Annotated in this window: 51 protein-coding genes and 3 pseudogenes (2 of these 54 only partly in view); 42 read left to right on the top strand and 12 right to left on the bottom strand. The window is 73.1% G+C overall.

What is annotated here, in order from left to right; all coding sequences use genetic code 11:
* From AB0C25_RS17575 to AB0C25_RS17590, 4 genes are all read right to left on the bottom strand, one after another.
* Positions 1-809 carry the 5' portion of a carotenoid biosynthesis protein gene (locus tag AB0C25_RS17575; RefSeq protein ID WP_357374242.1) on the bottom strand. It extends 112 nt beyond the left edge of the window, so the window shows 809 of its 921 coding nt (coding positions 1-809); the start codon lies at positions 807-809; the stop codon falls past the left edge of the window.
* On the bottom strand, positions 806-1,357 hold the full coding sequence (locus AB0C25_RS17580) for a GNAT family N-acetyltransferase (RefSeq protein WP_357250990.1): 552 nt from the start codon (positions 1,355-1,357) through the stop codon (positions 806-808). Before AB0C25_RS17580 ends, AB0C25_RS17575 begins: the two co-directional genes overlap by 4 nt.
* The gene (locus AB0C25_RS17585; RefSeq protein ID WP_357374244.1) at positions 1,354-2,124 is read right to left on the bottom strand and encodes a monooxygenase; all 771 of its coding nucleotides are present in this window, start codon (positions 2,122-2,124) and stop codon (positions 1,354-1,356) included. The genes AB0C25_RS17580 and AB0C25_RS17585 overlap by 4 nt, the downstream gene beginning before the upstream one ends.
* A gap of 65 nt (positions 2,125-2,189) precedes the next feature.
* The gene (locus AB0C25_RS17590) at positions 2,190-2,678 is read right to left on the bottom strand and encodes a YbaK/EbsC family protein (RefSeq protein ID WP_357374246.1); all 489 of its coding nucleotides are present in this window, start codon (positions 2,676-2,678) and stop codon (positions 2,190-2,192) included.
* 444 nt (positions 2,679-3,122) lie between these two features.
* Here AB0C25_RS17590 and AB0C25_RS17595 point away from each other — a divergent pair, with 444 nt between their 5' ends.
* The 10 genes from AB0C25_RS17595 (at position 3,123) to AB0C25_RS17640 (ending at position 13,762) form a co-directional block, all read left to right on the top strand.
* Positions 3,123-3,572 (top strand): SAV_6107 family HEPN domain-containing protein, encoded by a 450-nt coding sequence (locus tag AB0C25_RS17595; protein WP_007463070.1) that lies wholly within the window; start codon positions 3,123-3,125, stop codon positions 3,570-3,572.
* A 105-nt stretch (positions 3,573-3,677) separates the two neighbouring features.
* Positions 3,678-4,403 carry a hypothetical protein gene (locus AB0C25_RS17600; RefSeq protein ID WP_357374248.1) on the top strand — a complete coding sequence of 242 codons (726 nt, stop codon included), beginning with the start codon at positions 3,678-3,680 and terminating at the stop codon, positions 4,401-4,403.
* Positions 4,400-6,235, top strand: a complete 1,836-nt coding sequence (locus AB0C25_RS17605) for a DNA polymerase Y family protein (RefSeq protein ID WP_357374250.1) — start codon at positions 4,400-4,402, stop codon at positions 6,233-6,235. The genes AB0C25_RS17600 and AB0C25_RS17605 overlap by 4 nt, the downstream gene beginning before the upstream one ends.
* Positions 6,228-6,362, top strand: a complete 135-nt coding sequence (locus AB0C25_RS17610) for a hypothetical protein (protein WP_357374252.1) — start codon at positions 6,228-6,230, stop codon at positions 6,360-6,362. The genes AB0C25_RS17605 and AB0C25_RS17610 overlap by 8 nt, the downstream gene beginning before the upstream one ends.
* The gene (locus AB0C25_RS17615; RefSeq protein ID WP_357374254.1) at positions 6,359-9,724 is read left to right on the top strand and encodes an error-prone DNA polymerase; all 3,366 of its coding nucleotides are present in this window, start codon (positions 6,359-6,361) and stop codon (positions 9,722-9,724) included. The genes AB0C25_RS17610 and AB0C25_RS17615 overlap by 4 nt, the downstream gene beginning before the upstream one ends.
* Before the next feature lie 93 nt (positions 9,725-9,817).
* Positions 9,818-9,994 (top strand): hypothetical protein, encoded by a 177-nt coding sequence (locus AB0C25_RS17620; RefSeq protein WP_357251008.1) that lies wholly within the window; start codon positions 9,818-9,820, stop codon positions 9,992-9,994.
* Positions 9,995-10,012: 18 nt separating this feature from the next.
* Complete coding sequence (locus tag AB0C25_RS17625) at positions 10,013-10,762, top strand: methyltransferase domain-containing protein (protein WP_357374256.1); 750 nt, start codon at positions 10,013-10,015, stop codon at positions 10,760-10,762.
* A complete protein-coding gene (locus AB0C25_RS17630; protein ID WP_357374258.1) occupies positions 10,759-11,925 on the top strand; it encodes a nucleotide pyrophosphatase/phosphodiesterase family protein in 1,167 nt (388 codons plus the stop codon). The genes AB0C25_RS17625 and AB0C25_RS17630 overlap by 4 nt, the downstream gene beginning before the upstream one ends.
* A 62-nt stretch (positions 11,926-11,987) precedes the next feature.
* The gene (locus AB0C25_RS17635; RefSeq protein WP_357374263.1) at positions 11,988-13,247 is read left to right on the top strand and encodes a DNA polymerase IV; all 1,260 of its coding nucleotides are present in this window, start codon (positions 11,988-11,990) and stop codon (positions 13,245-13,247) included.
* A 116-nt stretch (positions 13,248-13,363) separates the two neighbouring features.
* Positions 13,364-13,762, top strand: coding sequence for a DUF3040 domain-containing protein (locus tag AB0C25_RS17640; RefSeq protein ID WP_088988398.1), 399 nt, complete (start codon positions 13,364-13,366; stop codon positions 13,760-13,762).
* A gap of 292 nt (positions 13,763-14,054) precedes the next feature.
* On the opposite strand, the gene AB0C25_RS17645 is transcribed toward AB0C25_RS17640, so the two are convergent.
* The 3 genes from AB0C25_RS17645 to AB0C25_RS17655 are packed head-to-tail and all read right to left on the bottom strand — an operon-like array spanning position 14,055 to position 18,901.
* Positions 14,055-16,532, bottom strand: a complete 2,478-nt coding sequence (locus AB0C25_RS17645) for a DUF3488 and transglutaminase-like domain-containing protein (RefSeq protein WP_357374265.1) — start codon at positions 16,530-16,532, stop codon at positions 14,055-14,057.
* A gap of 16 nt (positions 16,533-16,548) precedes the next feature.
* Positions 16,549-17,847 (bottom strand): DUF58 domain-containing protein, encoded by a 1,299-nt coding sequence (locus AB0C25_RS17650; RefSeq protein ID WP_357374267.1) that lies wholly within the window; start codon positions 17,845-17,847, stop codon positions 16,549-16,551.
* A 1-nt stretch (position 17,848) separates the two neighbouring features.
* A complete protein-coding gene (locus AB0C25_RS17655; protein WP_357251025.1) occupies positions 17,849-18,901 on the bottom strand; it encodes a MoxR family ATPase in 1,053 nt (350 codons plus the stop codon).
* A 403-nt stretch (positions 18,902-19,304) separates the two neighbouring features.
* Between AB0C25_RS17655 and leuS the strand changes: the two genes are divergently transcribed.
* Entirely contained in the window at positions 19,305-22,145 is a 2,841-nt protein-coding gene (leuS, locus tag AB0C25_RS17660; protein ID WP_357374269.1) for a leucine--tRNA ligase, read from the top strand.
* A 128-nt stretch (positions 22,146-22,273) separates the two neighbouring features.
* Here the strand turns inward: leuS and AB0C25_RS17665 are convergent, their stop codons facing one another.
* The 4 genes from AB0C25_RS17665 to AB0C25_RS17680 all read right to left on the bottom strand — a co-directional run bounded on the left by AB0C25_RS17665 (position 22,274) and on the right by AB0C25_RS17680 (position 25,187).
* Positions 22,274-22,453: a hypothetical protein gene (locus tag AB0C25_RS17665; protein WP_357374271.1), complete on the bottom strand. Its 180-nt coding sequence runs from the start codon at positions 22,451-22,453 to the stop codon at positions 22,274-22,276.
* Positions 22,454-22,550: 97 nt separating this feature from the next.
* Positions 22,551-23,234: a VTT domain-containing protein gene (locus tag AB0C25_RS17670; protein ID WP_357374273.1), complete on the bottom strand. Its 684-nt coding sequence runs from the start codon at positions 23,232-23,234 to the stop codon at positions 22,551-22,553.
* Entirely contained in the window at positions 23,231-23,950 is a 720-nt protein-coding gene (locus AB0C25_RS17675; RefSeq protein ID WP_357374275.1) for a glutamine amidotransferase, read from the bottom strand. Before AB0C25_RS17675 ends, AB0C25_RS17670 begins: the two co-directional genes overlap by 4 nt.
* The gene (locus tag AB0C25_RS17680) at positions 23,940-25,187 is read right to left on the bottom strand and encodes a MurT ligase domain-containing protein (RefSeq protein ID WP_357251425.1); all 1,248 of its coding nucleotides are present in this window, start codon (positions 25,185-25,187) and stop codon (positions 23,940-23,942) included. Before AB0C25_RS17680 ends, AB0C25_RS17675 begins: the two co-directional genes overlap by 11 nt.
* Before the next feature lie 355 nt (positions 25,188-25,542).
* Here AB0C25_RS17680 and mraZ point away from each other — a divergent pair, with 355 nt between their 5' ends.
* The 26 genes and pseudogenes from mraZ (at position 25,543) to AB0C25_RS17810 (ending at position 52,582) form a co-directional block, all read left to right on the top strand.
* On the top strand, positions 25,543-25,974 hold the full coding sequence (gene mraZ, locus AB0C25_RS17685; protein WP_357374277.1) for a division/cell wall cluster transcriptional repressor MraZ: 432 nt from the start codon (positions 25,543-25,545) through the stop codon (positions 25,972-25,974).
* A 205-nt stretch (positions 25,975-26,179) separates the two neighbouring features.
* Positions 26,180-27,289: pseudogene (gene rsmH / locus AB0C25_RS17690) on the top strand (16S rRNA (cytosine(1402)-N(4))-methyltransferase RsmH).
* Positions 27,279-27,884: a hypothetical protein gene (locus tag AB0C25_RS17695; protein WP_357374279.1), complete on the top strand. Its 606-nt coding sequence runs from the start codon at positions 27,279-27,281 to the stop codon at positions 27,882-27,884. The pseudogene rsmH and the gene AB0C25_RS17695 overlap by 11 nt, the downstream one beginning before the upstream one ends.
* 3 nt (positions 27,885-27,887) lie before the next feature.
* A complete protein-coding gene (locus AB0C25_RS17700) occupies positions 27,888-30,095 on the top strand; it encodes a penicillin-binding protein 2 (protein ID WP_357374281.1) in 2,208 nt (735 codons plus the stop codon).
* Between the two features lie 91 nt (positions 30,096-30,186).
* Positions 30,187-31,710 (top strand): UDP-N-acetylmuramoyl-L-alanyl-D-glutamate--2,6-diaminopimelate ligase, encoded by a 1,524-nt coding sequence (locus AB0C25_RS17705; protein WP_357374283.1) that lies wholly within the window; start codon positions 30,187-30,189, stop codon positions 31,708-31,710.
* Complete coding sequence (murF, locus tag AB0C25_RS17710; RefSeq protein ID WP_357374285.1) at positions 31,707-33,104, top strand: UDP-N-acetylmuramoyl-tripeptide--D-alanyl-D-alanine ligase; 1,398 nt, start codon at positions 31,707-31,709, stop codon at positions 33,102-33,104. Before AB0C25_RS17705 ends, murF begins: the two co-directional genes overlap by 4 nt.
* Entirely contained in the window at positions 33,101-34,225 is a 1,125-nt protein-coding gene (gene mraY / locus AB0C25_RS17715) for a phospho-N-acetylmuramoyl-pentapeptide-transferase (protein WP_357251051.1), read from the top strand. The genes murF and mraY overlap by 4 nt, the downstream gene beginning before the upstream one ends.
* 392 nt (positions 34,226-34,617) lie before the next feature.
* A complete protein-coding gene (locus tag AB0C25_RS17720) occupies positions 34,618-36,060 on the top strand; it encodes a putative peptidoglycan glycosyltransferase FtsW (RefSeq protein ID WP_357374481.1) in 1,443 nt (480 codons plus the stop codon).
* Complete coding sequence (gene murG / locus AB0C25_RS17725; protein WP_357374287.1) at positions 36,060-37,166, top strand: undecaprenyldiphospho-muramoylpentapeptide beta-N-acetylglucosaminyltransferase; 1,107 nt, start codon at positions 36,060-36,062, stop codon at positions 37,164-37,166. Before AB0C25_RS17720 ends, murG begins: the two co-directional genes overlap by 1 nt.
* Positions 37,163-38,728: a UDP-N-acetylmuramate--L-alanine ligase gene (gene murC, locus AB0C25_RS17730; protein WP_357374289.1), complete on the top strand. Its 1,566-nt coding sequence runs from the start codon at positions 37,163-37,165 to the stop codon at positions 38,726-38,728. The genes murG and murC overlap by 4 nt, the downstream gene beginning before the upstream one ends.
* Complete coding sequence (locus tag AB0C25_RS17735) at positions 38,725-39,543, top strand: FtsQ-type POTRA domain-containing protein (RefSeq protein ID WP_357374291.1); 819 nt, start codon at positions 38,725-38,727, stop codon at positions 39,541-39,543. Before murC ends, AB0C25_RS17735 begins: the two co-directional genes overlap by 4 nt.
* A 245-nt stretch (positions 39,544-39,788) precedes the next feature.
* Positions 39,789-40,904, top strand: coding sequence for a cell division protein FtsZ (ftsZ, locus tag AB0C25_RS17740; RefSeq protein ID WP_357251061.1), 1,116 nt, complete (start codon positions 39,789-39,791; stop codon positions 40,902-40,904).
* A 9-nt stretch (positions 40,905-40,913) separates the two neighbouring features.
* Positions 40,914-41,657, top strand: coding sequence for a YggS family pyridoxal phosphate-dependent enzyme (locus AB0C25_RS17745; RefSeq protein WP_357374293.1), 744 nt, complete (start codon positions 40,914-40,916; stop codon positions 41,655-41,657).
* A gap of 189 nt (positions 41,658-41,846) precedes the next feature.
* Positions 41,847-42,539, top strand: coding sequence for a cell division protein SepF (locus AB0C25_RS17750; RefSeq protein ID WP_357251067.1), 693 nt, complete (start codon positions 41,847-41,849; stop codon positions 42,537-42,539).
* A 31-nt stretch (positions 42,540-42,570) separates the two neighbouring features.
* Positions 42,571-42,876: a YggT family protein gene (locus tag AB0C25_RS17755; protein ID WP_030334503.1), complete on the top strand. Its 306-nt coding sequence runs from the start codon at positions 42,571-42,573 to the stop codon at positions 42,874-42,876.
* A gap of 44 nt (positions 42,877-42,920) precedes the next feature.
* Positions 42,921-43,727 (top strand): DivIVA domain-containing protein, encoded by an 807-nt coding sequence (locus AB0C25_RS17760; protein WP_357251070.1) that lies wholly within the window; start codon positions 42,921-42,923, stop codon positions 43,725-43,727.
* Between the two features lie 80 nt (positions 43,728-43,807).
* Positions 43,808-44,152, top strand: a pseudogene (locus AB0C25_RS17765) (hypothetical protein); the annotation flags it as partial.
* Positions 44,153-44,377: 225 nt separating this feature from the next.
* Positions 44,378-44,608: pseudogene (locus tag AB0C25_RS17770) on the top strand (hypothetical protein); the annotation flags it as partial.
* Between the two features lie 10 nt (positions 44,609-44,618).
* Entirely contained in the window at positions 44,619-44,924 is a 306-nt protein-coding gene (locus tag AB0C25_RS17775; RefSeq protein ID WP_357374296.1) for a DUF167 domain-containing protein, read from the top strand.
* Between the two features lie 22 nt (positions 44,925-44,946).
* Entirely contained in the window at positions 44,947-46,446 is a 1,500-nt protein-coding gene (locus AB0C25_RS17780) for a potassium/proton antiporter (protein ID WP_357374298.1), read from the top strand.
* A gap of 230 nt (positions 46,447-46,676) precedes the next feature.
* Positions 46,677-47,096 carry a TraR/DksA C4-type zinc finger protein gene (locus tag AB0C25_RS17785; protein WP_124770807.1) on the top strand — a complete coding sequence of 140 codons (420 nt, stop codon included), beginning with the start codon at positions 46,677-46,679 and terminating at the stop codon, positions 47,094-47,096.
* A gap of 65 nt (positions 47,097-47,161) precedes the next feature.
* The gene (gene lspA, locus AB0C25_RS17790; protein ID WP_357374301.1) at positions 47,162-47,776 is read left to right on the top strand and encodes a signal peptidase II; all 615 of its coding nucleotides are present in this window, start codon (positions 47,162-47,164) and stop codon (positions 47,774-47,776) included.
* Positions 47,773-48,717 carry an RluA family pseudouridine synthase gene (locus tag AB0C25_RS17795; RefSeq protein WP_357374303.1) on the top strand — a complete coding sequence of 315 codons (945 nt, stop codon included), beginning with the start codon at positions 47,773-47,775 and terminating at the stop codon, positions 48,715-48,717. The genes lspA and AB0C25_RS17795 overlap by 4 nt, the downstream gene beginning before the upstream one ends.
* A 42-nt stretch (positions 48,718-48,759) precedes the next feature.
* Complete coding sequence (locus AB0C25_RS17800) at positions 48,760-49,791, top strand: hypothetical protein (RefSeq protein ID WP_357374305.1); 1,032 nt, start codon at positions 48,760-48,762, stop codon at positions 49,789-49,791.
* A gap of 74 nt (positions 49,792-49,865) precedes the next feature.
* On the top strand, positions 49,866-51,689 hold the full coding sequence (locus tag AB0C25_RS17805; protein WP_357374307.1) for an AAA family ATPase: 1,824 nt from the start codon (positions 49,866-49,868) through the stop codon (positions 51,687-51,689).
* 56 nt (positions 51,690-51,745) lie between these two features.
* On the top strand, positions 51,746-52,582 hold the full coding sequence (locus AB0C25_RS17810; protein ID WP_357374309.1) for a DUF2567 domain-containing protein: 837 nt from the start codon (positions 51,746-51,748) through the stop codon (positions 52,580-52,582).
* Here the strand turns inward: AB0C25_RS17810 and AB0C25_RS17815 are convergent.
* The gene (locus AB0C25_RS17815) at positions 52,497-53,201 is read right to left on the bottom strand and encodes an LON peptidase substrate-binding domain-containing protein (protein WP_357251095.1); all 705 of its coding nucleotides are present in this window, start codon (positions 53,199-53,201) and stop codon (positions 52,497-52,499) included. The genes AB0C25_RS17810 and AB0C25_RS17815 overlap by 86 nt on opposite strands.
* A 106-nt stretch (positions 53,202-53,307) precedes the next feature.
* Between AB0C25_RS17815 and hisD the strand changes: the two genes are divergently transcribed.
* The 5 genes in view from hisD to hisH are tightly spaced (at most 58 nt apart) and all read left to right on the top strand, a layout consistent with a single transcriptional unit that may run on beyond the window.
* Positions 53,308-54,630, top strand: a complete 1,323-nt coding sequence (gene hisD, locus AB0C25_RS17820; protein WP_357374312.1) for a histidinol dehydrogenase — start codon at positions 53,308-53,310, stop codon at positions 54,628-54,630.
* Positions 54,627-55,700 carry a histidinol-phosphate transaminase gene (locus AB0C25_RS17825; protein WP_357374314.1) on the top strand — a complete coding sequence of 358 codons (1,074 nt, stop codon included), beginning with the start codon at positions 54,627-54,629 and terminating at the stop codon, positions 55,698-55,700. Before hisD ends, AB0C25_RS17825 begins: the two co-directional genes overlap by 4 nt.
* On the top strand, positions 55,697-56,308 hold the full coding sequence (gene hisB / locus AB0C25_RS17830) for an imidazoleglycerol-phosphate dehydratase HisB (protein WP_357251103.1): 612 nt from the start codon (positions 55,697-55,699) through the stop codon (positions 56,306-56,308). The genes AB0C25_RS17825 and hisB overlap by 4 nt, the downstream gene beginning before the upstream one ends.
* Positions 56,309-56,366: 58 nt before the next feature.
* A complete protein-coding gene (locus tag AB0C25_RS17835) occupies positions 56,367-56,540 on the top strand; it encodes a hypothetical protein (protein ID WP_357374317.1) in 174 nt (57 codons plus the stop codon).
* A protein-coding gene (gene hisH, locus AB0C25_RS17840; RefSeq protein WP_357374319.1) for an imidazole glycerol phosphate synthase subunit HisH crosses the window boundary here: on the top strand, positions 56,537-57,014 show its 5' portion. The gene runs 155 nt beyond the window's last position; 478 of the gene's 633 nt are visible here — the first part of the coding sequence; it begins with the start codon at positions 56,537-56,539; its stop codon lies beyond the right edge, outside the window. Before AB0C25_RS17835 ends, hisH begins: the two co-directional genes overlap by 4 nt.

Raw genomic sequence — 57,014 nt, forward strand, 5'->3', positions numbered from 1 at the left:
ATGCCGGCGGCCCCCCAGAGCGCCGACGCGGGCAGGTCGAGGAAGACCGCGTGGGCCAGGACGCTGGAGAAGTACGTCCACAGGTAGAGCGCGGCCATCGGGTCGTCGCGCCGGTCGGTGTGCTCGGCGGCCGACCCGGCCAGCGGGCGCAGGGCGCTCATCATCAGCACCGCGAAGAGCAGCCAGCCCAGGTAGTTACTGACCGGAATGCCGGGCAGACCGGGCAACGCGGGGGTGGCGTCCCGCCAGACCCAGTAGCCCTCGGCCACCATCTGCGGGTCGAGGAAGAGGTCCCAGGCGGCCAGTCCCACGGTGGCCAGCGCGATCCGCCGTACCCACAGCCCGGTCGACCCACCGCGGCCGGTCCACGATCCGCCGCCGTTGCTGGTCGGTGCGCCGTTGTCGCCGGCCTTCGCGCCGTTGCGGCTGGCGCGCGGCGCGGCGCCGCCGGTCAGCCGGACCGCCGCCAGCCAGGCCGGCCAGGCCATCCAGGTCCAGGCCAGCGGAATGATCAGCGGCACTCCGGCCAGCTTCGGACCCAGTTCCCCGGAGTAGTCGTAGCTGCCGAACGGCACACCGGTGGTCACCCCGATCGCCTCGATCGCGAACCCACCGCCGGTGGCCACCGCCACCAGCGCCGCCGCGACCCGCGGACCCCGGCTGAGCAGCGCGTGGCCCACCGAGAGCAGCCACCCGAGCACGACGGTGGCCACGGTCAGCCCGGCCCTGGCGGCACCGGTGGTGAGCGGGTAGCAGATCTGGGCGAGCACCAGGACGGCGAGCAGTGTCCAGGAGATCCGCCGGGTCATGACGCCGGTGGCTCGAGCGGCAGATCCCGACCGAGTACGCCGAACGGTCGCTCGTCGCCGGGGAAGTGGAAGTTGCGCAGCACGTCGACGAAGCCGAAGCGTCGGTACAACCGCCAGGCCCGCGAGGTCTGCTCGTCGGCCTCCGGGGTGGACAACAGCGTGGTGTCGCCCTCGGCCATGCCGAGCAGCGCGCGCAGTTGGCCGGTGCCCAGGCCGTGGCCCTGCGCCGGTGGCCGGACGTGCAACTCGACCACCTCGAAGCAGTGGGTGAGCCACCGCGTACGGGTCGGGGTGTCCAGCGCCCGGTACACCTGGTCGTGCCACCACTGACCGGAGGCGCCCAGGTAGCCGTAGCCGAAGCCGGCGAGGTGCCCCTCGCTGGTCAGGCTGGCGACCGCCCGGAAACCCGGCCGGCGGACGTGGGTGGCGATGTAGCCGCGTCGGGCCTCGAGCAGGTCGGTGCGGTATCCCATCGCCTCGCCGTAGACGGCCACCACGTCGTCCAGCCGCCGGACGAGATCGTCCGGCGTCCAGCGCACCAACCTCATGCCCGTCCACCCTTCACCGTTTCCGGGCCACCGTCGGCGACCCACCCGAGCACCGACCGGTCGCCGACCACGTCGCGCACCTCGAACCGGGCGAACAACTCCTCGGCGTACCAGCCCGCGCTGGGGGTTCGCATGATCGCCGCCCGGTGCTCCGGGTGACGGTACGCGAACGCCACCAGGTCTGTCGGGTCGCGCCACACGCTCACCGTGCCCTGCCAACCCAGCGGTGCCTCCCCGACCCCGAACCGGGCCAGCAACCCGGGCGCGTCGCGCAGGGCGGCGGCCACCGGCGGGATCGCCCGCCAGAAGGTGGCCGCCCGGCGTACCCGCAACCGGGCCCGGGTCAGCGCCAGCACCGGGCCGGTGACCCGGCCGCCCGCGGGCTCGCCGAACGGTCGTTGACCGGACCACTCGCCCCGGCTGGTCAGCGGACGCAGGTCGACCCGGGCCTGGGCGCGGGCGATGCGGGCCCAGGCGCGGCCGACCGGCGAGTCGTCGAAGTCGGCCGCCGCGGCGGGGGAGTCCCAGACGGTCAGCGCCGCCCACCGGGTCAGGTCGGCGTCGCCGGGTCCGAAGCCGGTGCCGGTCCCGGTGCCCAGCAGCTTGCCGAACCGGACGCCCGGGTGGGTCCGCAGCCGGCGCGGGTCCACCGCCATCCGGGTCAGCGCCCGGGGCAGCGCGCCGGGGGAGGTCCGCCAGACGTGCAGGGTGACCAGCTCCGGTGCGGCGCTGCCGGGCTCGCCGGTTGGCTCGCTCCGCTCGCTCACGCCTCCGCTTCGCGGCGGCGCGAGCGCGTCGCCGCGGTGCCTGCTGGTTCGCTCGCTCCGCTCGCTCACGCCACCTCGGCCGGGGTGCCGGCGGTGATCCGCAGCAGTTCGGCGTAGGTGGTCGGAAAGACCGCCTGCGGTACGCCACCCGCGGCCCAGATCTCGGGGTAGGTCGCCAGCGCCGTGTCCACCAGGGTGCGCAGCGGGTGCGGGTGCCCGAGCGGGGCGACCCCGCCGATCGGCTGCCCGGTGTGCGTCCGGACGAACTCCGGGGTGGCCCGGCGCAGCCGGGTGACCCCGATCGACGCGGCCAGGCCGGCGGTGTCCACCCGGTGCGCGCCGGAGGTGAGCACGAGCAGCGGCGCGTCGTCCGCGTCGAAGATCAACGAGTTGGCGATCTGGCCGACCTCGACGTCGAGCGCCTCGGCGGCGGCCGCCGCGGTGGGCACCGCGTCGGGCAGCAGGCGGATCGTGCTGGGCTCACCGGCGCCGTCGAGCGTGCCGGCGGCGGTGAGCGCGTCCTGCACCGCCCGTACGTTCGGGTGTGGCTGCATCCCGCCATTCTTCCCGGTCCGCTGACGCCCGGTTCAGTCGGCCGTCGCGGTCGGCGCGTCACACGTTGCATTTTCGTCGGTGGGGAGGTGTACTGTCAGCAGCAGTTAGAACGAGTGTTCGATTGCCTCGAACGCCCGTTCCAACCAGCCGGAGCGCGGCGTTTCGCGGCGCCAGCTCCGGCCGGTGCGGCTCCGCGGGCCGCACCTGGGTTTCCGGGCAGTCGCGAGCCTGGTCCCGACAGGCAGGAGCGTCGCTCGCCGCCCACGACCCCCGGGCGGCGGGCGACGCACCCGCCGGTACGCCGGCCGGGTGTGGTGTGGGGAAGCGTCCACACCCGGCCGGCCACACCCGGTGCGTCTTCCTCCGCACCACCCGACCTCGGCGTCTCGTCGGCGGCATCAGCCGCCGGAGCGACGTCTCGGCCACGTGGAGGAGAGACACCCATGCCGACCAACCCGGCTCAGGCACCGACGGTGCCGGCGCACGTGCTGCCGCACCGCACCCCCGCCCAACTCCTCACGTTGGCGCGGCGCGGGCTGGTCGAGGCCGGCCAGACCCGCCCCGACGGCCTGCGCTACGCGGCTGCCCACCTGGCGGCGCTGCGTGCGGCGGCTGCTCTGCTCGCCGCCCGCGCCCGTCCTGCGCCCAGTCGGCGCAACCGGATCACCAGTGTCTGGGTCCTCCTCTGCGCCGTCGCTCCGGAGCTCGATGAGTGGTCCCGATTCTTCGCCGCCGGAGCCAGCAAGCGCGCCGCCGCCGAGGCCGGCATCCCCCGGGTGGTCAGCGCCCGGGAGGCCGACGACCTGCTCCGCGCCGCCGAACAGTTCGTCACGGTGGTGGAGACCGCGCTCGGCGTGGCCCACCAACCGGCCCTGGACGGCCTCGCCGCATGAGCCCGCCGTGCCACCGACCGCCCCGCGGGGGGAGCCGGGCGGGCGGTGGCACGGCGTGCCGGTCCTGAATGTGATCCACAGCAGCAACGACGGGGGGTTGGTCCAATGGCGGGCCGCATGGTGGTCGGTTCCGCCGCACTGGCCGATCTGGTGCGCCCGGCGAGCGCACCCGACCCGGTCGGTGGCCATCGGGTGCTGCCGGTGGCACCCGAGCTGACCGGTCTGCTGCCCAACCGAGGCCTGCGCCGGGGGAGCACCATCGCAGTCGCCGCCGGCCAGCCCCAGCGCAGCGGCGGCACCTCGCTGATGCTGGCCCTGCTCGCTGAGGCGTCCCGGGCCGGCTCGTGGTGCGCCGTGGTCGGTGTGCCGACGTTCGGTGCGGGTGCGGCCGCTGAGCTGGGCATCGCCCTGGACCGGCTGGCCCTGGTGCCGAATCCCGGCCCGGAGTGGGCCACCGTGATCGCCGCGCTGATCGACGGGGTGGACGTCGTGGTCACCACCGTGCCGGCCACGGTCTCCGCCTCGGTCGCCACCCGGCTGGCCGCCCGGGCCCGGCAGCGCGGCAGCGTGCTCGTCCCGTACGGCCGGTGGGACGGCGCGGACGTGACACTGCGGGTGGTCCGTGGAGTGTGGGAAGGGCTCGGTCAGGGCCGGGGGCGGCTGCGCCGCCGGGAGGTCACCGTCTCGGCGCGCGGGCGCGGGGCGGCCGCCCGACCCAAGGAGATCAAGGTCTGGCTCCCGGGTGACGAGCTGACCCGGGTCATTCCCCGCACGGTGCCGTCGACCGTGGGTCGACCGGCCGCGCCGCTTGCCCTGGTCGGTCGGGGGTGACCGGTTCTCCACCACGCACCCTGCTGTTGTGGTGCCCGGACTGGCCGGTGCTCGCCGCCGAGATCGTCGACGGGGTGCCGGCGACCGGCCCGGTGGCCGTGCTGCACGCCAACCGGGTGGTCGCCTGCTCCGAGCGGGCCCGTGCCGAGGGGGTACGCCGAGGTCTGCGTAAGCGGGAGGCGCAGGGTCGCTGCCCGCAACTCACCGTCGTGGAATACGACCCAGGCCGGGACGCCCGGGCGTTCGAGCCGGTGGTCGCCGCGGTGGAGGAGTTGGTCGCCGGCGTGGAGGTGGTCCGTCCGGGCGCCTGCGCGGTGGCCGCCCGGGGGCCGGGCCGCTACCTCGGCGGCGAGGAGGCGGCCGCCGAGCGGATCATCGAGCATGTCGCCCAGTCGTGCCTGGTGGAGAGTCAGGTAGGCATCGCCGACGGGGTGTTCGCGGCCGGGTTGGCCGCCCGCGCCGGCCGGGTGGTGGCACCGGGCGGGACACCGGAGTTCCTGGCCGGGTTGCCGGTCGAGGCGCTCGGCCGGTCGGCGTTGGCCGACCTGCTGCGCCGGCTGGGGGTGCGTACCCTCGGCGACTTCGCCGCGTTGCCGGCCGGCGACGTGGTGGCCCGGTTCGGGTTCGACGGAGCGTTGGCCCACCGGCTCGCGGCCGGGCGCGACCACCGCCCACTCACCGTCCGGCAGCCACCGGCCGACCTGACGGTGACCGCCGGGTACGACGAACCGATCGACCGGGTCGACGCGGCGGCGTTCGCGGCCCGCGCGTTGGCCGAGCAGTTGCACGAGGGGCTGGCCGGGCGCGGGCTGGCCTGCACCCGGCTCGGCATCGAGGCGGTCACCGAACACGGTCAGGAGTTGCACCGGGTGTGGCGGCACGATGGCCTGCTCACCGCCGCGGCCATCGCCGACCGGGTGCGCTGGCAGCTCGACGGTTGGCTCTCCGGCAGCAACGGCCGTACCGGCGCACGACCGGCCCGGCCGACGGCCGGCATCATCCGGTTGCGGCTGGTCCCGGACGGGGTGATCGCCCAGGCCGGCCTGCAGGTCGGCCTGTGGGGGGAGGCCGGCGAGGAGCGGGACCGGGCACATCGGGCGTTGAGCCGCGTGCAGGGCATCCTCGGCCCGGAGGCGGTGGTCACCGCTGTGCTCGGCGGTGGTCGCTCCCCGGCCGACCAGGTGCGGCTGGTGCCGTGGGGCGACGAACGTCTCCCCACCCGTCCCGGCCCGGCGCCGCTGCCCGGTGAGGCCGTCGCGCGTTCTGGTTCGGTGCCGTTGTCGGGTGAGGCGGTTGCGCGTTCTGGTTCGGTGCCGTTGTCGGGTGAGGCGGTTGCGCGTTCTGGTTCGGTGCCGTTGTCGGGTGAGGCGGTTGCGCGTTCCGGCCCGGCGCCGCTGGCCGGTGGGGCGGTCGCGCCGGTGCCGTTGGCCGGTGAGTCGAGCGCCGGCGGCGCTGCCCGGGCCGTCGGTGCCGGTCGGCCTGCTGCCCGCGGCACGGGCGGGGTTCCGCCGTGGCCCGGACGACTCCCGGCGCCGGCGCCGGCGGTGGTGCTGCCCAGCCCGCTCGCCGCAACCGTGCACGACGCCGCCGGCGAGCCGGTGGTGATCAGCGCGCGGCTGGCGGTGAGCGCTCCGCCGGCCCGGCTGGTGGTCGGCACCGGCCAGCCGGCGGAGATCGTGGGCTGGGCCGGCCCGTGGCCGGTGGACGAGCGGTGGTGGGCCCCGGCCGAGGCCCGCCGCCGGGCCCGGTTCCAGGTCAGCCTGGCCGACGGTGCCGCCCTGCTGCTGGCCGTGGAGGCCGGGCAGTGGCTGGTGGAGGCGATCTATGACTGAGCACACGTCCCCTGTCCGTGATCGACTCGACATCCTGAAAACCGCGGTGTCCCGCCTGTGCGGACCGCCCGATTTTCAGGAGGTCGAGTCGATCAAGCTCTGGCCGGGCGAGGTGGCGGCCAGGTGAGCTTCCACAACCCCAAGATGCCCTGGTCGGAGCTGGAGCGGGTGCTCTCCGGGCGGGCCAGCGGCGGACGGTCGCGTGAGGAGCGGCACCTGCACGTGGTGGACCCGCTCGCCGTGGACGCCGACGGGGGAGACTCCCCGGCCTGGAGCCGCCACCGTGAGCCGTACCAGCCACCGGAGCTGACCCGCCCGGACGGCGTGGTGCCCTACGCGGAGCTGCACGCGCACACCAACTTCAGCTTCCTCGACGGTGCCAGTCACCCGGAGGAGCTGGCCGAGGAGGCGGCCCGGCTGGGGCTCACCGCGCTCGCCGTCACCGACCACGACGGCTTCTACGGTGTGGTCCGGTTCGCCGAGGCGGCTCGGACGCTGGGCCTGCCGACCATCTTCGGCGCGGAGCTGTCCCTCGGGCTGCCCGGCCCGCAGAACGGCGAACCCGACCCGCACGGCGCGCACCTGCTGGTGCTCGCGCACGGCCACGAGGGGTACGCCCGGCTGGCCACCACCATCGCCCGCGCCCAGCTGCGCGGCGGGGAGAAGGGCCGCCCGGTCTACGGGGAGCTGGAGCAGGTCGCCGAGGAACTGCGTGACCACGTGCTGGTGTTGACCGGCTGCCGCAAGGGGCACGTGCCGGGGGCGCTGCTCACCGAGGGCGTGGACGCGGCGGCGCGCGAGTTGGACCGGCTGACCGCGCTCTTCGGCGCGGAGACGGTCGCGGTGGAGCTGACCGACCACGGTCATCCCGTCGACGCCGACCGCAACGACGCGCTCGCCGAGTTGGCCGCCGCGGCCGGGCTGCCGACGGTGGCCAGCAACAACGTGCACTACGCCAGCCCCGGTCGGCGTCGGCTGGCCACCACCGTCGCCGCCGTCCGGGCCCGCCGCAGTCTGGACGAGATCGACGGCTGGCTGCCCGCGGCGGCCACCGCCCACCTGCGCAGTGGTGCGGAGATGGCGGCCCGGTTCGCCGCGTACCCGGGTGCGGTGGCTCGGGCTGCCGAGTTCGGCGCCGAGTTGGCCTTCGACCTGCAACTGGTCGCGCCGCAGTTGCCGGCGTACCCGGTGCCGCCGGGGCACACCGAGATGAGCTGGCTGCGCAAGCTGACCGCCGACGGCGCGCACGAGCGCTACGGGCCGCCGCAGGCGCACCCGGCGGCGTACGCGCAACTCGACCACGAACTCAACATGATCGAGGAGCTGGGCTTCCCCGGCTACTTCCTGGTGGTCTACGACATCGTCTCGTTCTGCCGTGAGCAGGACATCTACTGCCAGGGCCGGGGGTCGGCGGCCAACTCGGCGGTCTGCTACGCGCTGCGGATCACCAATGTGGACGCGGTCCGGCACCGGCTGCTCTTCGAGCGGTTCCTCGCCCCGGAGCGGGACGGCCCACCGGACATCGACGTGGACATCGAGTCCGACCGCCGGGAGGAGGTGATCCAGCACGTCTACACCCGCTACGGCCGGGAGCACGCCGCCCAGGTCGCCAACGTCATCTCCTACCGACCCCGGTCGGCGGTGCGGGACGTGGCCAAGGCGTTCGGCTTCTCGCCCGGTCAGCAGGACGCCTGGAGCAAGCAGATCGACAGGTGGGGCTCGGTCGCCACGGTCGACGTCGAGAACATCCCCGAGCAGGTGGTGGAGTACGCCAACGAGTTGCAGACGTTCCCCCGGCACCTGGGCATCCACTCCGGCGGCATGGTGATCTGCGACCGGCCGGTGATCGAGGTCTGCCCGGTGGAGTGGGGGCGGATGTCCGGGCGCAGCGTGCTCCAGTGGGACAAGGACGACTGCGCGGCGGTCGGCCTGGTCAAGTTCGACCTGCTCGGGCTCGGCATGCTCTCCGCCCTGCACTACGGCTACGACATGATCGGCGAGAGCCTCGACCTGGGTGACATGACCCTGGACGACCCGGAGGTCTACGACATGCTCTGTCGGGCCGACTCCGTCGGGGTGTTCCAGGTGGAGAGCCGTGCCCAGATGGCCACCCTGCCCCGGCTCAAGCCCCGCGAGTTCTACGACCTGGTGGTCGAGGTGGCGCTGATCCGTCCCGGCCCGATCCAGGGCGGTTCGGTGCACCCGTTCATCCGGCGCAAGAACGGCCAGGAGCCGGTGACGTTCGCGCACCCGCTGATGCGCAACGCCCTGGAGAAGACCCTGGGTGTGCCGCTGTTCCAGGAGCAGTTGATGCAGCTCGCCATCGACCTGGCCGGCTTCGACGCGGCCGAGGCCGACCAACTGCGCCGGGCGATGGGCGCGAAACGGTCGGTCGAGCGGATGACCCGCATCGCCGACCGGCTCTACGCCGGGATGGCCGAGCGGGGCATCACCGGTGAGCTGGCCGACGACGTCTACCGCAAGCTCACCGCGTTCGCCAGCTACGGCTTCCCGGAGAGCCACGCGATGAGCTTCGCCTACCTGGTGTACGCCAGTTCCTGGCTCAAGCGCTACCACCCGGCGCCGTTCCTGGCCGCGCTGCTCAACGCCCAGCCGATGGGCTTCTACTCCCCGCAGACCCTTGTCGACGACGCCCGCCGGCACGGCGTGGAGGTGCGCCGCCCGGACATCAACGCCAGCGGGGCGGTGGCGGTGCTGGAGTCCACCCCGGACACCCGGTGGGGCAGCGGGCCGGGGGAGCCGCCGCACGCCTGGGGGCTGGGCGGCCCGGCCGTCCGGCTCGGCCTGTCCAGCGTACGGACCCTCGGCGCCGACGTGGCCGAGCGGATCGCGGCGGACCGGGACGCCGGTGGGCCGTACCGGGACATGTCTGATCTGGCCCGGCGGGTCGGTCTCACCGCCGCGCAACTGGAGGCGCTGGCCACCGCGGACGCCTTCGCCTGTTTCGGGCTGACCCGGCGGGAGGCGCTCTGGGCCGCCGGCGCGGCGGCCCAGGACCGGCCGGGCCGGCTGCCCGGCACGGTGACCGGCGCGGCGGCGCCCACGTTGCCCGGGATGGAGGCGGTGGACCGGCTGGTCGCCGACGTGTGGGCCACCGGGCTGTCCCCGGAGAGCCATCCGGCCCGCTTCATCCGGGGTCAGCTCGACGTGCTCGGCGCGGTGCCGATCGCCCGGCTGGGCCGGGTGGAGCCGGGGCAACGGATCCGGGTCGGCGGCATCGTCACCCACCGGCAACGTCCGGCGACCGCGGGCGGGGTCACCTTCCTCAACCTGGAAGACGAGACGGGGATGCTCAACGTCACCTGCTCGCCGGGGTTGTGGCAGCGCTACCGGCGGGTGGCCCGCACCAGCGCCGCGCTTGTGGTTCGGGGGCGGTTGCAGCGGCACGAGGGGGTGACCAACCTGGTCGCCGACCGACTGGACGCCATCGAGCCACCGGTCAGCCCCGCCTCCCGTGACTTCCGCTGATTCAGTGATCCACATTACGGTTTCTCGAGCCGCCGAGCGGGAGACTCGTCCTGAACGGGCAGAGCGGCCCGTGATCCGTAAGGGAGAACGACAGTGACGGGAAATCACGCGTACACCGGTGGAATCGCCAACGCCCGGCGGACCCGGCTGGGCACCGGCTGGGTGCCGTCGCACCTCGCCGACCCCCGCGAGTACGAGGTGACAAACGGTCCGGTGGCCAACGAGCGCCGGTCCCGGGCCGAGGACGAGGCCGAGGGCACCGACTCGTGACCCACTAGGCTCGACCGGGTGGAGCAGACCCGAGGCCGGTTCGCCGAGCCGCCGCTGACACCCCGTACCGCCGTGATCTGGTCGGTGCTCCGCGCCGAGCTGGACCGGCGCGGCGACGCCGAGCTGACCGTGCTCGACGTGGGCGGTGGCACCGGCGGTTTCGCCGTTCCGCTGGCCCGCGCCGGGCATCGGGTCACCGTGGTCGACGCCAGCCCGGACTCCCTCGCGGCGCTCACCCGTCGGGCCGCCGAGGCCGGGGTGGCCGACCGGATCGCCGCCGTGCAGGGCGACGGTGACGCCCTCGCCGGGCTGGTCGAGCCGGCCGGCATCGACCTGGTGCTCTGCCACGCCGTGCTGGAGGTGGTCGACGACCCGACGCCGGTGGTCGCCGCGCTGGCCACCGCGCTGCGCCCCGGCGGCGCGGCCAGTGTCCTGGTCGCCGGCCGGGCCGCCGCCGTGCTGGGCCGGGCGATGAACGGGCACCTGGACGTCGCGACCGCCCTGGCCACCGATCCCGCCGGCACCGCCGGGCCGCGCGACACGCTGCGGCGGCGCTACGACGCCCCCGGCGCCGCCGCGCTGCTCGGCGCCGCCGGGCTGGTGGTCGAGGAGATCCACGGGGTACGTGTGCTGGCCGACCTGCTGCCGGCCGCGGTCGCCGACGGGCAGTCCGCCGCCCTGGTCGAGCTGGAACGCGCGCTGGCCGCCCAACCGCCGTACCGGGACCTGGCCGCCCAACTGCACCTGTTCGCCCGCCGACCGGCATGAGCGACCCGCCACCCGGGCCGCCGCTGGCGGTCCTCGGGCCGCACCACGGCGGTGGCCGTCTCGCGGACGTGCTGCCCAGCGCGCTCGCCGTGCTGGGCGTGCCCGGCTCGGCCGACCCGCTCGGGCTGGCCCCCACGCTGGCCGGGGTGCGCCGGATCGCCGTGCTGCTGGTCGACGGGCTCGGCTGGTACCAGGTGCCGACCGCCGCCCCGTACGCGCCGACGCTCGCCGGGCTCGCCGCGACCACGGCCCGGCCGCTCATCGCGGGTTTCCCGTCCACCACCCCGACCAGCCTGGTGTCGCTGGGCACCGGTGTGCCGCCCGGCGCGCACGGGGTGCTCGGCTTCACCGTGCGGGTGCCCGGCACGGACCGCGTGCTCACCCACACCGACTGGGCCGGGGATCCGTCGCCGCTGAGCTGGCAGCCGGTGACCACCCAGTTGGAGCGCGCCCGCGCCGCCGGTGTGGCGACGACTGTGGTGAGTCGGCCGGAGTTCGGCGGCAGCGGGTTGACCCTGGCCGCCAACCGGGGCGGCGACTTCCGGGGCGCCACCGGCGGGGACGCGGTGGCCACCGCCATGCTGGCCGCGCTGTCCGCCGGCGCCGGGCCGACGCTGGTCTCCGGCTACCACGCCGACCTGGACCGGCACGGCCACGTCAGCGGCGTCGACTCGGCACCCTGGCGGGTCGCCGCCACCGAGGTGGACGCGCTGGTCGCCCGACTGGTCGACGGCCTCCCGCCGGACGCGGCGCTGCTGGTGACCGCCGACCACGGCCAACTCGACATTCCCGCCGAGCACCGCTTCGACCTGGACGCCGACCCGCGCCTGCGCGACGGGGTCCGGGTGGTCGCCGGTGAGGCCCGGGTGCGCTACCTGCACGTGGCGCCGGGCGCGCTCGACGACGTGGTGGCCGCCTGGTCGACCGTGCTCGGTGCCGCCGCGCGGGTACGCACCCGCGACGAGGTGGTGGCCACCGGCTGGTTCGGGCCGGTGCCCGAGGGCCACCTCGGGCGGATCGGTGACGTGGTGGTGATCTGCAACGACACCTACGCGGTCATGGCCAGCCGCACCGAGCGGCCGATGGCGTCGAAGCTGGTGGCGTACCACGGGTCGGACACCGCCGTCGAGCTGACCGTGCCGCTGCTGGTCGTGCGCGGCTGACCGGCGCACGGTCCGGCCCGCCGGCGGCTGGTGGTGTCGTACCTTCGGGTTAACCTGCCCGGATGGGCCGCAGTCAGTCGTTGCCCCGGGGCGGGGATCCGCGCTTCGGGCCGGATGCCGACGACTCCGGCAGCCCGATCCTGCACGTCGACATGGACGCCTTCTTCGCCGCCGTCGAGGTGCGCCGCCGACCGGAGCTGCGCGGCCGGCCGGTCGTCGTCGGCGGTGTGGGGCCGCGCGGCGTGGTCAGCTCGGCCAGCTACGAGGCCCGCCGTTACGGCGTCCGCAGCGCGATGCCGACCAGCCAGGCCCGGGCGCGCTGCCCGCACGCGGTCTACCTGCCACCGGAGTTCAGCGCCTACACGGCCGCCTCCCGGGCGGTGATGCAGATCTTCCGGGACGTCACCCCGCTGGTCGAGCCGCTCTCCCTCGACGAGGCGTTCCTCGACGTGAGCGGCGCCCGCCGGCTCTTCGGCTCCCCGGCCGCCATCGCCCGACTGATCCGCCAACGGGTCGCCGACGAGCAGGCGCTCACCTGTTCGGTAGGGGTGGCGCCGAGCAAGTTCGTGGCCAAACTCGGTTCCACCCGAGCCAAGCCGGACGGCCTGCTGGTGGTGCCCTCGGGGCAGGTGCTCGACTTCCTGCACCCGCTGCCGGTGGACGCGCTCTGGGGAGTGGGGGAGCGGGCCGCCGAGTCGCTGCGCAGGCTCGGCCTGGCCACCGTCGGCGACCTCGCCGAGGCCCCGTTGGGCATGCTCCGCAAGGCGGTCGGCGCGGCGTCGGCGGCCCACCTGCACGAGCTGGCCTGGGGACGGGACCCACGCCGGGTCAGCCCCGAGCACGTCGACAAGTCGATCGGCGCCGAGGTGACCTTCGACGTCGACGTGGCCGACCCGCTGGAGATCCGCCGCGCCTTGCTCGCGCTCAGCGCCAAGGTCGGCGTCCGGTTACGCGGCTCCGGGCAGGTCGGGCGCACCGTCGCACTCAAGGTGCGGCTGGCCGACTTCCGGACCGTCAGCCGTTCCCGCACCCTCGACGTGCCCACCGACACCGCCCGCGAGATGTTCGACACGGTCTGGGCGCTGTACACCGCACTGGACCCGGGCGAGCGGATCCGGCTCGTCGGTGTCCGGGTGGAGGGGCTCGCCCCGGCGCGGGGCGCGCCCCGACAGCTCACCCTCGGCGCGCCCGAGCGCGGTTGGCGGGAGGCGGAGGCTGCCGCCGACGCCGCCGCTGCCCGATTCGGGCGGTCCGTCATAGGTCCGGCCAGTCTGATGGGCGACCGCGACGCTCAACGAAAGGAAAATCCACCCCACCCGTAGGTCGTCCCGCTTTCCGACGCGCGACCCCCCTCGTAGACTTGCGGGTAAGCAGCCGGATGGCTGCCACGGTCTGTCGGCCCGAGTGGGCCCGACCAACGTGACCGGGGAGGAGTGCCGTGCCGCTCTCGGAGCACGAGCAGCGGCTGTTCGAGCAGATCGAGCGGTCGCTTGCCGAGGACCCCAAATTCGCCTCGGCCGTGCGCGCCAGCGATCCGCGCTTCCATGCGCGGCGTCGCCTGCTCGTCGCCGCCGGCGTCATCATCGCTGGCCTGGCTCTACTGGTCTACGGGGCGGTGATCAAGACTCCACCGCTCGCGGTGGCGGGCTTTGTCGTCATGCTGGCCTCGGCCGCGTTCGCGGTGCAGTCGCACCGGCGAGCACAGTCACCCGACCTGCACGTGGTGGGCGGCACGACAAGTCGTCGTCGTCCCCGCGGTGGCCGGTCCGGTCGCCGGTCGTCGCTCCTGGACCGCATGGAGGACAGGTGGCGGCAGCGCCCGGAGGGGCACCGCTGAGTCAGTCCCGCCTCTGAGGCGGGCCGAACGCCGCGACTGGCGGGTCGCCGGGCACAGCTCCCGGCGACCTCCGTCGTAGCCGCGCGCCCCTATCCCATTTCCGCTGCCCGCGGCACCCTGCTCATGCGCCGACCCCGCATGGCCTGATCATGCGCCTGGCCCTTGATCAAGCGAGTCGATGGCACCCGGAGTCGGCGGAGCACGCCTGATGTGGCGGGGCGGGCTGTCGGGCGGGGTGGCGGTCGGTGGACCACCACCCCGGCCCTGGACGGGCATCGCTCAGCTCGACGGGTCAGCGGGCCGCTCGGTCCGCCAACAGCCGTCGAGGGTTCCAGCGCAGCAGCCGGTACCGGGCTCGCCCGGTCAGCGCCACCATCCGGCCGGACGTGTCCGCCATGGTGGTCCGCCACCGCAGCAGCACCGACGGCGGCAACACGGCGGCGACCAGGCGGGTGCGTCGGTCGGCCCGTGCGGCGAGCGCCCCACGGACCGCGCGTAGCGCCGGCAGCAACCGCTCGCCGGTCAGCGGGTCCCGTGCGTACCGGGCCCGCTCCTCCGCCTGGCCGAGCAGCCGCGCCGACCCGGTCGCGGCGGTGTCGTCGCCGAGGGTGTCTCGGACCAGGCGGTCCGCGGTGGCCCGGGGCGTCTCGGTCAGGTCGACCGGGACCCGGAAGTCCACCATCGTGTCGAGCAGTTCCGCCCAGGCGGCGTGCGCGTCCGCGCGGGCACGGTCGGCGTCCACGCCGACCACCACCACCCGGGACCCCGGCTCGACACCGTCGCCGACGGCTGCCGTGGCGGCCATCGCGGCGCTCGCCGGCTGGCCACCCCGTCGACGGCGCAGCATCAGCCGGCGCAGCGCGGGAATGGCGAGCAGCGCCAGCAGGGCCAGCAGGCCCGCCGTCCACCACGGCCAGACCGGTGGCTGCTCGGCCGGCGTGGTGCCGCCCAGGGACAGCCCGTCGTCGACGTCCCGGTCGGCGTTGTCCGGCCCGGCCGGACCGGCCGACTCCTCGGGGCCCGTCGGGGCGTCCGTGACGCCGGTGCCCGGGGTGGACGGCTCCGGCGCGTCAGTGTCCGGCGCCCAGGCCGAGCGGGTGGACCCCGGCACCCCGTACGTCGGGGTGGCGTCGAACGGCACCCAGCCGACCCCGTTGAAGAAGACCTCGGTCCAGGCGTGCAGGTTGAGGTTGGTCAACGTGAACGTGTCACCGTCGCGCTTGCTGCCGTTGGTGAACCCGAACGCCACCCGGGCCGGGATGCCCGCCGATCGGACCAGCCAGGCCATCGCGGCGGCGTACTGCTGGCAGTAGCCGACCTTGTTGGTGAGGAAGTTGACGATGTCCTGCCCGCTGCTGCCGCTCTCGGTGCTCAGCCGGTAGCTGAACCCGTTGTCCGCCGAGAAGTGCTGGTAGATCGCCAACACCTTGTCGTAGTCGGTGCGCTTGCCCTGGGTCAGGCCCGTGACCAGTTCCTCCACCTCGGGCACCGGCCCGGGGGTGGCGGTCATCTGCCGGCGTACCGGGTGGTCGGTCGGCAGCGACTGGGCGGCCCGCAGCGCCGCCGGCGTGAACGTCGAGCGCACGTAGTCGAAGGAGTACTTCCGCCCGCGGGAGTTCTCCCGGTTGGAGAAGACGACCTGCTGGGTGGGGTCGTAGAGCCAGTTGCCGCTGAGGTCGTCGGTGCGCACCGGCTCGGCGTACACCGGCATGAGCGACATGCTCAGGCTCTTGGTGACCTCGACGGTGGCCCGGTAGCTGGTCTGCTGCACGCCGGGGCGGGCCCGCTCGGCCGGGTTGGGCAGGTCCCGGTTGGCCGGCCGGCCGCTCGGGCTGCGCGCCTGGAAACCGTTCGGACGCAGCTCGTCCGCCACCGCGTAGCGCAGGTAGAACGGGTCGCGCTCCGAGGTGGTGACCTTGACCAGGTCGGCCACCTGGGACTGGTTGAGCTGACCGGCGAGCGAGGCGAAGAGGTCGATCCGACCCGATGTGCCGCCCGAGCCGGACCCGTTGCCGGTGCCGTTGCCCGGACCTCGACTGAGGGAGTCGAGGAGCCCGCCGCTCATGCCGGGCACCGCCAACGGCAGCGCCACCGCCAGCACCACCCCGACCACCGCGAGCCGACGGCCAGCCGACGCCAGCGGCGAGGCCTCCCACACGTTGACGTCGCGGCCGTCGCCGGTGAACCGACGCCCGAACCGGCGCACCCGGTCGACGTTGTCGGTGACCAGCAGCCAGAGGTAACCGGCGGCGCCCACCACGAACGGCGTCGCGGGGACGCTGTCCACGTAGACGGCGACCGGTACCGAGTAGATGGCGAGCATCGGCAGCCCCGCCAGCGCGGGCCGGCGCAGCCCCACCGCCAGGACATCCACCAGTACGGCGACCGCGCCGACGCCGAGCACGGCGATGAACAGCAGCGGGTCAGTGTCCGGGACCTCGACTCCGTACGTGCGCATGTCCTGCATGGAGGCGTTGAGCAGGTCGGCGAAGTGCGCGAACGTGCTCGGCGTGGGCACGACGGCGAGCAGTTCCTGGTTGCTGGGGAACATCCAGGTCAGCGCGAGGGCCAACCCGGCCAGCATGCCGAGCACCTGACCCCACAGTGGTGCCCGGACCAGCCTGGTCAGCGCGGCGGCCCCGGCCACCACGGCGACCGCGATGATCGACTCGACGAGCCACGTCCAGCTCTGGAAGATGGCCGACAGCGGCGCGGCGGCCAGCAGCGTGGCCGTGGCCGCCACCGGGCCGATGTGGCGACTGGCGATCATGAGGGGACCCTTCCGTTCATCGCACGCCGCCGGCGACCGTCTCCGCCAGCGCGGCGCGCAGGGCGAAGCCCTGGGAGCCCCGACCGGTCTGCGGCCACAGCGTCGGCAGTCGGGCACCGTGGTCGACGCCCACGACCCGCCAGCCACTCTGCAACATGGCGAGGACGGCGGCGGCGTGCGCGTGCTCCGCCTCCGCCCGGGCCTTTTCCGGCAGGCTGAGCCAGGTGGAGCTGTTGAGCAGGAAGCCGATGCAGGTGGCGCCGTTGCCCCGCAGCCCGGCCAGCAGCTCGGCCTCGGCCACGCTCACCGTGCCGAACAACCCGATGATCAACCCGCCGTCGGCGCGCTGACGGACCCGCTGCACGAGCCCTGTCACCTCGGCGCGCTGATCGAGGCGCACCTCCGCGAGGTGGTCGAGCAGCGCCCCGTCACCGCCGGCCTCCGACGCGTCCACGTCGACGCCCGAGCCGGTGACCAGGCGCAGCTTGTAGCCGGCCTGGCGCAGGTGGACGGCGATGCTCGCGGCGGCGGAGACGGACCACTCGAAACTGGCCGTCGGCCCCTCGCCGCGGTGGCCGTACGCCCGGGTGTCCAGGACGACGGTGGCTCGGCTCTCCCACGGCTGTTCCTCGCGGCGCACCATCAGCTCGCCGGTACGCGCGGTGGACTTCCAGTGCACCCGACGCAGGTCGTCGCCGCGCCGGTACTCCCGGGTCGCCGCGTCGTCCTCGCCGTGCACCGCCACCGACCGGGCGCGGCTGTCGCCGCTGCCCGCGTACTCCCCGGGGAGCCGGACCGACGGCAGGGGAGTGACCTGCGGGATGACCGTCAGGTGGTCGGTGCTGGGGAAGGACCGGGTGAGTTCGCAGAGGCCGAACGGGTCGGTAATCCGGACCACCAGCGGACCCACGTCGTACCGGCCCCGCACATCGGCCCGCACGGTGTACGCCACCGAGCTCGCCTGGTGCGCGCCGAGCCGCTCCAACACCACCCGGGGCCGGCTGCCCAGGGCGTAGGGCAACCGGTCCTCCAGCAGGAGGGTGCCGGTCGGTAGCCGGGAGAGGTTCTGCAGACGCAGCACCACGCGGGAGTTGGCACCGACCGGAACCCGGTGCGGGTCGAGCGAACGGTTGCAGGCCAGCTTGTAACGGCTGCGCCCGACGTAGGCCGCGGCCAGCAACGGCAGGACGGCCAGCAGCACCGCCACCCGCAGCAGGTCCTTCTCGCCGAGGATGCCGGACGAGATCGCCGCCGCGGCCGCGGCGGCGAGGAAGGAGCGCCCGCGGGTGGTCAGCCCGCGCAGCCCGGCACGCACGTCATGGCCTCCGCGGCTCGTAGGGCGCGCGGCCGTTGCCGGAAGCGGGCCGGGTGTCGTACGGGTTGCGTTGCCGGTCGTGCGGCAGCGGCAGGCGGTGCACCAGCTCGGAGACGATCGCGTCGGTGGTGCGCCGGGCGAGCTGCGCGTCGGCGGTCGGGATGATCCGGTGGGCGAGCACCGGCACCGCCAGAGCCTGCAGGTCGTCGGGGAGCACGTAGTCGCGGCCCTCCAGGGCGGCGACCGCCCGGGCGGTGCGCAGCAGCTGCAGGGTGGCCCGGGGGGAGGCGCCGAGCCGCAGGTCGGGGGCCTCGCGGGTGGCGGTGACCAGGTCGATCGCGTACTGCTTGACCGCGTCCGCGACGTGCACCTGCCGGACGGTGGCGATGAGCTGCCGGACGATTGCCGCGTCGGAGACCGCGCGCAGCTCGTTCAGCGGGTCGGTGGCACCGTGGCCGTCGAGCATGGCCAGCTCGGCGTTGGAGTCCGGGTAACCCATCGCGATGCGGGCGGTGAACCGGTCGCGCTGCGCCTCGGGCAGCGGATAGGTCCCCTCCATCTCGATCGGGTTCTGGGTGGCGATGACCATGAACGGGGTCTGGAGCTGGTACGTCACCCCGTCGACGGTGACCTGCCGCTCCTCCATGCACTCCAGCAGCGCCGACTGGGTCTTCGGCGAGGCCCGGTTGATCTCGTCGCCGACCACCAGGTTGGCGAAGACGGCACCCGGGCGGAACTCGAAGTCGTGCGTCTCCTGGTTGTAGACACTGACCCCGGTGACGTCACTGGGCAGCAGGTCGGGGGTGAACTGGATCCGTCGTACCGTGCAGTCGATGGACCGCGCGAGGGCCTTGGCCAGCTTGGTCTTGCCGACACCGGGAACGTCTTCGATCAGGAGGTGACCCTCGGCGAGCAGGACGGCCAGGGCGAGCCGCACGGTGGCGGTCTTACCCTCGATGACCTGCTCGATGTTGGCCACGATGGCCTCGCTGGCGGCGCGGAACTCGTCGTGCGGCAGTAGGCCGCCCACCTCGTCCCAGGTCTGTTGTGTCACGGGCCTCCTCCTCGTCGCCGTCACGGCAGCTCTGTTGAGAGCACCTGGACCCGCCGTTGGGTTCGCGACGTCGAGCCTCGTTTGCCGCAGGAATCTCACTAGCCTCTCAGGCTAACCATGTTTGTCGTTATCGCCGACCCCCGCAGGTAGTCCGTCGGTTACGCCCCGATATTCGCCGCCTCGGGGGACCCGGCCCGGCGTACCCCTGCGGCCGGCGGGGCGGGCGGCCGGCGCGGTACACTGCGGAACATGGCCGGAGTCTTCCTGCTTCTTACCGGGCCGTGCTGATGCGCTGAACGCAGCGACAGCACGGCGGCCCCTCCTGTGCGAGGGGCATTTTTGTGCCCGCCGCCGGCCCGGCCCGGCGACGCCGAGACGAAGCGAAGCGAAGCGAGGAGAGACGATGAGTGAGGCAGCCGCACCGGCGGGCGACATTCCCCCGTTCCGGTACACCGCGGCCCTGGCCGACGAGATCGAGATCCGTTGGCAGGACACCTGGGCGCGCGAGGGCACCTTCCACGCACCGAACCCGACCGGCCCGCTGGCCGACCCGACCCACCCCCGCGCCGGCGCGGAGAAGCTGTACGTGCTGGACATGTTCCCGTACCCCTCCGGAGCAGGCCTGCACGTCGGCCACCCGCTGGGCTACATCGGCACCGACTGCTACGCCCGCTACCAGCGGATGGCCGGTCGCAACGTGCTGCACGCGATGGGCTTCGACGCGTTCGGCCTGCCCGCCGAGCAGTACGCGGTGCAGACCGGCACCCACCCCCGGACCACCACCGTCGCGAACATCGAGCGGTACAAGGCGCAGCTGCGCCGGCTGGGGCTGGCGCACGACGAGCGCCGCTCGGTGGCCACCATCGACACCGACTTCTACCGCTGGACCCAGTGGATCTTCCTGCAGATCTTCAACTCCTGGTACGACCGCGACGCCGGCAGGGCCCGTCCGATCGCCGAGCTGATCGCCGAGTTCGAGGGCGGTAACCGGCCCACCCCGGACGGCCGCGCGTGGGCCGAGCTGAGCGTCGCCGAGCGCCGCCAGGTCGTCGACGACCATCGCCTGGCGTACGTCTCGCACGCCCCGGTCAACTGGTGCCCCGGACTGGGCACCGTGCTGGCCAACGAGGAGGTCACCGCCGACGGCCGCTCCGACCGGGGCAACTTCCCGGTCTTCAAGCGCAACCTGAAGCAGTGGAAGATGCGGATCACCGCGTACGGTGACCGGCTGCTGGACGACCTGGACGCCCTGGACTGGCCCGAGCCGATCAAGCTGATGCAGCGCAACTGGATCGGCCGCTCCACCGGCGCCCACATCGACTTCCCCACCGAGCAGGCGCCGGTGCGGGTGTTCACGACCCGGCCGGACACCGTCTTCGGTGCCACCTACATGGTGCTGGCGCCCGAGCACGAGCTGGTCGACCCGCTGGTCCCGGCCGCCTGGCCGGACGGCACGAGGGACGCCTGGACCGGCGGGCACGCCAGCCCCCGGGTGGCCGTCGAGGCGTACCGTAAGGCGGCGGCGGCCAAGACCGACGTCGAGCGGCAGTCCGACACCAAGGAGAAGACCGGCGTCTTCATCGGCGCGTACGCCACCAACCCGGTCACCGGCGGGCAGATCCCGATCTTCATCGCCGACTACGTGCTGGCCGGCTACGGCACCGGCGCGATCATGGCGGTGCCGGCCCAGGACGAGCGGGACTGGGCGTTCGCCGAGGTCTTCGAGCTGCCCATCGTGCGTACCGTGCAGCCGGCGGAGGGCTTCGACGGCAAGGCGTACACCGGGGACGGCCCGGCGATCAACAGCGCCGCTCCCGACCGCGGCCTGGACCTGAACGGCCTGGGGGTCGCCGACGCCAAGGCGGCGACCATCGCCTGGCTGGAGGCGAACGGGCACGGCACCGGCGCGGTGACCTACCGGCTGCGCGACTGGCTGTTCTCCCGCCAGCGGTACTGGGGTGAGCCGTTCCCGATCGTCTACGACGAGACCGGCGCGGCCATCGCCCTGCCGGAGGAGATGCTGCCGGTCGAGCTGCCGGAGGTGGACGACTTCTCCCCGAAGACGTTCGACGCCGACGACGCCAACAGCAACCCGGAGACCCCGCTGTCGCGGCGGCGCGACTGGGTCGAGGTCGAGTTGGACCTGGGTGACGGGCCGAAGCGCTACACCCGCGAGACCAACGTGATGCCGCAGTGGGCCGGCTCCTGCTGGTACGAGCTGCGCTACCTGGACCCGACGAACAGCGGGCGCTTCGTCGACGCGGAGAACGAGCGCTACTGGATGGGCCCGCAACGCGAGGGCGACTGCGGGGGCACCGACCTGTACGTCGGCGGCGCCGAGCACGCCGTGCTGCACCTGCTGTACGCGCGGTTCTGGCACAAGGTGCTGTTCGACCTGGGGCACGTGTCGTCGTTCGAGCCGTTCCGCAAGCTGTTCAACCAGGGCATGATCCAGGCGTACGCGTACACCGACTCGCGCGGCAGCTACGTGCAGGCCGAGGAGGTCTTCGAGCGCGACGGCGCCTACTACCTGGGTGACCTGGCGGTCAACCGCGAGTACGGCAAGATGGGCAAGTCGCTGAAGAACGTGGTGACCCCCGACGACATGTGCGCCGCCTACGGCGCGGACACCTTCCGGGTGTACGAGATGTCGATGGGCCCGCTGGAGGTGTCCCGTCCCTGGGAGACCCGGGCGGTGGTCGGCTCGTACCGGTTCCTGCAGCGGGTCTGGCGGGCCGTCGTCGACGAGGAGACCGGCGAGCCGCGGATCACCGAGGACCCGGCCGACGAGGCGACCCGCCGGCTGCTGCACACGGTGATCGACGGGGTCCGTGGCGACATGGACGGCATCCGGTTCAACACCGCGATCGCCAAGCTGATCCAGTTGACCAACGGGCTGACCGGCCTGTCGGCCACGCCGCGTGAGGTGGCCGAGCCGCTGGTGCTGATGGTGGCGCCGTTCGCCCCGCACGTGGCCGAGGAGCTGTGGCGCAAGCTGGGCCACGACACCTCGCTGACGTACGCGGACTTCCCGACCGCCGACCCGGCGCTGCTGGTGGCCGACACGGTGACCTATCCGGTGCAGGTCAACGGCAAGGTCCGTGGCCGCATCGAGGTCCCCGCCGACGCCGCGGAGGAGACCGTCCGCGCGGCGGCCCTGGACGCGGTGGCCGCGGCGCTGGCGGGCAAGGAGCCTCGCAAGGTCATCGTGGTCAAGGGCCGCATGGTCTCCGTCGTCGTCTGACCACGGACGGGCGCTACCGAGCGTGACCGCGTAGAGGGCGGAAACCGCGAGGAGCGCTATGACTCAGAGGTATAAATATGCCCCTGAGTCATAGCGCTCCCCGGACAGGTCGCCCCCGCGAGGCGCTGTCACGCGGTCAGCACCGCCACCACGACGTCGCGGTGGACGCGCAGCCACTCGTGCCAGCGGCGTACACCGTCGCCCGCGCCCGCGTCGCGCAGCCGACGCATGCCCGGCTCGTCGCGGGCGAACGCGACGTCCTCGATCCGCCGACCGGGCGCGGCCAGGTCCCAGTCGACGAAGACCACCGGGAGCGGCCCGGCGGGGAAGTGATCCGGATCACGTCGGCGACGAACCCGCCGGACAGGGGCGCCTCGGCCGGGCTGGCGGTCGGCTCGGGCACGGTCAGACCGGCATGCGTCGGCGTCGACGCTCGCCGCGCCACCACTGGTGGACGAGCACGAGGCTGGCGATCAGGCCGAGGCTGGCCGGGGCGGCGGCGTACCAGTTGATGTGGCCGGGTGTGCTGACCGACGCGCCGATCGCCGCGTAGCCGAAGGCGGTCGGCGCGGAGGCGATGACGCTTCCGGCCAGGAACGGCAGCACCCGGGCGCCGGTCGTGCCGTAGCCGTAGCTGACCAGCCCGAAGCCGGCGATGGGTAGCAGCCGGACGGTGACCACACCGACCACGCTCTGCCGGGCGAACCAGCCGTCGAGGCGGGCCAGGCGACCGCGGACCCGTTCGGCCACGAACTCCCGACCGAGCAGCCGGCCGACCGTGAACCCGATCGCGGCGGCCACCAGCGCGGCGCCCAGGGCGTACGCGGCGCCCTCCAGGGGGCCGAAGATCGCGCCCGCGGCGAGCGTGACGAAGGTCCGGGGGACCAGGGCGACCAGCAGCAGCGCGCCGCCGAGGATGGCCGCCACCGGGGCGAGGTCTCCCAGCCGGTCGGCCAGCAGGGGTAGCTGCGCCGGATCCGGCCGGGGCGCCAGGAGCAGCAGGAGCCCGCAACCGCCGATCAGCAGGACGAGCAGGGCGAACCGGGCGGCCGACGGCTGCCGGAGCAGCCGCCGGACGGCTCGGATCATGCCCGGGCGGGGGCCACTGCTGAGCGGCGCTCGTTGCGGAGCCGGTCCGACCAGGTGTCGTCCAGAGGGGGGAGCTGGTGTGCGCCGGTGGCCCAGCGCAGCAGCAGGTCGGCCAGGGCCGGGTTGCGGGCCAGTGCCGGGCCGTGCGAATACGTGCCCAGCAGCTTGCCGCGCCACGCGCCCTCGGTGGCGCCGTCGTTGCCGACCCCGGTGCTGACCCGGGCCAGCGGGGCGACCTCCGGACCGAGGTGGGTGCGACCGCCGTGGTTCTCGAAGCCGGTGAGCGGGGGCAGACCCAACCGGGGGTCGATCTCACCGGCCAGCTCGCCGACGGCCCGGCTCTCGCCCCGGTCGGACTGCAGGTCGAGCAGCTCCAGCCCCCGACACTGCACGCCCTTGGCGAAGAAGGAGGTGCCGAGCAGTTGGTAACCGGCGCAGACGCCGAACACCACCGACCCCTGGGCGACCGCCCGGTGCAGGCCGCCGTCGGCGATCAGCCGCTGGGCGCCCAACGCCTGCGGGCCGTCCTCGCCGCCGCCGACCAGGTAGATGTCGGCGGTCGCGGGCAGCCGCTGGTCGGAGCGGACCTCCAGCACCTCGACCGGCATGCCGCGTTGGCGGGCCCGGCGGGCGAGGATCAGGGCGTTGCCCCGGTCGCCGTAGGTGGACAGCAGGTCGGGATAGATCCAGACGATGCGCAGGCTCTCAGATGACACGGTCCAACTCCGCTCGGATGTCCTGGAACGCGGTGTAGTTCGCGATGACCTCCAGCCGCCCGGGCGGGACCGACCGGAGCGCGTCGTCGAACGTGCGGACGTGCTGGAACGGGACGTCGTTGACGTCCAGTCGAACCGCCAGGTCGTATGCCCGGTCGCCGGTGATCAACACCTGCCGGCCACGGAGCGGGGCGAAGTCGACGTCGTAGAGCCAGGAGGTGTCCAGACCGTCGGGGTCGCGCGCGTTGATGGAGAGCAGGGTCGGGGCGTCGTCGGCCATGTCGAACGCCTCCAGCCAGCTGGCCGGGTTCTTGGCCAGCAGCAGCCGGATGTTGCGCCCGTCCTTGTCGACCTGCGCGTAGCGGCCGGCCACCGAGGTGACGATGCCGAGGCGGGACACCGCGTCGACCGGGCGTACGCCGAACTCGGCGGCCACCGCCAGCGCGGTCGCCGCGTTGCCGAGGTTGACCTTGCCGGGCAACTGGAGGGAGACCTTGTGCCAGGCCCCGGTGGGGTCGAGCACGCCCTCGTCCTCGACGACCCAGTTCGGCTCCGGTCGGCGCAACGGGCAGCCGGTGCACCACCACTGCTCGCCGGAGCGCTGGATGGTGGAGCCGCACTCCGGGCAGACCCAGGAGTCGTCGTGCCAGCGCTGGCCGGCGCTGAACCAGGTCACCGGCGGCGGGTTGATGCCCCGGGCGGGGTCCCCCGGCGGGGTGGCCGCCCAGACCACGAGCGGGTCGTCGGCGTTGGCGACCACCCGGACGTTCGTGTGCCGGACCAGTGCCGCACGCCAGAGCTGCGCCATCATGGCGACCTCCTTGGCGCGGTCGAGCTGGTCGCGGGAGAGGTTGAGCAGCGCGACCACGTGCGGCTCGGTCGCCTCCAGCACCTGGGCGAGGTAGTGCTCGTCCACCTCCAGCACCGCGTACGGGGTGCTGCCGGCCTTGGCCAGTGCCGAGGTGTGCCCGCTGGGCATGTTGGCACCGAACGAGTTGGTGGCGACCCGGCCGAGCACGCCGACTGCTGCGGAGGTCAACCGGGTGGTGGTGGTCTTGCCGTTGGTGCCGGAGACGAGCGCGATCGCGCGCCCGGCCGACAGGTGGGCCAGCAGGTCCGGGTCGATCTTCAGGCCGATCCACCCGCCGATCACCGAACCGTCGCCACGGCCGGCCGCCCGGGAGAGCGCCGCGGCGGTCCGTGACACGGAGCTGGCCACCTTGGCCCGTAGGGGCATTTTCGCGTCCGTCACGCGAGCGAGGTTACCGGACCGTCCGCCCCGCCAGATCGCCGCCGACGGTGAACCGTTCGGCCGTGGTGGCGGCGCGGGCGGCCGGGAGGGCCTCCACCGGACGGAGTCGATCTATGTCGGAAAGCGGACCACGCCGGCCGGCCGCTGCGGCCCTCCACTCCGCTCCACCCCTCGTGACGTGCAGTTTTGCCACCGGATCGGACACGCCACGCGGGCGAATCTGGTTGCAGGTGGAGGGAAGTGGAGTAGAGTGGGGGCCAATGGTGAGGCCGGGAGGGCTCACCGGCCCGGGGGGTCAGCGGCGCCGCGAACGCCGCTCAGGGGCGAGGGGGTAGGGCCGGTGTTTCTCGGCACCCACACTCCACGCCTGGACGAAAAGGGCCGGTTGATCCTTCCGGCCAAGTTTCGGGATGAGCTGGCGGGGGGTGTCGTGGTAACCAAAGGGCAGGAGCGCTGCCTCTACGTCTTCCCGACCCCTGAGTTCCAGCGGATCGCGGACCAGTTGCGCGCGCAGCCGATGACGCACAAGGCGTCCCGGGCCTACAGCCGGGTCTTCTTCGCCAGCGCGCACGACGAGGTTCCGGACAAGCAGGGTCGGGTAACCATTCCGGCCCACCTGCGGGCGTACGCCGCGCTGGACCGCGACCTGGTCGTGATCGGCGCGAGTACGCGGGTGGAGATCTGGGACAGGGCAGCCTGGGAGACCTACCTCGCCGACAGCGAGGACGACTTCGCCGACATCTCGGAGGGGGTGCTGCCCGGCGGTCTGTAGGGCGGAACGGCGCCCGACGTACTGCGAGATCTCCAGCCGCTTTCGAGTTCCTGGCACCCCTTCCCCGGTGCCAGGCGCACGATCCAGTCATCGGGCGACGGTCCGGTGTCCGGCGGGAGCGGATGGGGATCTGGCGGTACGACGGCAGCGCCGTCCGACGACAGGCGCACGAGGAGAACGGACGTTTCAACCAGTGGGGGTCAACATGGGGGAGTTGCGCGGCACGCACGTGCCGGTGCTGCTCGAGCGGTGTCTTGAGCTGCTGGCCCCCGCGCTGGGTCGAGGCGGCCGGACGGTCCACGTCGACGCGACGCTCGGCCTGGCCGGGCACGCGGAGGCGGTGCTCGAGGCGCACCCGGAGACGGTCCTGATCGGGCTCGACCGGGACACCGAGGCGCTCGCCCACGCGCGGGTCCGGCTGGCCCGGTTCGCCGATCGGGTGCATCTGGAGCACGCCGTCTACGACGAGTTGCCCGAGGTACTGGACCGGCTGGGCTATCCGGGCATCGACGGCATCCTGTTCGACCTGGGTGTGTCGTCGTTGCAGTTGGACGCGCCCGACCGCGGGTTCGCGTACGCCCAGGACGCGCCACTGGACATGCGGATGGACCAGACCCGGGGGGTGACCGCCGAGGAGGTGGTCAACACCTACGCGCATCCGGACCTGGCCCGGGTGCTGCGGGTCTACGGCGAGGAGAAGTTCGCCGGCCGGATCGCCTCGGCGATCCTGCGGGAGCGGGAACGCGGCCGGATCACCTCGTCCGCGCGGTTGGCGGAGCTGGTCCGGGAGTCCATTCCGGCAGCAGCCCGACGAACGGGCGGTCATCCGGCAAAGAGAACGTTTCAGGCTTTACGGATCGAGGTAAACAGAGAGCTGGCGGCGCTGGAGTCAGCGCTGCCATCAGCACTCGACGCACTGACCGTGGGCGGTCGCATGGTGGTCCTGTCCTACCACTCCCTGGAGGACAGGCTCACCAAGGTGGCGCTCGCGGACCGGGTCCGCAGTAAGGGCCCGGTCGACCTCCCGGTCGAGCTTCCCGGGTCGGGTCCGACGTTCCGGCTGCTCAGCCGGGGCGCCGAACTGCCCGGGGAGGCGGAGGTCGCCGTGAACCCGCGGGCCGCCTCGGTGCGGCTGCGGGCAGCGGAACGACTCGATCCGAATGCGACAGAGCTTGGGCGGACCGACCGCGAACGGTCTCGCCGACGGGTGAAGGGAATGCACCAACCGGGCACGGGGTCCGCCTGATCCGTGGGGGGTCAGGGGCGCCGGGACGGCAGAGGGACGGACGTTGAGGGGGAGGGACATGAACATTGACAAGCGCGGCCGCCGGGACGTCACCGGCGACGGGCAGCGCGCACCGCGGTCGGGGGGCCGGACCGCGGCGGAGCGGGCTCCGCGCCTCGGAAACGGTACGCCACGCATCGATCGAGTGAACCAGCAGGGGGAGACTCGCGCCCGGGGGGCGCGCGAGTTCCCGACCCAGGGCACCGCCGCGCTGCGGCCGGTCGAGAAGGCCGCCGGCGCCTCCAGCGCCCGGCCGCCGCGGCTGCGGGTGGCACCGCCGTCGCCGATCTCGGTGCCGCGTGCGCCGTTCGCGGCGCTGATCGTGGTGCTGGTGGTCGGCGGGGTGCTGGGCATCCTGGCGGTCAACACCAAAATCAACGAGAACGCGTTCCGGCTGGAGCGGTTGCAGCAGCAGCAGGCTCGACTGGACCTGGAGAAGCAGCAGTTGGACAAGCGGATCGCCGAGTACGAGGCACCGGGCAACCTGACCGCCGAGGCGCGGCGGCTGGGCCTGGTGGACGCGGGCGAGCCGGGCTACATCCGGCTGCCGGACGGCAAGACCATCGGCGTGCCGCAGCCGGCGACCGGTAAGCCGTCGGTGACCAGCCAGGGTGCGGGAGGCTGACCCGTGCCACGAAGGTCGGACGAGCCGCGCCGGGACCCCACAGGGTCCCGGCGCGGTTCTTCGCGTGACGCCAGCCCCACCGACTCCGAGCCGCGCACCGGCGAGCCCGGCATCGGGGGCATCTCCGGCGCCCGCGCGTACACACCACGGGGTCGGACGGTCCGCGAGGAGCGCGGGACGCCGCCGCGCGCGGTGGGCGCCGAGCAACGGCGTACCCCGCGCAGCACCCGTTCCGGCGACCCGTTCCGACCCGCGTTGCAGGTGCTCGACGGTGGTCGGGCCGCCGCCCGGGCCGGTCGCCGCGACGCCCCGGCCGCCGGACGGGGCGGCGTGGTGCGCACCGTCGCGCCGCGTACCCCCCGAGGACCGGGCGTCGACGAGCCGCCGCCGCGCCGACGGACCACGCCGCGCGCGCCACGCCGCGCCGACCGCACGGCGGCCCGGCGGCCGTCCCGCAAGCCACCGCGCCCGCCGAAGCTGGCCGACTCGCGGCTGCGGCTGCGGCTGGGCACCGCCCTGGCCCTGACGTTGTTCGCGAGCATCGGGATCCGGCTGATCTTCCTCCAGGCCGTCGACGCCCCGGCGTACGCCGGGGGCGGCGTCATCGACCGCACCCGCACCGTGGAACTGCCGGCGGCGCGGGGCGCGATCTACGACCGCACCGGTGCCCCGCTGGTACGCAGCGTCGAGGCACGGTACGTGTTCGCCGACCCCACCGAGGTGGAGGACCAGGCCGGCACGGCCCAGGCGCTCTCGCCGCTGCTCGCCATCCCGGCGTCGAAGCTCACCGAGCTGCTCAAGCCCCGCAAGTTGGAGAACGGCAACGACTCCCGATTCGTGTACCTGGCCCGGGGGGTGGAGATCTCGACCGCCAAGCAGGTGCAGGCGCTGGAGCTGCCGGGGATCGGGGTGCACCGCGACGAGCGTCGCGAGGTGCCCGGGGGTGACCTGGCGGCCAACCTGATCGGCTTCACCAGTCAGGACATGGTCGGGTTGGAGGGGCTGGAGGCCCGCTACAACGACGTGCTCGCGGGTCAGGACGGCAAGCGGAGGTACGAGGCCGGCCGCCGTGATCTCGACGCGGCGATCCCGGGCGGCTACAGCCTGACCACGCCCGCCAAGCCGGGCAGCTCGCTGTGCCTCACCATCGATCGTGACCTGCAGTTCCGGACGCAGCAGATCCTCAGTGAGGGCATGGCCCAGGTGCGGGGCGGCACCGGCGCTGCGGTGATCATCGAGATTCCCTCCGGGGAGGTGCTGGCCCAGGCCAGCAACCCCACCTACAGCGCGGCGAAGCCGCTGCCGAGCGACCCGGTCGCCCGCGAGGACGCGGCGACCAGCTTCGTCGTCGATCCCGGCTCGGTGCACAAGGCGATCACCTACGGCGCGGCCCTGCAGGAGGGGGTGATCACCCCGGACACCACGCTGCCCATCCCCAACAACATCAAGATGGGTGACACCTGGTTCCACGACACGCACCCGGCCAACGGCAAACGGATGAGCATCCCCGGGATGCTCGCCTACTCGTCGAACGTCGGCACGATCACGATCGCCGAGAAGCTCGGCCGGGACCGGTTGATCGACTACCAGAAGCGGTTCGGGCTGGGCAAGCCGACCGGCGAAGGAATGCCGGGGGAGGCCGGCGGGCGACTGCTGCCGGCCGACGAGTGGAGCGAATCGTCGCACGGGTCGGTGCCGATCGGGCACAGCGTCGACGCCACGCCGCTGCAGATGGCCGCCGCGTACGCCGCCATCGCCAACAACGGCACGTACGTGCAGCCGCACCTCATCAAGGAGGTGATCAGCCCGGACGGCAAGCGCACCCCCGCGCCCGCCCCGGTGACCCGGTCGGTGCTCAGCCCGCAGAACGCGGCGGCCCTGCGCACCATGCTGGAGGCGGTCACCACTGTCGACCACGCCACCGGCGTCAACGCCGCGGTCCCCGACTACCGGGTCGCCGGCAAGACCGGCACCGGCTCGCGGGTGGTCAACGGCAAGATCGAGACCGACAAGGTGTCCTCCTTCATCGGCATGGCCCCCGCCGAGAACCCCCGCTACGTGATCGCCGTCTTCGTGTACTCGCCCGACGGTGGGGGCGCGGCGATCGCCAATCCGGCGTTCCGCGACATGATGCAGTTCACGCTGCGTCACTATCGGGTGCCGCCGTCCACCAGTGGTTCGGCACCCAAGTTCGTGGTCTATCCGCGCTGAGCAGCGATGGCGGGACATCATCGGTGAGTGCCGACGAACCACCGGGGCGGCTGTACGGCCGGAACCGGACGACCGGGTAGGGTCTGACGCCGTGCCTGGCAATCCACGTCCACGTACCGTGACCGGAGTCCGGCTCGGTGCTCTCGCCGTCCGGCTCGCCGTCGACCTTCCGGCGGATGCCGCCACGGTGAACGTCACCGGGGCCACCCACGCCAGCCAGGAGGTTCGCCCCGGCGACCTGTACGCGGCGTTGCCCGGTGCCCGTCGGCACGGCGCGGAGTTCGCCGTCGCCGCCGCCGAGGCTGGCGCGGTGGCCCTGTTGACCGACCCGGCCGGCGCCGAGCTGGCGGCGGGCAGCGGCCTGCCCGCCCTCGTGGTGCCCGACCCCCGTGCCGTCCTCGGTGAGCTGGCCTCGGCGGTCTACGGCGACCCGACCGCCGCGCTCACCGTGGTCGGCGTGACCGGCACCGCCGGCAAGACCTCCACCGCGTACCTGGTCGAGTCGGGGTTGCGGGCCGCCGGGCACACCACCGGGTTGATCGGCACCGTGGAGACCCGGCTCGGTGACCTGGTGATCGACAGTGTGCGCACCACCCCCGAGGCGACCGATCTGCACGCGATGCTGGCCACCGCCCGCGAGCGTGGGGTCACCGCCGTGGTCATGGAGGTCTCCAGCCACGCGCTCGCCATGGGCCGGGTGGGCGGTGTCCGGTTCGCCGTCGGGGGGTACACCAACTTCGGCTCCGACCACCTCGACTTCCACGCCGACACCGACGACTACTTCGCGGCTAAGGCCCAGCTCTTCGACGGGCGCTGCGCGGTCGAGGTGCTCAACCACGACGACCCGGCGTTGCAGCCGCTGCACAAGCCGGCGACCGTCACCTACTCGGCGGCCGGTGACCGGGGCGCGACCTGGTGGGCCGACGGCGTGGACGGCGAGGGCTACGCCCAGCGCTTCACCGCGCACGGCCCGGACGGGGTGGTCCTGTCCGCCGGGGTGGCGCTGCCCGGCCGGCACAACGTGGCGAACGCGCTGCTGGCCATCGCCGCGCTGGTCGGCGTCGGGGTGGACCCGGCGACCGCGGCGGCAGGCGTGGCCGCCTGCGGTGGCGTACCCGGCCGGTTGGAGCTGGTCGACAGCGCCGGGCCGGTGCGCGGGGTGGTCGACTACGCGCACAAGTCGGACGCGATCGTGGCCGCGCTCGCCGCGCTGCGCGAGCTGAGCGTCGGTCGGTTGATCTGTGTGATCGGCGCCGGCGGGGACCGGGACCGGGGTAAGCGGCCGGTGATGGGCGCGGCCGCCGCCGAGGGCGCCGACGTGGTGCTGGTGACCGACGACAACCCGCGTACCGAGGACCCGGCGGAGATCCGCGCCGAGGTGCTCGCCGGGGCGTACCGGGCCGGCACGGCAGCCCGGATCATCGAGGTGTCCGGTCGGCGTGCCGCGATCGACGAGGCGGTCCGGTTGGCCGAGCCGGGCGACGTGATCGCGCTGCTCGGCAAGGGGCACGAGCGGGGCCAGGAGGTGGCGGGCGAGGTGTATCCGTTCGACGACAGCGTCGAGCTGGCCGACGCGTTGCGGGCCCGCTTCGGAGACCTGGCGGGTCGGCGATGATCGCGCTGAGCCTGGCCGAGGTCGCCGCGGCGGTCGACGGGCGGCTGGTGGGCGCCGACCCGGCCGCCACCGTCACCGGTTCGGTGGAGTTCGACTCGCGCAAGGTGGGGCCGGGTTCGCTCTTCGTGGCCTTCCCGGGGGAGAAGGTCGACGGACACGACTACGCGGTGACGGCGGTCCAGGCCGGGGCGGTGGCGGTGCTGGGCAGCCGCGAGGTGCCCGGGGTGCCGATGGTGCTCGTCGACGACGCCCTGACCGCGATGGGCCGGCTGGCCCGCGCCGCGGTGGACCGGCTGCCCGGGTTGACCGTGATCGGCGTGACCGGCTCGTCGGGCAAGACCACCACGAAGGACCTGATCGGGCAGCTCACCACCCGGCTCGGGGCCACGGTGGCGCCGCCCGGGTCGTTCAACAACGAGCTGGGGCACCCGTACACCGCGTTGCAGGCCGGGCCGGACACCCGCTACCTGGTGATGGAGAAGGGCGCGCGCGGGATCGGGCACGTCCGTTACCTGTGTGAGCTGGTGCCGCCCCGGATCTCCGTGGTGCTCAACGTCGGCACGTCGCACATCGGCGAGTTCGGCTCGCAGGAGGCCATCGCGCAGGCCAAGGGCGAGCTGGTCGAGGCCCTGCCGCCGGACGGGCTGGCCGTGCTGAACGCCGACGACCCGCGGGTGGACGCGATGGCGAGCCGGACGCGGGCCCGGGTGGTCCGCTACGGCGAGGCGCCCGACGCCGACGTACGCGCCGAGGACGTCACGCTCGACGAGCGGGGGCACCCGTCGTACACCCTGGTCACCCCGGAGGGGCGCGTGCCGGTGCGGCTCGGGCTGGCCGGCCGGCACCAGGTCGGCAACACCCTCGCCGCGGCGGCGGTGGCCCGGGAGTTGGGCATGCCGCTGGACGAGCTGGCGCCGGCCCTCGCCGAGTTGGGGCTGGTGTCGACCCGCCGGATGGACGTCTTCGATCGCCCCGACGGGGTGACTGTCATCGACGACTCGTACAACGCCAACCCGGCCTCGATGGCGGTGGCGGTGCGGGCGCTCGCCAGCATCGGCCAGGGTCGGCGTACCGTCGCGGTGCTTGGTTACATGGCCGAGCTGGGTCCGTTCGAGTACGACGGCCACGCCGAGATCGGCCGCCTCGCGGCTGACCTGGGTGTCGACCGGCTGCTCGTGGTGGGCGAGCCGGCCGCGCCGATCCATGAGGGCGCGACAGCGGTAGCGAACTGGGGAGGAGAGTCGGTGTTGCTCACCGATCAGGCGGCGGCCGTCGAGGTGCTGCTGGGCGAACTACGGCCGGGTGACGTCGTCCTGGTCAAGGGCTCCCGGTACCGGACCTGGGAGGTGGCCGACGCCCTGCGCGCCGACGCCGGTGCGGAGTCCAGCCGATGAGGGCGGTCATCGTCGCCGTCGGGGTGGCCTTCATCGTGTCGCTGTTCGGCACCCCCCTCGCGATCAAGGTGTTCACCCGGCTCAAGGCCGGTCAGCCGATCCGGTCCGACGGCCCGGCCATGCACCAGGGCAAGAAGGGCACGCCCACGATGGGTGGCGTGGTCTTCATCCTGGCCACGGTCATCGCGTACGTGGCCGGGCACCTGGCGCTGACCACCCTGCCGGACAAGCAGATCGCGCAGGTGGAGCCGACCATCACCGCGCTGGTGCTGCTGGGGCTGATGGTCTTCTCCGGCGCGGTCGGTTTCCTCGACGACTTCCTCAAGGTGCGCAAGCGCAACAGCGCCGGTCTGAACAAGCGCGGCAAGCTGCTCGGTCAGATCCTGGTGGGCGCGCTCTTCGGCGTGGTCGCGTTGTGGTTCCCGAGCACGATGACCGACGGTTCGGGCAAGGCGACCAACACCGAGACGGTGGGCAGCACCACGCTGAGCTTCATCCGGGACATCGACGCCCTGGAGCTCAGCAAGGTCGGCGCGGTGATCATCTTCATCTTCGTGGTGATGGCCACGACGAACGGCGTGAACCTCACCGACGGTCTGGACGGTCTCGCCACCGGGGCCTCGGTCATGGTGCTGGCCGCGTACGCGTTGATCGCGTTCTGGCAGTACCGGCACTGGTGCGCCGACCCGAACTACACCCAGCCGTACTGCTACGAGGTCCGCGACCCGTTGGAGATCGCGCTGATAGCCGGGGCGGCAGCCGGGGCCTGTGTGGGCTTCCTCTGGTGGAACACGTCCCCGGCGCGGATCTTCATGGGCGACACCGGGGCGTTGGGGCTGGGCGGTCTGATCGCCGGCATGGCGATGTCGACCCGCACCATCCTGCTGCTGCCGATCATCGGTGGGCTCTTCGTGATCATCACGATGTCCGTGGTGATCCAGATCATCTCCTTCAAGACCACAGGTAAACGGGTGTTCCGGATGTCACCGCTACAGCACCACTTCGAGCTGGCCGGCTGGAGTGAGGTCAACATCGTGGTGCGCTTCTGGATCATCGCCGGCATCGGCGTGGCCATTGCCCTGGGCCTGTTCTACAGCGAGTTCCTCGCCAACATGACCTGATCTCCACCCCGTTCGAGCAGGTCACCGTCCGAGCAGTCGATCGTCCGTCGCCGGGGTGTTCGGCGTCTGCTTTGCTCTGCTTCAACGACCGCAACACCCCGTGTCCGGATATCGGACGCGGGGTGTTGCGCGGGTTGAAGCAGAGCAAAGGCGCCATGCGCGGGTGCCGCCCCCGGGTCCGACACGCCCGGTGCGTCGTTGTGGGCCGCTCGGGCGCGCCCAGCGGTGATGATGTCGGGGTGGGGGAGGATTCAGGCACCGACGACAGGACAGCCGGCCGCCCGCGACGGTCACCCGGCGCGGCGCGAACCGCGGCGGCCGTCGCGCAGCCGGACGACACGCGCGGCCCGGAACCGCCCGCGACACCGCGCACGACGGAGCCGACGCCGTCCGTGCCGCTGCGCGGGCTGGACGCGGCCGGCGGGCTCGCCGCGCTGCGCGGCCTGCTGGACCGGCCGCTGGCCTCCTACTACCTGCTGTTGTCCAGCGCCGGCCTGCTGCTGCTGATCGGGCTGACCATGGTCTTCTCGGCGACCAGCGTGAAGGACTACGCCCAGGACGGCAACGCCTCGGCCTCGGTGACCAAGCAGGCGATCTTCGCGGTGATCGGCATCGGGGTCTTCTGGGCCTGCCAGCGCCTGCCCGCCAGCACCTACCGCTCGCTGGGCCGGCCGCTGCTGTTCACCGCGATCGGGTTGCTGCTGGTGCTCAACCTGCTGCTCGCCTACGCCCGCCTGACCGACCAGGACTCCGCGCGGATCGGCCCGATCGAGGCGAAGCTGCTCTGGCTGTTCATCGGCGGGATCCAGGTGCAACCCTCCGAGCTGGCCAAGATCGCGCTGGTGCTCTGGGGCGCGCACGTGATCGCCCGCAAGGGCGCCGCGCTGGGCTGGTGGCGGGAGCTGGCCACCCCGCTCTTCCCGGTGATGGGCCTGCTCTTCGTGCTGGTCGGCTACAACGACGTGGGCACCATGCTCTGCCTGCTGGCCCTGGTGGTCGGACTGCTCTGGGCCGCCGGTGTACGGATGCGGGTCTTCGGCGCCCTGACCGTGGTCGGTCTGCTCGGTGTCGGCCTGCTCATCGCGGTGGCCTCACTGGGTGCCGGCTCGGGCGAGAAGGGCGCGGACAATTACCGCCTGGCGCGACTGACGCTCTTTCTCAACCCACCGCCGCCGGACAAGTGCGGAGATCCCTGTTACCAGGTCTACCAGGGTCGGCTGGCCATCGAGCACGGCGGCTGGTTCGGTGTCGGGCTGGGCAAGGGCAGCCTGAAGTGGGACTGGCTGCCCGAAGCGCACAACGACTTCATCTTCGCGATCATCGCCGAGGAACTGGGCGTGATCGGGTGCGTCGTCATCCTCAGCCTGTTCGCGGTCCTCGCGTACACCGGGTTGCGGATCGCCCGGCGGGTCGACGATCCGTTCCGCCGGCTCGCCGCCGCCGCCGTGACCACCTGGCTGGTCAGCCAGGCGGTGATCAACATCGGTGGGGTGGTCGGGCTGCTGCCGATCACCGGCCTGCCGCTGCCGTTCATCTCCGACGGCGGAAGTGCCCTGGTCGTGACGTTGGCCGGCATCGGCATGCTGGCCTCCTTCGCCCGCGCCGAACCCGATGCGGCCAGAGCCCTGCATGCCCGTCCGCCGGCCCGGTGGGTCCGACTACTCTGGGCCCCGTTGCCGCCGCTTCCCGGCCGGCGTCGCCGACCGGCGACGCCGCCCGCTGGCCGAGGGTCCGTGCCCCGGTCCCGCGAGCGGCGCCATGACGACCAGGCCGCACCGCGCGGGGTCCGACAGGACCGCAACCGCGGCGGTACGGCGAGCGAGAGGAGACGCTGATGGGTCCGCTGCGTTCGGTGGTGCTCGCGGGAGGTGGCACCGGGGGGCACATCTACCCGCTGCTCGCCTTCGCCGACTGCCTGCGCCGACACGACCCCGGCGTCCGGATCACCTGCCTCGGCACACCCAAGGGCATGGAGAACGACCTGATTCCGCCGCAGGGCTACGACCTGCGGCAGATCCCGGCGTACCAACTGCCCCGGTCGGTCAACATGAACCTGGTCCGTACCCCGGGCCGGATGTGGACCGCGGCCCGCGCCGCGGGCAAGGTGATCGACGAGGTCAAGGCCGACGTGGTCGTCGGCTTCGGCGGGTACGTCTCGGTGCCGGCCTACCTCGCCGCCTGGCGCAGGGAACTGCCCATGGTGATCCACGAGGTGAACGTGCCACCGGGTGTGGCCAACCGGCTGGGCATGAAGTTCACCAAGAACATCGCCGTCGGCTTCCCGCACCAGCCGAGCCAGGCCGAGTCGCTGCGTGACGCCACCATCGTCGGGGTGCCGCTGCGCCGCACCATCGCGGGGCTGGACCGGTACGCGCTGCGCAACGCCGCCCGCGCCCACTTCGGGCTCCGCCCGGACCTGCCGGTGCTCTTCGTCTCCGGCGGCTCGTCGGGCGCCCGCTCGATCAACCTGGCGGTCTCCGGTGCGGCCAAGGAGTTGGCCCGCAACGGCGTGCAGGTGCTGCATGTGATGGGCGCGCGCAACGAGCCGGTGCCGATCCCCACCGACCTGCCGGTGCCGTACGTGACGTTGCCCTACCTGTCCGAGATGGAGCTGGGCTACGCCGCCGCCGACCTGATGCTGGCCCGGGGCGGGGCGATGACCGTCGCCGAGGTGGCCGCGATCGGGCAGCCCACGATCTACGTGCCGTACCCGCACAGCAACCAGGAGCAGCGGCGCAACGCGCTGCCCGTGGTGGAGGCCGGCGGTGGGCTGCTCGTCGACGACGCGGAACTCACCCCGGACTGGCTGGAGCGCACCGTCATCCCCCTCATCCGGGACCCGCAGCGGCTGGCCGCGATGGGCGCCGCGGCGGCGGCGTACGGGCGGCGCGACGGTGACGAGGCGCTGCGCTCCTTCGTCATCGCGGCGGTGGCCCGATGACCGCGCAGTTCACCCCGGCCGGCACGCTCACCGCGGAGGACCTGGGGGCCGTCCACCTGATCGGGGTGGGCGGGGTGGGCATGCTCGGCGTGGCCCGGCTGCTGCTCACCCGGGGCATCCGGGTCTCCGGCAGCGACCTGCGGGAGTGGCCCTCGCTGGAGGGGCTGCGGGCGCTCGGCGGCACCATCCACCTCAGCCACGAGGCGAGCAACCTCGACGGGGTGGACACCGTCGTCTACTCGTCGGCCATTCCGCAGGACCACCTGGAGCTGGTCGAGGCGCGTCGGCGCGGCCTGCGGGTGCTGCACCGCTCGGAGGCCCTGGCCGCGGCGATGACCGGACGTCGGGCGGTGGCGGTGGCCGGCACCCACGGCAAGACCACCACCACCTCGATGGTGACCATGGTGCTCCAGCAGGCGGGTGTGGACCCGTCCTTCGTGATCGGCGGGGAGATCTCCGAGGTCGGCTCGGGCGCCCACCACGGCACCGGCGAGCACTTCGTGGTCGAGGCCGACGAGAGTGACCGCTCGTTCCTCATCTACCGCCCGTACGTCTCGATCATCACCAACGTCGAGGCCGACCACCTGAACACCTACGGCGACTACGCGACGCTGGAGGCGGCGTTCGTGGAGTTCGCCCGCCTCACCGACCCGGACGGGTTCATCATCACCTGCGCCGACGACCCGGGCGGCCGGCGGCTGGCCGAGAGCCTGCGCGCCGAGGGACGGCGGGTGTTCACCTACGGCGAGGCCGCCGACGCCGACCTGCGGTTGACCGAGATCGTCTCCTCCGCGCGCGGGGTGCGCTACCTGGCCGCGATCGACGGCCGGTCGCTCGGCGAGTTCCGGCTGCCGGTGCCGGGGCGGCACATGGGTCTGAACAGCGCCGCCGCGGTGCTGGCCGCGTACCTGCTGGAGCTGCCGCTGGAGGCGGCCGAGGCCGCGCTCGCGGTCTTCCCCGGGGTGCGGCGGCGCTTCGAGCGCAAGGGTCTCGCGGACGGCGTGCTGGTCTACGACGAGTACGCCTACCACCCGACCTCGATGACGCTCGCCATGCAGACGCTGCGCGAGGTGGCCGGGGACGGCCGGTTGATCGTCGTCTTCCAGCCGTACCGGCTGTACCGCACCCGCGACAACCAGGCGGAGATCGCCGACGCGCTGGCCATCGCCGACGAGGTGGTGCTGCTGGAGGTCTTCGGGCCGGGCGAGCTGCGGCAGCCCGGCGAGGGTTCGGCGGCGCTGATCGCGGCCGTGGACCTGCCCGCCGACCGCAAGGTCTTCGTGGAGTCGTGGGAGCAGGCCCCGGTCGAGGTGGCCCGCCGCGCGCGTACCGGGGACGTGGTGGTGACCATGGGCGCCCCGCCGATCTCGCTGATGGGTGACGAGTTGCTGGCGGCCCTGGGTGAGCGTACGGCCGGCCCGGCGCCGACCGCGACCGTCGACCCGGCCGCCACCTCCCCGGCGATCGCTGACGCGGTGCCGGGTGGGACCACTGCCGGCGGCGACGGAGCGGCTCTCGGTGGCACCGCCGCGCCCGGCGGCGCGGCGCCCCTGGCCGGATGAGTCCCGGCCCGGCCCGCGGGCGGACCAGCGCCGCCGACGGTGGCGCCCCGCGTCGTGGTCCGGCGCGGCGGTGGCAGTTGGTCCGGGCGGGGCGCGACGCGGTACCGCCCTCGACCCGCCGGTTCATGGCTCGTGCCCGGCAGCGTCGGATGCGCGCGGCGCTGCCGTGGGCGGTGACGGCCGGGGTGCTCGCGCTGGCCGGGCTGGTCGCCTGGACGGTGCTCGGGACCGGGCTGTTCGGGGTTCGGGAGGTGCGGGTGGAGGGCGCCGGCCTGGTCACCCCGGTGCAGGTGCACGAGGCGGTCGGCGTGCCGGACGGGGTGCCGCTGGCCCGGGTGGACCTGGCCGCCGCCGCCCGCCGGGTCGGTGCGCTGCCGGCGGTGGAGCGGGCCACGGTCTCCCGGGACTGGCCCGGCGCGCTCGTGGTGCGGGTGACCGAGCGGACTCCGGCGGCGGCGGTGCCGCAGGGGACGGCGTTCGCCCTGATCGACCGGAGTGGGGTGGCGTTCCGGACGGTGGACCGGCGTCCCGCCGATCTGCCGCAGGTGACGGTGGGCCGTCCGGCCGCCGACGACCCGGGCACCCGGGCCGCGCTGGAGGTCCTCTCCGCCCTGACCCCGCAGCTCCGCGCGGAGTTGGTGGACCTGCGGGTGGAGGGGTTGGCGCGGATCAGCCTGCGGTTGCGGGGGGACCGGACGGTGGTCTGGGGCGACGCGACCCGGGGCACGGACAAGGCGAAGGTGGCCACCGCCCTGCTGGACGAGGACGCCGCCCGGATCGACGTGAGCGCTCCCGATGTGGTGACCTTTCGCTGACCGGTGAGCGCCCGGGGAGGTGACCCGTCGCGCTCGGCTCGGCGACACGCCGGTCGGGTCCTTGGCTCATGGCGCGGTGGCGCTTACGTTGCCCGGAAGAGGAACAGTGGTTGACATAACTGTAAGCCTCTAGTAGAGGGTGAGGGTTCACCTCTGAGCCTCGCTGGTGACAGCTGTCGTCGGCCGCTGGTCTGGCCACGCCGTAACCGGTCGGCCGAAGCCAATCTCGAAGGAAAGGACCGGAGATGACACCTCCGCACAACTACCTGGCGGTCATCAAGGTCGTCGGCATCGGGGGCGGCGGCGTCAACGCCGTCAACCGGATGATCGAGGTTGGGCTCAAGGGCGTCGAGTTCATCGCGATCAACACGGATGCCCAGGCGCTGCTGATGAGTGACGCCGACGTCAAGCTCGACGTGGGCCGGGAGTTGACCCGCGGCCTGGGCGCCGGCGCCAACCCCGACGTCGGCAAGAACGCCGCCGAGGACCACCGCGACGAGATCGAGGAGGTGCTCAAGGGCGCCGACATGGTCTTCGTGACCTGCGGTGAGGGCGGCGGCACCGGCACCGGCGGCGCGCCCGTGGTGGCCAACATCGCCCGCAAGCTCGGCGCGCTGACCATCGGCGTGGTGACCCGGCCGTTCTCCTTCGAGGGCAAGCGCCGCCAGGTGCAGGCCGAGACGGGAATAGACGAGCTGCGTAACCAGTGCGACACGCTGATCGTGATCCCGAACGACCGGCTGCTGGCCCTGGGTGACCGCAACATCAGCATGATGGACGCGTTCCGTACGGCGGACCAGGTGCTGCTCTCCGGTGTGCAGGGCATCACCGACCTGATCACCACCCCGGGTCTGATCAACCTGGACTTCGCCGACGTCAAGAGCGTGATGAGCGGCGCCGGCAGCGCGTTGATGGGTATCGGCAGCGCCCGCGGGGAGAACCGCGCGGTCGAGGCGGCCGAGGCGGCCATCTCCAGCCCACTGCTGGAGCAGAGCATGGACGGTGCGCGGGGCGTGCTGCTCTCCATCGCCGGTGGTTCCGACCTGGGCCTGTTCGAGATCAACGACGCGGCCCAACTGGTCACCGACGCGGCCCACCCGGACGCCAACATCATCTTCGGCGCGGTCATCGACGACGCGCTTGGCGACGAGGTCCGGGTGACTGTCATCGCGGCGGGCTTCGACGGCGGTACTCCCGCGTACAAGGCGGCCGAGCCGACCCGCAAGACCAACACCAACCAGCCGGCGCCGCAGAGCACCCCGGTGCCGGCGCCGGTCAGCAATCCGACACCGGCCCAGTCGCCGCGGCGCGTGCTCTTCGACGACGTCGACGTCCCCGACTTCCTCAAGAACGGGTCCTGAGCACCGCCGATGACCGACAGCTCAGCCACGGTACGACCGGACCGGCACGCCGAACTGGCGGCCGGTCTGGCCCACATCAGGTCCCGCATCGCCGACGCCTGCGCGCAGGTCGGTCGGGACCGTGCCGAGGTCACGATGATCGCGGTGACCAAGACCTACCCGGCCAGCGACGTGGTGGCGCTGGCCGGGCTCGGGGTCACCGACGTGGGGGAGAACCGCGACCAGGAGGCGGCTGCCAAGGCCGCCGAGGTGGCCACCGCCGGGGTACGTCCCCGCTGGCACTTCATCGGTCAACTGCAACGCAACAAGGCCCGCTCGGTGGTCCGCTACGCCGACGCGGTGCACTCCGTCGACAGTGTCCGGCTGGCCCGGGCGTTGGCCACCGCGACCGCCGACCGGCAGACGCCGCTCGACGCCCTGATCCAGGTGAGCATCGACGGCGACGCGGCCCGGGGCGGGGCCCTGCCCGACTCGGCGGATCCGGGCTCCGGACTGGAGCCGGTGGCCGAGGCGATCGCCGACGCGTCAGGGCTGCGTCTGGTCGGGCTGATGGCGGTCGCTCCGCTGGGGTGGGAGCCGGAACGGGCGTTCGCCCGGCTCGCGGAGGTTACCGACGCGTTTCGGGCTGTCCATCCGGGAGCCACCGCACTGTCCGCGGGAATGAGTGGAGATTTCGACATCGCGATCCGATACGGCGCGACACATGTCCGCGTCGGTAGCGCGTTGCTCGGAATGCGTCCCACGCTGCGGTAGCCTGACCGCGAGACAAGCAAATTACATCAGTGTTGTTTCAGGGGCGGCGTCTCCTGTCGGGGGTCGTGCGTGCGACGCGAATCGCGCGCTGGGGGGATTGCGGTTCCGGTCCGATGGGCATGGTTGTCCACTCGCGACGGGCGACATGGCACGGGGGCGCGTGCCGCACGGCGGACGGAAGGGCGCGGGATGGGTGCACTGCGCAAGGCGGGGGTCTGGCTCGGTCTGGTCGAAGAAGACGACGAGCGGGCCTACGACGACGGTGGCTACGACAAGGGTGGCTACCGTGACTCGCGGTACCGGCAGAGCCGGTACGCCGAGGAGTTCGCCGACGAGGACGAGGACGACACCGAGGAGCCCCCGGCTCCCCGGCCGCGCGCCACTGAGCGGGGTCGACTCTCCGAGCGGACGAGCGGGCGGCTGAGTGAGTCCGAGCGTGGTGACGGCGAGCGCGCGGAACGGGCCGAGCGGTCCAGCGTACGGTCGATCACCCGGTCGTCGGCGGGCGAGACGTCCGGCGCGCTGACGTACCACACTCGGGACAATCTGGCCCTCGCGCCGCAGGTCACGTCGCGGGAGCGGGCGCTGCCCGAGGAGGAGCAGCGGTACCAGATCACCACGCTGCACCCGACCACCTACCGGGAGGCGCGCACGATCGGTGAGCACTTCCGCGACGGCGTTCCGGTGATCATCAATCTCACCGAAATGGATGAGGCGGATGCCCGCCGTCTGGTTGACTTTGCGGCCGGGCTGGCGTTCGGCCTGCGCGGTACGATCGAGCGCGTGACCAATCGGGTGTTCCTGCTCTCACCGGCTAACGTCCAGGTCACCGCTGAGGACAAGGCCAAGATCGCTGAGGGCGGCTTTTTCAGTTTGAGTTGACCCCCGCCCGACCCGAGGGACGTCGCTGACCGTGTTGTCGATCTTACTGCAAGTGCTGTACCTGATCCTTTATGTCTTCCTGCTTCTTCTTCTGTCCCGGTTCGTGTTGAGCGCCGTCCTGCAGTACGGCCGGCGCTGGCAACCGGGCCGTGGCGCATCGGCAGGATTGGAATCCGTGTGGAGCGTCACTGATCCCCCTCTCAACGCGTTGAGGCGTGTGATCCCTCCGCTGCGAATTGGTACCGTGAGCATCGACCTGGCCTCCCTTGTGCTCCTGGTTATCCTGTTCGTGCTGATGGAGTTCGTGTTAGGGCCGTCGATCAGGGCATCTGCCTGATGACCGACGCGCTTTCGCGGCCGCAACTGACCCGAGGAGTTTCGATGCCGCTGACCCCGGCCGACGTCCACAACGTCGCCTTCAAAAAGCCGCCGATCGGCAAGCGGGGGTATGACGAGGAGGAGGTCGACGCCTTCCTGGACGAGGTCGAGCGCGAGCTCGCCCGTCTCATCGAGGAAAACAACGAGCTGCGCGCCCAGGTGGAGCGCGGCGGCCGTGGCGGTGCCCCCGCAGGCCCCGGCGGCGACGCCCGACTGGCGGCGGAGCTCAACGACGTCAAGGCCCAACTGGACCGGGTGCAGCGCGACAAGTCGGCGGCCGAGCAGGCTGCCCGCGCCATGCAGGCCGAGCTGGAGCAGGTCCGCGCGACCGGCGGCCCGGCCGGCGGCGTCACCGGTGACGGTGAGCAGCAGGCCCTGCGCGTGCTGATGATGGCCCAGCGCACCGCCGACGACCACGTGTCCGACGCGCGTCGCGAAGCCGACCAGCTGCTGTCCGAGGCCCGCGGCAAGGCCGAGGAGGTGACCCGCGAGGCTCGCGCGAAGGCCGACGCCCTGGAGCGGGACGCCCGCCAGCGGCACCAGGAGGCCATGGGCGGCCTGGACGCCAAGCGCACGGCTCTGCAGAAGCACATCGAGGAGCTCAAGCAGTTCGAGCGTGAGTACCGCACCCGGCTCAAGGCGTACCTGGAGAGCCAGCTGCGTGACCTCGATGGTCGTGGCCAGGGCCTGGAGGCCGAGATGACCCGCTCCGAGGCTGGCCGGGTCGCCGGCGGCAACGGGCTGGCCGCTGCGGGTCTCGCCGGTTCGTACGGCAGCGGGCGTTCCGGCGCCCTCGAAGCCGGACGCTGAGCGCCGGCCGGCGATCGTTCTCCGCCAATGGTGACGGTCGCCGGCCCTGTCTGGACGGTACGACGCGGCGGGGGTGAGCCGTGATAGTCGCAAGTCTCCTGCTCATCCTCGTCGCGGTGGTGCTCCTGGTGCTCGGCCTGGCCGGTGGCTCCAGCTTCATGTTGATCATCTCCATCGCGGCCAGTCTGCTGGCCGCCGTGGCGTTGGTGGTGGGTGCCCGTCAGGCAGCCGCCAACCGCGCCACGGCGGATCCCGGTCGGACCGGCCGGCGGCAACCCGACGCACCCCGCACGGCCAGCCAGGCCACGCCGGGTGTCGCGTACGGGCCGCCGCTGGCCGGCCCGGAAGTGCCGGTCCAGCACGTGCCCACGACGGTTGGTACCGGCGGCACCGGGTGGCGGCAACCACCCGCGCCGCCGGTCGACCACGAGGCACCGGCACCCGCTGACGCGCCGCTCGACGACGCGCCCCCGTTCGACAGGCGCGTCGACGACGCGCCGGTCTTCGATGAGCGAGCCGACGACGCGCCCCCGTTCGGAGCGTGGCCACCGTTCGGGACGCCGGCCGACCACACGTCCTCGCCGGTCCGCCCGGTCAGCCCGGCGACGTCGACCGACGACGGTCTCAGCCACGGCGCCCCGGCCGCCGCCGAGCCCGGCGAGCAACTGGTCACCCCCGCCGAGGCGGCCCGGGTGGCGCGGCTCACCGACGACGTCGAGGTGGTGGACGGCCACCCCCGCTACCACCTCGCCAGTTGCCCGCATCTCGTCGGCCGGGTGCCCGAGACGCTGCCGGTCGCCGAGGCCGCCGAGATCGGTTTCACCCCGTGCGCCGACTGTGCGCCAGCCACCGCCCTGCTCGCCGACGCCCGGCCGATCTGAAGCGGCCCCGGTGCCCGCGCAGGACACGCTCACCGTGGCGGTACGCGTGAAACCCGGAGCCTCGTCCGCCCGGGTGGGCGGCCGCTTCGACGGCCCGCACGGTCCCGCCCTCGTGATCGCGGTGCACGAGCCGGCCGTCGACGGTCGGGCGACCGAGGCGGCTCGGCGGGCCCTGGCCGCGGCCCTGGGTGTCCGGCGGTCCGAGGTCGCCCTGCGCGCCGGCGCGGCCAGTCGGGACAAGCTCTTCCTCGTCGATCGGCCCAGCCCGGACCTGTCCGAGGTGCTGTGCCGACTGCGCGACGGATCCGCCGAGTGAGGAACGCCCAGGCCGGGCAGCCGTGACGCCCGGGTTTGATATCGCGCTGCTGCTGGGAGCGGCCGTGCTGCTGGTCGCCGTCGGTGCGGTGCGACTCTCCACCCGGCTGGGTGTGCCAAGTCTGCTGGTCTACCTGGCGCTGGGCGTGGCGATCGGTGAGAGTGGTCTGGGCATCAACTTCGACGACGTCGAGTTGACCCGTACCCTCGGCTTCTGCGCACTCATCGTGATCATCGCGGAGGGTGGTCTGACCGCCCGGTGGTCCACGCTGCGACCGGTGCTCGGGTTGGCGTCCGCGCTCTCCACGGTCGGCGTGGTCGTGAGCATCGTGGTGGTCGGTGTCGCCGTGCACCTGTTGCTGGGGCTGGACTGGCGCTTGGCGTTGCTCTACGGCGCGGTGCTCTCGTCCACCGACGCGGCGGCCGTCTTCGCCACCCTGCGCCGGCTGCGGTTGCCGCCCCGCCTGGTGGCGACGCTGGAGGCCGAGTCGGGCATGAACGACGCCCCGGTGGTGCTGCTGGTGGTGCTGCTGTCGCACCAGGGCTGGTCGCACCCGTGGTGGTACGAGGTCCTGCTGGTCTGTTACGAGTTGGGCGTCGGCGTGGCGGTGGGCGTGGGCGCGGGCATCGCCGGCACCTGGGCGCTGCGCCGGGCCGCGCTGCCCTCGGCCGGGCTCTACCCGATCGCCGCGGTGGGCATCACCGTGCTAGCGTACGCGGCGGGGGCGGTGCTGCACGCCTCGGGGTTCCTCGCCGTCTACGTGGCCGGGGTGCTGCTGGGCAATGCCCGGCTGTCCCACCGGCAGGCGATCCTCGGCTTCGCGGACGGGCTGGCGTGGCTCGCCCAGATCGGGTTGTTCGTGCTGCTCGGGTTGCTGGCCTCGCCGGGCCGGCTGGACGCGGCGGTGTTGCCGGCGGTGGTCGCGGGGCTGGCCCTGGTGCTGCTGGCCCGCCCGCTGTCGGTGGCCGTCTCGGCGCTGCCGTTCCGGGTCGGCCTCCGCGAACAGGCGTTCCTGTCCTGGGCCGGGCTGCGCGGGGCGGTGCCGATCGTGCTGGCGACCATTCCGCTCTCCGAGCGGGTGCCCGGGGCGGAGCGCCTCTTCGACGTGGTCTTCGTGCTGGTGGTGATCTTCACGCTGGTGCAGACCGGCACGCTGGGACCGTTCGCCCGCCGATTGCGGGTGACCGCGCCGGCGGAGGCCACCGAGATCCACCTGGAGACCGCGCCGCTGGAGCGGATGCGGGCGGATCTGCTCCAGTTGGAGGTGCCGCCGGGCTCGCGGTTGGCGGGCGTGCACGTCGACGAGTTGCGGCTTCCGTTGGGCGCGTCGGTCACGCTGGTGCTGCGCGACGGGGTGGGTTTCGTGCCCACCCCGGGCACCCGGCTGAAGACCGGCGACAGTTTGCTGATCGTGGCGACGGCCGGGGTGCGCGACGCCGCCGAACGGCGGCTGCGGGCGGTCAGTCGGCGGGGTCGGCTGGCCCGATGGTTTGGCGAGTACGGGGATGAGGCGGTCGGTTGACCTGCTAGCGTTCCCTTTGCCCCAGTTAGGCAGGGCTAGGGGTAGTTAAGCGGGGCGACGGTGCGGCACATTGTCGGACGCCTGTACGCACCGTATTCTTGCCAACCTCCGGAGTGCGCGGCGATCGTCGCCGTGCGCCCCTTTTCGTACATCTAGGGGACGTCGTCATGATTGGCGCCCCCTGACCAGGTGCCGCGGACAACGCGGCTCCCCGGCCGAGGGAGCGACCCATGGCGAAGCCAGCCGACACCAGGACCGCCGGGCGCAAGCCGGTGGCCAAGGCCACCCGCAGCACCGCGGAGACCGAGAAGATCCGGGCGGCGCTGGCGGCGCGGCGGGACGAGCTTCGCGCCGAGTACGATCAGACGCTGAGTGAGATCACCGAGCTGCAGCGCGATCGGCTGACCGACTCGGCCGGGGACGACCAGGCCGACACGGGCACCAAGACGCTCGAGCGGGAGCAGGAGATCTCTCTCGCCAACAGCATTCTGGAACGGATCACACAGGTCGAGCGCGCTCTGGAGCGTCTCGACGAGGGTGGTTACGGCTGGTGCGAGCGGTGCGGCAACCCGATCCCGGTCGAGCGCCTCGCCGCCTTCCCATCGGCCACCCAGTGTGTGACGTGCAAGCAGCTGGAGGAGCGGCGCTGAGGTCCGCTCCCCGGCGGCGATGAGACGGTGAGCGATCACCGCCGAGACACCTCGATGGGGAGCGCATGACCGCAGCACCGTCCGCCGAACCCGGCCGTACCGACCCGGGTGCGGGCATTCGCCGGCCCCGGGCCGTCACGATTCTTGCCGGAGTCGCCCTGGTGGCCCTGCTGGCCGACCTGGTCACCAAGCACCTCGCGCTGGCCGCGTTGACCGACCGGGAGCCGGTTCGGCTGCTCGGCGGGGCCGTCTACCTGAGTCTGACCCGCAACAGCGGTGCCGCCTGGAGCATCGGCGCGGACCACACCTGGATCTTCCCGCTGATCACCATCGGTGTGGTGGGCTGGATCGTCTGGATGGCACTGCGCCTGCGCTCGCTGCCGTGGGCGATCTGCCTCGGCCTGGTGCTGGGCGGCGCGCTGGGCAACCTCGTCGATCGGATCTTCCGGGCACCCGCGCCCTTCCACGGGCACGTGGTCGACATGATCAGCCTGTTCGACCCGTACGGTCAGGTCTGGCCGGTGTTCAACCTGGCCGACAGTTCGCTGGTCTGCGGTGTGCTGCTGGCCATGGTTCTGGAGTTGACCGGCCGCCAGCGGGACGGCCGGCGGGCCGGGCGCGACGGCGCGCCGGTCGAGACGGACGCCACCCAGGGCGCGGACCAGCGGGAGCGGGCATGACCTCCGCGTTCGCCGCGGGCGGCGACCACCGTTCCCTCCCGGTCCCGGACGGCCTCGACGGCATGCGCCTGGACCAGGCGGTGTCCCGGCTGTTCGGGCTCTCCCGCACCGCCGCCGCGGCCCTGGTCGATGCCGGGGACGCGCTCGTCGACGGCACCTCCCGCGCCAACTCGCACAAGGTCAAGGCCGGCTCCTGGCTGGACGTCACGCTGCCCGCCCCGGTCGCCCCGCCGACCGTGGTGCCGCAGGCGGTGCCCGGCCTGCGGGTGGTCTACGCCGACGACGACATCGTGGTGGTCGACAAGCCGGTGGGGGTGGCCGCGCACCCCAGCCCCGGGTGGACCGGCCCGACCGTGATCGGCGCCCTCGCCGCGATCGGGCACCGCATCTCCACGAGCGGTGCCGCCGAGCGACAGGGCGTGGTGCACCGGCTCGACGTGGGCACCACCGGGATCATGGTGGTGGCCAAGAGCGAACAGGCGTACACGGCGTTGAAGCGGGCCTTCAAGTACCGCGAGGTGGACAAGGGCTACCACGCGGTGGTGCAGGGTCACCTGGACCCGCTGCGCGGCACGGTCGACGCGCCGATCGACAGGCACCCCAGCCACGACTACCGCTGGGCGGTGGTCTCCGGCGGTAAGCCGAGCATCACCCACTACGACACCCTGGAGGCGTTCCCGGCGGCAAGCCTGGTCGACGTCCGCCTGGAGACGGGTCGGACCCACCAGATCCGGGTGCACTTCTCCACCATGCGGCACCCGTGCGTGGGTGACCTGACCTACGGTGCCGACCCCACCCTCTCGGCCCGTCTCGGCCTGGCCCGACAGTGGCTGCACGCCCGCGAACTGAGCTTCCTGCACCCCCGAACGGGGGACGAGGTCCGGTTCGTCAGCGACTACCCTGACGACCTGGACCGCGCGCTCCAGATCCTGCGTGACTGAGCGGCGACCGCCCGACACCGATCCGACGAGGGGATCCCGCCCGTGCGCGCCGGCAACCTGCTGCGGCAGCTGGACCAACGGTTGCTGCCGCAGCTGACCCGGGCCGTGGCCCGGCTGGGCGACCGGCCGAGCCGATCCGGGGTGCTCACCTGGGCGGCCGCGCTGTCCGCGGCGGCGGTGCTGGGCACCGCGCTCTGGGCCGCCGACGAGACTCCGCTCGGCGACCGGACGGTGGGCGAGGTGACCCGGGTCGGAGTCTCCGACGGCGACTCCGTGCCCGGCTACCTGCGGTCCGCCGCCGCCGACCTGGCCGCGCTCACCCAGTCCGCCCCGGCTGCCGAGGACGGGACCTACGCTCTTGTCACACTCGTCGCGTATCTGCCGCCGCAGCGTCTGGCGACGGTGCTCGGCGATGTCGGAGTCTCGACGGTCTTCGGGCGGGTCCCGCTGCCGGGGCGGCAGACCGAGATCGTCAGGATCCCCGCGATGCGGGTGCCGGACGACGTGGTCGCCGGAATGGACCAGGTGGCGGCCCGCAAGGAGACCGAAGCCGCCGACTACCGGGCCCGGGCCACCGCGGTCGACGGCGACGGTGCCAGCGAGCGGGAGTTGCGGGCGCGCTACGCCAGCGGCGCCGAGGTGGCGACCGCCGAGGCGGCCGCGTACCGCTCCGGCTGCTCCTGCGTCTACGCGGCGGTGGTACGAGCGGCGCCGGGGGTGTTGCGCGGCATGGCGACCCGGCCGGACGTGCGGGCGGTCGACCCCGCCCCGGAGGTGTACCGGCTGGACCGCACGGTCTTCACGCCGCCCCTGCCGGAGCAGCGTGACGTGGTGCGCCCGCCGGCCGACACCGGGCCGAGCCCCGAGCCGACGCCGGCGCAACTGTCGGAGCCGGCACCTGGCACCCCCGAGCCCGTGGCGTCGGTGGGCGAATCGTCGGAACCCGCACCCGTCGTGACGATTCCGTTACCAGCGCCGTCCTCGGCGGAACCCACCGAGCCGCCCCCGCCGAGCCTCACCACCTCGCCGGACATCACCACCGCCGACGAACCGCCGACGCCCACGTCGTCGTGATCTGCGTCGGCTGGTGTGCGTTCTGAGGTGTGGTCCGAATAGGGTTTGCTTCGTAGCCTGTCAGACGGAGATCGATGGTGCTGGGAGGGCGGGCCGTGGAGGGCAGTGAGACCGGCTGGGGCCGGCCGGCCGAACCAGCGCCGCGGTGGCGCGCGTTGTTGGACCGCGCCCGGCTGGGCGGCCGTGGCGCGGAGCAGACCGAGCCGGAGCGGCGGGCCGACGAGGCGCCGCCGGACCCGCTGCCACGGCGTGCGGCCCCGAACGGGTACGCCGGGCGGGCACCGGCCGTCGGGCAACCGACGGACTCGCCGTACGGCGCGGACCCCGCCTACCGGGCCGAGGCGACCTACCGCGTCGACCCCGCCTATCGGGCCGAGCCGGCGTACCGGGCGGATCCCGCCTACGGGGCCGAGCCGGACTACCGCTCGGAGCCGGCGTACCGGAGCGAGCCGACCTATCGCGCGGAGCCGGACTACCGCGCCGAGCCTGGCTACCGCGCGGAGCCTGGCTACCGTGCCGAGCCTGGCTACCGTGCCGAGCCTGACTACCGCGCGGAGCCTGAATTCCGCGCCGAGCCGACCTATCGGGCCGAGCCGGATTACCGTGCCGAGCCGGGCTACCGCGCCGAGCCGGGTTATCGCCCCGAGCCGGGTTATCGCCCCGAGCCGGATTACCGTGCCGAGCCGGGCTACCGCGCGGAGCCGGGCTACCGCCCCGAGCCGGCGTACCGGGCCGAGCCGGCGTACCGGGCCGAGCCGGGCTACCAGGCGGAACCGGGCTACCAGGCGGAACCGGCGTACCGGGCCGAGCCCGAGGCACCGCCTCCCGCACCCGACCCCGCCCAGTCCCGCTACGCGCTGCTGGACAACGGCTATCGGCAGGGTGACCCGCCGGCGGAGTCGCGGTATGCGCTGTTGGAGACCGGCTACCAGCCGGAGACCGGTTACCCGGTGGCCGCGCCGCCAGCCGCACCTGTCGCACCCCCGCCTGCCCCGCCAGTCGTGCCGCCGCCCAGCCCGTCGGTCGGCTCGGCGGTGGCCGAACGCGCCTACCCGGCCCGGGTCGAGTGGCGTCCGCAGGGCGCCGACCCGGAGCAGGAGCGGGCCAACGGGGTGCTCCGCCGCGACCTGGGCACGCCCCGCGTGTTCGCCTTCGCCAACCCCAAGGGCGGCGTGCACAAGACCACCGCCACCGTGCTCGCCGCCGCCACCGTCGGCAGCGTGCGCGGGCAGGGCGTACTGGCCTGGGACGACAACGAGCTGCGCGGCACCCTCGGACTGCGCGCCGGCAGCGCCCGGCACGCCCGGACGATCCGACACCTGGTTGCCGACCTGGCCCAGATCGAGATCCTGGAGGGCTCGACCCTGCTGGGTCGGCTCGACGACTACCTGCGGCACGCCTCCGACAGCTCGTACGACGTGCTGGCCGGCGAGGAGAGCCCGCGCTTCGCCCAGCGACTCGACCAGTTCACCGTCCGGCGGGTGTTGGAGCTGCTGCGGCGTACCCACGACGTGGTGTGCGTGGACACCGGCAACAACGTGGAGAGCCCCAACTGGCGCACGGTGATGCAGGCCGCGGATCAACTGGTGGTGACCACGGTGCCCCGCGAGGACGCGGCGTTCAGCGCGGACTGGATGCTCGACCTGCTGCACGAGGAGGGCATGGGCGAGCTGGCGGACAACGCGATCACGCTCATCTCCTGCCCGACCCCGGGTCGCTCGCCCCTGCAGGACGACCTGGAGCGGCACTTCGCCACCCGTACCCGGGGGGTGGCGGTGGTGCCGTACGACCCGGCGTTGGAGACCGGGTCGTCGATCGAGTACCACCAGCTCCAGCCGGAGACCCGGCAGGCATGGCTGCGCGCCGCGGCGATGATGGTGGAGCCGTTCGCCCGGTGAGCTGGTCTGCCGCCACCGGGGCTCCGGCCCGACACCGGGCCTGAGAGGATCATCGGGTGAGCCCGGACAACCCCGACCGTGAGCGGCCCGCCGACGAGCCCGACCGATCCACGCCGCCCCGAGCGTCGGGCACGACACCGTCGGTCGGTGAGCCGCCGTCAGCGGGCGAGCCGCCGCTGGTGGGTGAGCAGTCGGCCGGCGCTGGCCCTGGGGGGGCGTACCAGAGTTCTCTGGAGCTGACCTTCGATGAGCCGCGCCGCCCGCTGCGCGCCGCCGTGACGGTGCTGGGCACCGTGCTCGCGCTGGCCGTGCTGGGTGTGCCGTTCGGGCTGCTCTGGGCCGCGCTCGCGCCGGACACGCCGGTGGTCAAGACCGTCGAGGGGGCGATCTACGCCGACCCGCAACCGGAGCAGCCGATCGCCGCGGACGGGTGGTTCAGCCTGCTCGGGCTCGGCTTCGGGCTGCTGGTCGCGCTCGCCCTGTGGTTCGTGCTGCGGCGTCGGCGCGGTCCGGTGGGGTTGCTCGCCGCGGTGCTCGGCGCGTTGGTCGCCGCACCGGTGGCCTGGCAGGTGGGTCGGCGCATCGGCCTGGCCACCTTCGACCGGCTGCTGGCCACCGCCCCGGCCGGGCAGGCCTTCACCAAGCCCGCGGACCTGCGGGCCGGTGGGGTCGACTGGCTGCTCGGCGTGCTGCCGGTGCCGCACGGCAACCTGCTGCTGCCGGCGTTCGGTGCCGCGATCATGTACACGCTGCTGGCGGGCTGGTCGCGGTGGCCGGGGCTGCGCCCGGAACCCGAGCCGGCCGATCTCAGTTGGGTGTCGGCGGGGACGCCAGCTCCGACAGCGGCACCGGCACCGCCCGCACCTGACGAAGCAGAGCCGCCTCGCGGTTGAGCAGCCGCAGCTCGGCGCGGAGCCGGGCGGCGGTGTCGTCGATGGCCAGCAGTCGCTGGCGGTCGTCGACGGTGAGCGCCGCGGTCGCCGCCACCAGGTGGGAGAGCACCGTCGGGTCCTCCGGCAGTTGCTCGGAGATCTCCTCCGGGTCGGAGCGGATCAGGCCGAGGTACTGCCGGAACACCGCGATCACCCGGGCGGCCAGCAACTCGGCCACCTCGTCCGGCCCGGCCGGGTCGGGCAACCACTCCACGTCGGCGGTCAGGTAGGGCGCGGCGCTGTCGTCGACCTCGGCGATCCGGAAGCGACGCCGACCGACCGTGACGATGTCGAAGCCACCATCGGCCAGCTCGGTCACCTGGCGCAGTTCGGCGGTGCAGCCCACCTCGTGCAGGGTGACGGCGCCGGCGCTCGGCGTGGCGTGGGCGCCGGGACCGGCGGGCGCGACCTCCCACCCGGCCTGGATGGCCACCACGCCGAACTCACGTGGCGCACCCTCGGGCAGGTCGACCAGGTGTCGCACCAGCGCCCGGTAGCGCTCCTCGAAGATGTGCAGCGGCAGCACCAAGCCGGGAAAGAGCACTGTTGCGAGCGGAAACACCGGCAGCCGTGCGGTCACATCGTCGAGCCTAACCAATCTCGCCCCCGGAGGCGTGGCCCGGCTCACCGTCCCGGCGGACGGGCGGCTCGGGTGCGCTCCGCGCCGGCCGCCTAGACTCGCAAGGGTGCTGAATCGGATCGACCTGCGCAACGGTCTCGGTGACCCGCGCCGCCTGCTGCCCCGTGCCCAGCTCGACGTCTCGGTTGCCGTCGAGCGGATCCGCCCTCTGGTGGAGGCGGTCCGCGAGCATGGATACCCGGCGATCCGGGAGGCCAGTGAGCGGTTCGACGGCATCTCCCCGGAGGTGCTGCGGGTGCCGGTCGAGGCGATCACCGAGGCCGAGGGGGTGCTCGACCCGGCCGTGCGCGCCGCGCTGCTGGAGTCGATCACCCGAGCCCGCCGGGTGCACGACGACCAGCGGCGCGCCGACCACGTCACGCAGGTGGTGCCCGGCGGCACGGTCACCGAGCGCTGGCTGCCGGTCGACCGGGTCGGCCTCTACGTGCCCGGCGGCCTGGCGATGTACCCGTCGACGGTGGTGATGAACGTGGTGCCCGCCCAGGCGGCCGGGGTGCGGTCGCTGGTGGTGGTCAGCCCGCCGCAGAAGGACAACGGCGGCCTGCCCGACGCCCGGGTGCTCGCCGCGTGCGCGCTGCTCGGCGTCCACGAGGTGTACGCCGTGGGCGGTGCCCAGGCGGTGGCGATGCTGGCGTACGGCGCGGCGGTCGACCCGTTGGGTGAGCTGCGGTGCGACCCGGTCGACCTGATCACCGGCCCCGGCAACATCTGGGTGACCGCCGCCAAGCGGCTGCTGCGCGGCGTGGTCGGCATCGACGCCGAGGCCGGGCCGACCGAGATCGCCATCCTGGCCGACGACACGGCCGATCCGGCGCACGTCGCCGCCGACCTGATCAGTCAGGCCGAGCACGACCCGCTCGCCGCGAGTGTGCTGGTCACCCCGTCGCTGACGCTCGTCGAGTCGGTCGAGCGGGAGTTGGCCCGGCAGGTGCCGGCGACCAAGCACGCCGACCGGGTCACCACCGCGTTGACAGGTGAGCAGAGCGGCGTGGTCCTGGTCGACGACCTGGAGGCGGGGCTGCGGGTGGTCGACGCGTACGCGGCCGAGCACCTGGAGATCCAGACGGTCGACGCCCGGGAGTGGGCGCTGCGGGTCCGCAACGCCGGAGCGATCTTCGTGGGCGCCTGGTCGCCGGTGTCGCTCGGTGACTACTGCGCCGGGTCCAACCACGTGCTGCCCACCGGCGGCTGCGCCCGGCACTCCTCCGGGTTGTCGGTGCAGTCGTTCCTGCGCGGGGTGCACCTGATCGAGTACACCGAGACCGCTCTGCGGGAGGTGGCCCCGCACGTGGTCACCCTGGCCAACGTGGAGGACCTGCCGGCGCACGGCCAGGCGGTCCAGGCGCGTTTTCCGGGTGAGTCGGCGTGAGTGGCCTGGCGGACCTGCCGATCCGCGACGACCTGCGGGGGCTGTCGCCGTACGGGGCGCCGCAGCTGGACGTGCCGGTGCGGCTGAACACCAACGAGAACTCCCACCCGGTGCCGGAGCCGGTGGTCGAGGCGATCGGCAAGGCGCTCGCGGCCGAGCTGCGCGAGTTGAACCGCTATCCGGACCGGGACGCGGTGGCGCTCCGCACCGACCTGGCCGCATATCTCGGGCACGGGCTCACCGTCGAGCAGGTGTGGGCGGCCAACGGCTCCAACGAGATCCAGCAGCAGCTGTTGCAGGCGTTCGGTGGGCCGGGGCGCAGCGCGCTCGGTTTCGTTCCGGCGTACTCGATGCACCCGCTGCTGGCCCTCGGCACCGGCACCCGGTGGGTGCCCGCGCGGCGCGGCGTCGACTTCGGTCTGACCGTCGGGGAGGCGGTCGCCCAGGTCCGGGAGCACCGCCCCGACGTGGTGTTCCTCTGCTCGCCGAACAACCCCACCGGCACGGCGCTGGACCCGGCGGTGATCGCCGGGGTGCTCGACGTCGCGCCGGGGATGGTGGTCGTCGACGAGGCGTACGCCGAGTTCGCCCGGCCCGGGACGGTCAGCGCCCTCGCGGTGCTGCCCGGCCACCCCCGGTTGGTGGTCACCCGGACGATGAGCAAGGCCTTCGGCTTCGCCGGCGGGCGGCTGGGTTACCTGGCCGCCGACCCCGCGGTGGTGCAAGCGGTGCAGCTCGTTCGACTGCCGTATCATCTGTCCACGCTGACCCAGGCCGCCGCCCGCGCTGCGGTGACCCACCGCGACGCCCTCCTCGGTACGGTGAGCGCGATCATGGTGCAGCGGGATCGGATCGTGGCGACGCTGCGCGAGCGTGGGTTGCGGGTCGCCGACAGCGACGCCAACTTCGTGCTCTTCGAGGTGGGCGGCGACCAGACCACCGTCTGGCACGCCCTGCTGGCGCAGGGGGTGCTGGTCCGCGACGTGGGCCTGCCCGGCTGGCTGCGGGTGACCGCGGGCACCTCGGCCGAGACCGACGCCTTCCTTTCTGCAATGGAGACTTCGCAATGAGTCGGACCGCCCGGGTGGAGCGGATCACCAAGGAGACCAAGGTCCTCGTCGAGATCGACCTCGACGGCAACGGTGCCGCCGAGATCAGCACCGGGGTCGGCTTCTACGACCACATGCTGCACCAGATCGCCCGGCACGGCGGCTTCGACCTGACCGTACGCACCGTGGGTGACCTGGAGATCGACGCGCACCACACGATCGAGGACACCGCCCTGGCCCTGGGTGCCGCGTTCGACCAGGCGCTGGGCGACAAGGCCGGCATCCGGCGGTACGGTTCGGCGACCGTGCCGATGGACGAGGTGCTGGTCCGGGCCGCGGTGGACCTGTCCGGTCGGCCGTACGTGGTGCACGACGAGCCGGCGCTGGCCCCGTACATCGGGCCGGTCTACGCGACGAGCATGACCCGGCACATCTGGGAGTCCTTCGGCCAGGCGGCCCGGGTCACGTTGCACGTCGACGTGCTGCGGGCGGCCCGGCCGGGCGGTCACCCGGACGCGCACCACGTGGTGGAGGCACAGTTCAAGGCGGTCTCCCGCGCGCTGCGCGAGGCCACCTCCATCGACCCCCGTTCGGCCGGGGCGATTCCCAGCACGAAGGGCGCGCTCTGATGAGCGCGAGGAGTGCAGCGAAGCGGAGCCCCGCAGTCGCGATTCGGGGGTGGCTCTGATGGGTGCCGCGTTGCCGACGTTGCTGCTGATCCTGGCCGGGGTGCTGGTCGGTGGCACCTGGTCGCTGTACCGCCAGGGCGCGCCGAAGGTGGCTGTGCTGATCACCGCGGTGCTCGCGGTGCTCGCCACGGTCGCCGGGGTGCTGCGGCTGCTGCCGGGGGGCGACGCGTGAGCGCCGTGGTGGTGCTCGACTACGGCTCGGGCAACCTGCGCTCGGCGGAGCGGGCGTTGGCCGCCGCCGGCGCGGACGTCCGGGTGACCGACGATCTGGCCGCCGCGGCTGCCGCCGACGGTCTGGTGGTGCCGGGGGTGGGGGCGTACGCCGCGTGCATGGCCGGGATCGAGGCGCTAGGCGCCGGTCCGGTGATTGCCGAGCGGGTCGCCGCCGGCCGGCCGGTGCTCGGCATCTGTGTGGGTATGCAGGTGCTCTTCGAGCACGGCGAGGAGCACGGCGTGGTGACCAAGGGGCTGGGGTTGCTGCCCGGCGGGGTGACCCGACTGGCCGCCACCAGGTTGCCGCACATGGGCTGGAACACGGTCCGGCCGCCTGCGGAGTCGGTGCTCTTCGCCGGGCTGACCGAGCAGAGCAGGTTCTACTTCGTCCACTCGTACGCGATGGGCGACCCGGCGGCGCTGGCCGCTGCCG

It is taken from the genome of Micromonospora sp. NPDC048839, assembly GCF_040649915.1.
Lineage (GTDB): Bacteria > Actinomycetota > Actinomycetes > Mycobacteriales > Micromonosporaceae > Micromonospora.

What these genes read in the sequence shown, in the direction of transcription:
- AB0C25_RS17580 (WP_357250990.1), bottom strand. Translation starts at nt 1,357, where the DNA reads ATGAGGTTGGTGCGCTGGACGCCGGACGATCTCGTCCGGCGGCTGGAC.
- AB0C25_RS17590 (WP_357374246.1), bottom strand. Translation starts at nt 2,678, where the DNA reads ATGCAGCCACACCCGAACGTACGGGCGGTGCAGGACGCGCTCACCGCC.
- AB0C25_RS17595 (WP_007463070.1), top strand. Translation starts at nt 3,123, where the DNA reads ATGCCGACCAACCCGGCTCAGGCACCGACGGTGCCGGCGCACGTGCTG.
- AB0C25_RS17600 (WP_357374248.1), top strand. Translation starts at nt 3,678, where the DNA reads ATGGCGGGCCGCATGGTGGTCGGTTCCGCCGCACTGGCCGATCTGGTG.
- AB0C25_RS17610 (WP_357374252.1), top strand. Translation starts at nt 6,228, where the DNA reads ATGACTGAGCACACGTCCCCTGTCCGTGATCGACTCGACATCCTGAAA.
- AB0C25_RS17630 (WP_357374258.1), top strand. Translation starts at nt 10,759, where the DNA reads ATGAGCGACCCGCCACCCGGGCCGCCGCTGGCGGTCCTCGGGCCGCAC.
- AB0C25_RS17635 (WP_357374263.1), top strand. Translation starts at nt 11,988, where the DNA reads ATGGGCCGCAGTCAGTCGTTGCCCCGGGGCGGGGATCCGCGCTTCGGG.
- AB0C25_RS17645 (WP_357374265.1), bottom strand. Translation starts at nt 16,532, where the DNA reads ATGATCGCCAGTCGCCACATCGGCCCGGTGGCGGCCACGGCCACGCTG.
- leuS (WP_357374269.1), top strand. Translation starts at nt 19,305, where the DNA reads ATGAGTGAGGCAGCCGCACCGGCGGGCGACATTCCCCCGTTCCGGTAC.
- AB0C25_RS17670 (WP_357374273.1), bottom strand. Translation starts at nt 23,234, where the DNA reads ATGATCCGAGCCGTCCGGCGGCTGCTCCGGCAGCCGTCGGCCGCCCGG.
- AB0C25_RS17680 (WP_357251425.1), bottom strand. Translation starts at nt 25,187, where the DNA reads ATGCCCCTACGGGCCAAGGTGGCCAGCTCCGTGTCACGGACCGCCGCG.
- AB0C25_RS17695 (WP_357374279.1), top strand. Translation starts at nt 27,279, where the DNA reads ATGAACATTGACAAGCGCGGCCGCCGGGACGTCACCGGCGACGGGCAG.
- murF (WP_357374285.1), top strand. Translation starts at nt 31,707, where the DNA reads ATGATCGCGCTGAGCCTGGCCGAGGTCGCCGCGGCGGTCGACGGGCGG.
- mraY (WP_357251051.1), top strand. Translation starts at nt 33,101, where the DNA reads ATGAGGGCGGTCATCGTCGCCGTCGGGGTGGCCTTCATCGTGTCGCTG.
- murG (WP_357374287.1), top strand. Translation starts at nt 36,060, where the DNA reads ATGGGTCCGCTGCGTTCGGTGGTGCTCGCGGGAGGTGGCACCGGGGGG.
- murC (WP_357374289.1), top strand. Translation starts at nt 37,163, where the DNA reads ATGACCGCGCAGTTCACCCCGGCCGGCACGCTCACCGCGGAGGACCTG.
- AB0C25_RS17735 (WP_357374291.1), top strand. Translation starts at nt 38,725, where the DNA reads ATGAGTCCCGGCCCGGCCCGCGGGCGGACCAGCGCCGCCGACGGTGGC.
- ftsZ (WP_357251061.1), top strand. Translation starts at nt 39,789, where the DNA reads ATGACACCTCCGCACAACTACCTGGCGGTCATCAAGGTCGTCGGCATC.
- AB0C25_RS17745 (WP_357374293.1), top strand. Translation starts at nt 40,914, where the DNA reads ATGACCGACAGCTCAGCCACGGTACGACCGGACCGGCACGCCGAACTG.
- AB0C25_RS17750 (WP_357251067.1), top strand. Translation starts at nt 41,847, where the DNA reads ATGGGTGCACTGCGCAAGGCGGGGGTCTGGCTCGGTCTGGTCGAAGAA.
- AB0C25_RS17760 (WP_357251070.1), top strand. Translation starts at nt 42,921, where the DNA reads ATGCCGCTGACCCCGGCCGACGTCCACAACGTCGCCTTCAAAAAGCCG.
- AB0C25_RS17785 (WP_124770807.1), top strand. Translation starts at nt 46,677, where the DNA reads ATGGCGAAGCCAGCCGACACCAGGACCGCCGGGCGCAAGCCGGTGGCC.
- lspA (WP_357374301.1), top strand. Translation starts at nt 47,162, where the DNA reads ATGACCGCAGCACCGTCCGCCGAACCCGGCCGTACCGACCCGGGTGCG.
- AB0C25_RS17795 (WP_357374303.1), top strand. Translation starts at nt 47,773, where the DNA reads ATGACCTCCGCGTTCGCCGCGGGCGGCGACCACCGTTCCCTCCCGGTC.
- AB0C25_RS17805 (WP_357374307.1), top strand. Translation starts at nt 49,866, where the DNA reads ATGGTGCTGGGAGGGCGGGCCGTGGAGGGCAGTGAGACCGGCTGGGGC.
- hisB (WP_357251103.1), top strand. Translation starts at nt 55,697, where the DNA reads ATGAGTCGGACCGCCCGGGTGGAGCGGATCACCAAGGAGACCAAGGTC.
- AB0C25_RS17835 (WP_357374317.1), top strand. Translation starts at nt 56,367, where the DNA reads ATGGGTGCCGCGTTGCCGACGTTGCTGCTGATCCTGGCCGGGGTGCTG.